Annotated in this window: 52 protein-coding genes (1 of these 52 running past the window's edge); 23 read left to right on the forward strand and 29 right to left on the reverse strand. The window is 69.4% G+C overall.

The window, feature by feature from the left end; all coding sequences use genetic code 11:
- Positions 1-339 precede the first annotated feature (339 nt).
- Positions 340-1,110 (reverse strand): UbiA family prenyltransferase, encoded by a 771-nt coding sequence (locus ACFU97_RS20240; RefSeq protein ID WP_384258213.1) that lies wholly within the window; start codon positions 1,108-1,110, stop codon positions 340-342.
- Positions 1,111-1,245: 135 nt separating this feature from the next.
- On the opposite strand from ACFU97_RS20240, the gene ACFU97_RS20245 reads away from it, so the two are divergent.
- The 5 genes from ACFU97_RS20245 to ACFU97_RS20265 all read left to right on the forward strand — a co-directional run bounded on the left by ACFU97_RS20245 (position 1,246) and on the right by ACFU97_RS20265 (position 5,345).
- Positions 1,246-2,376, forward strand: a complete 1,131-nt coding sequence (locus ACFU97_RS20245; RefSeq protein ID WP_384258499.1) for a type III polyketide synthase — start codon at positions 1,246-1,248, stop codon at positions 2,374-2,376.
- Positions 2,377-2,384: 8 nt separating this feature from the next.
- Positions 2,385-2,900 carry an isoprenylcysteine carboxyl methyltransferase family protein gene (locus ACFU97_RS20250; protein ID WP_384258215.1) on the forward strand — a complete coding sequence of 172 codons (516 nt, stop codon included), beginning with the start codon at positions 2,385-2,387 and terminating at the stop codon, positions 2,898-2,900.
- Positions 2,897-3,928: an NAD(P)/FAD-dependent oxidoreductase gene (locus ACFU97_RS20255; protein ID WP_384258218.1), complete on the forward strand. Its 1,032-nt coding sequence runs from the start codon at positions 2,897-2,899 to the stop codon at positions 3,926-3,928. Before ACFU97_RS20250 ends, ACFU97_RS20255 begins: the two co-directional genes overlap by 4 nt.
- A 440-nt stretch (positions 3,929-4,368) precedes the next feature.
- Positions 4,369-4,728, forward strand: coding sequence for a hypothetical protein (locus tag ACFU97_RS20260; protein ID WP_384258220.1), 360 nt, complete (start codon positions 4,369-4,371; stop codon positions 4,726-4,728).
- 32 nt (positions 4,729-4,760) lie between these two features.
- The gene (locus tag ACFU97_RS20265) at positions 4,761-5,345 is read left to right on the forward strand and encodes a DUF6529 family protein (RefSeq protein WP_384258222.1); all 585 of its coding nucleotides are present in this window, start codon (positions 4,761-4,763) and stop codon (positions 5,343-5,345) included.
- A gap of 251 nt (positions 5,346-5,596) precedes the next feature.
- On the opposite strand, the gene ACFU97_RS20270 is transcribed toward ACFU97_RS20265, so the two are convergent.
- The 3 genes from ACFU97_RS20270 to ACFU97_RS20280 form a co-directional block, all read right to left on the reverse strand.
- On the reverse strand, positions 5,597-6,877 hold the full coding sequence (locus ACFU97_RS20270; protein WP_384258225.1) for an MFS transporter: 1,281 nt from the start codon (positions 6,875-6,877) through the stop codon (positions 5,597-5,599).
- 47 nt (positions 6,878-6,924) lie between these two features.
- Positions 6,925-7,317, reverse strand: coding sequence for an NUDIX domain-containing protein (locus ACFU97_RS20275; protein WP_384258227.1), 393 nt, complete (start codon positions 7,315-7,317; stop codon positions 6,925-6,927).
- 221 nt (positions 7,318-7,538) lie between these two features.
- Complete coding sequence (locus ACFU97_RS20280) at positions 7,539-8,051, reverse strand: PadR family transcriptional regulator (RefSeq protein WP_384258229.1); 513 nt, start codon at positions 8,049-8,051, stop codon at positions 7,539-7,541.
- Positions 8,052-8,105: 54 nt separating this feature from the next.
- Between ACFU97_RS20280 and ACFU97_RS20285 the strand changes: the two genes are divergently transcribed.
- Positions 8,106-8,762, forward strand: a complete 657-nt coding sequence (locus tag ACFU97_RS20285) for a cysteine hydrolase family protein (protein ID WP_384258231.1) — start codon at positions 8,106-8,108, stop codon at positions 8,760-8,762.
- 220 nt (positions 8,763-8,982) lie between these two features.
- Here ACFU97_RS20285 and ACFU97_RS20290 read toward each other — a convergent pair whose 3' ends face one another.
- The 4 genes from ACFU97_RS20290 to ACFU97_RS20305 all read right to left on the reverse strand — a co-directional run bounded on the left by ACFU97_RS20290 (position 8,983) and on the right by ACFU97_RS20305 (position 14,759).
- The gene (locus ACFU97_RS20290) at positions 8,983-9,672 is read right to left on the reverse strand and encodes an alpha/beta fold hydrolase (RefSeq protein ID WP_384258234.1); all 690 of its coding nucleotides are present in this window, start codon (positions 9,670-9,672) and stop codon (positions 8,983-8,985) included.
- 1,599 nt (positions 9,673-11,271) lie between these two features.
- Positions 11,272-12,111: an oxidoreductase gene (locus tag ACFU97_RS20295; protein ID WP_384258236.1), complete on the reverse strand. Its 840-nt coding sequence runs from the start codon at positions 12,109-12,111 to the stop codon at positions 11,272-11,274.
- On the reverse strand, positions 12,108-12,761 hold the full coding sequence (locus ACFU97_RS20300; RefSeq protein WP_384258239.1) for a TetR/AcrR family transcriptional regulator: 654 nt from the start codon (positions 12,759-12,761) through the stop codon (positions 12,108-12,110). The genes ACFU97_RS20295 and ACFU97_RS20300 overlap by 4 nt, the downstream gene beginning before the upstream one ends.
- Positions 12,762-12,794: 33 nt before the next feature.
- Positions 12,795-14,759 (reverse strand): hypothetical protein, encoded by a 1,965-nt coding sequence (locus ACFU97_RS20305; protein ID WP_384258241.1) that lies wholly within the window; start codon positions 14,757-14,759, stop codon positions 12,795-12,797.
- A 467-nt stretch (positions 14,760-15,226) separates the two neighbouring features.
- Here ACFU97_RS20305 and ACFU97_RS20310 point away from each other — a divergent pair, with 467 nt between their 5' ends.
- Positions 15,227-15,628: a hypothetical protein gene (locus ACFU97_RS20310; RefSeq protein WP_384258244.1), complete on the forward strand. Its 402-nt coding sequence runs from the start codon at positions 15,227-15,229 to the stop codon at positions 15,626-15,628.
- 360 nt (positions 15,629-15,988) lie between these two features.
- On the opposite strand, the gene ACFU97_RS20315 is transcribed toward ACFU97_RS20310, so the two are convergent.
- The 3 genes from ACFU97_RS20315 to ACFU97_RS20325 all read right to left on the reverse strand — a co-directional run bounded on the left by ACFU97_RS20315 (position 15,989) and on the right by ACFU97_RS20325 (position 18,275).
- Positions 15,989-16,444, reverse strand: coding sequence for a hypothetical protein (locus tag ACFU97_RS20315; protein WP_384258246.1), 456 nt, complete (start codon positions 16,442-16,444; stop codon positions 15,989-15,991).
- Between the two features lie 579 nt (positions 16,445-17,023).
- Positions 17,024-17,587 carry a dihydrofolate reductase family protein gene (locus tag ACFU97_RS20320; RefSeq protein ID WP_384258249.1) on the reverse strand — a complete coding sequence of 188 codons (564 nt, stop codon included), beginning with the start codon at positions 17,585-17,587 and terminating at the stop codon, positions 17,024-17,026.
- Positions 17,588-17,912: 325 nt separating this feature from the next.
- Positions 17,913-18,275 carry a winged helix-turn-helix transcriptional regulator gene (locus ACFU97_RS20325; protein ID WP_384258251.1) on the reverse strand — a complete coding sequence of 121 codons (363 nt, stop codon included), beginning with the start codon at positions 18,273-18,275 and terminating at the stop codon, positions 17,913-17,915.
- 55 nt (positions 18,276-18,330) lie between these two features.
- On the opposite strand from ACFU97_RS20325, the gene ACFU97_RS20330 reads away from it, so the two are divergent.
- Together ACFU97_RS20330 and ACFU97_RS20335 are read left to right on the forward strand one after the other, a co-directional pair.
- Complete coding sequence (locus ACFU97_RS20330) at positions 18,331-19,557, forward strand: MFS transporter (protein WP_384258254.1); 1,227 nt, start codon at positions 18,331-18,333, stop codon at positions 19,555-19,557.
- Positions 19,558-19,619: 62 nt separating this feature from the next.
- On the forward strand, positions 19,620-19,859 hold the full coding sequence (locus ACFU97_RS20335; protein WP_384258256.1) for a hypothetical protein: 240 nt from the start codon (positions 19,620-19,622) through the stop codon (positions 19,857-19,859).
- Here ACFU97_RS20335 and ACFU97_RS20340 read toward each other — a convergent pair.
- Complete coding sequence (locus ACFU97_RS20340) at positions 19,830-20,612, reverse strand: endonuclease/exonuclease/phosphatase family protein (RefSeq protein ID WP_384258501.1); 783 nt, start codon at positions 20,610-20,612, stop codon at positions 19,830-19,832. The two genes, ACFU97_RS20335 and ACFU97_RS20340, sit on opposite strands and share 30 nt — an antisense overlap.
- Before the next feature lie 584 nt (positions 20,613-21,196).
- Between ACFU97_RS20340 and ACFU97_RS20345 the strand changes: the two genes are divergently transcribed.
- Positions 21,197-21,418, forward strand: coding sequence for a hypothetical protein (locus ACFU97_RS20345; protein WP_384258258.1), 222 nt, complete (start codon positions 21,197-21,199; stop codon positions 21,416-21,418).
- A 415-nt stretch (positions 21,419-21,833) separates the two neighbouring features.
- Here the strand turns inward: ACFU97_RS20345 and ACFU97_RS20350 are convergent, their stop codons facing one another.
- The 9 genes from ACFU97_RS20350 to ACFU97_RS20390 all read right to left on the reverse strand — a co-directional run bounded on the left by ACFU97_RS20350 (position 21,834) and on the right by ACFU97_RS20390 (position 32,192).
- On the reverse strand, positions 21,834-22,196 hold the full coding sequence (locus tag ACFU97_RS20350; RefSeq protein WP_384258260.1) for an SH3 domain-containing protein: 363 nt from the start codon (positions 22,194-22,196) through the stop codon (positions 21,834-21,836).
- A gap of 267 nt (positions 22,197-22,463) precedes the next feature.
- A complete protein-coding gene (locus ACFU97_RS20355; RefSeq protein WP_384258263.1) occupies positions 22,464-22,961 on the reverse strand; it encodes a DUF3761 domain-containing protein in 498 nt (165 codons plus the stop codon).
- A 244-nt stretch (positions 22,962-23,205) separates the two neighbouring features.
- Positions 23,206-24,528 carry an RNA polymerase sigma factor gene (locus ACFU97_RS20360; RefSeq protein WP_384258265.1) on the reverse strand — a complete coding sequence of 441 codons (1,323 nt, stop codon included), beginning with the start codon at positions 24,526-24,528 and terminating at the stop codon, positions 23,206-23,208.
- A complete protein-coding gene (locus ACFU97_RS20365; RefSeq protein WP_384258267.1) occupies positions 24,525-24,875 on the reverse strand; it encodes a YciI family protein in 351 nt (116 codons plus the stop codon). Before ACFU97_RS20365 ends, ACFU97_RS20360 begins: the two co-directional genes overlap by 4 nt.
- A gap of 205 nt (positions 24,876-25,080) precedes the next feature.
- Positions 25,081-26,079 (reverse strand): hypothetical protein, encoded by a 999-nt coding sequence (locus ACFU97_RS20370; RefSeq protein ID WP_384258269.1) that lies wholly within the window; start codon positions 26,077-26,079, stop codon positions 25,081-25,083.
- A 124-nt stretch (positions 26,080-26,203) separates the two neighbouring features.
- A complete protein-coding gene (locus tag ACFU97_RS20375; protein ID WP_384258271.1) occupies positions 26,204-27,430 on the reverse strand; it encodes a CARDB domain-containing protein in 1,227 nt (408 codons plus the stop codon).
- A gap of 223 nt (positions 27,431-27,653) precedes the next feature.
- Entirely contained in the window at positions 27,654-30,632 is a 2,979-nt protein-coding gene (locus ACFU97_RS20380; protein ID WP_384258274.1) for an aminotransferase, read from the reverse strand.
- Between the two features lie 50 nt (positions 30,633-30,682).
- The gene (locus ACFU97_RS20385; RefSeq protein ID WP_384258276.1) at positions 30,683-31,123 is read right to left on the reverse strand and encodes an Lrp/AsnC family transcriptional regulator; all 441 of its coding nucleotides are present in this window, start codon (positions 31,121-31,123) and stop codon (positions 30,683-30,685) included.
- A gap of 175 nt (positions 31,124-31,298) precedes the next feature.
- The gene (locus tag ACFU97_RS20390; RefSeq protein ID WP_384258278.1) at positions 31,299-32,192 is read right to left on the reverse strand and encodes a LysR family transcriptional regulator; all 894 of its coding nucleotides are present in this window, start codon (positions 32,190-32,192) and stop codon (positions 31,299-31,301) included.
- Between the two features lie 104 nt (positions 32,193-32,296).
- On the opposite strand from ACFU97_RS20390, the gene ACFU97_RS20395 reads away from it, so the two are divergent.
- Complete coding sequence (locus ACFU97_RS20395; protein WP_384258281.1) at positions 32,297-33,385, forward strand: alcohol dehydrogenase catalytic domain-containing protein; 1,089 nt, start codon at positions 32,297-32,299, stop codon at positions 33,383-33,385.
- Between the two features lie 402 nt (positions 33,386-33,787).
- On the opposite strand, the gene ACFU97_RS20400 is transcribed toward ACFU97_RS20395, so the two are convergent.
- A complete protein-coding gene (locus ACFU97_RS20400; protein ID WP_384258283.1) occupies positions 33,788-35,104 on the reverse strand; it encodes a hypothetical protein in 1,317 nt (438 codons plus the stop codon).
- 269 nt (positions 35,105-35,373) lie between these two features.
- On the opposite strand from ACFU97_RS20400, the gene ACFU97_RS20405 reads away from it, so the two are divergent.
- Positions 35,374-37,053 (forward strand): serine/threonine-protein kinase, encoded by a 1,680-nt coding sequence (locus tag ACFU97_RS20405; RefSeq protein WP_384258503.1) that lies wholly within the window; start codon positions 35,374-35,376, stop codon positions 37,051-37,053.
- A gap of 55 nt (positions 37,054-37,108) precedes the next feature.
- Positions 37,109-39,091: an FHA domain-containing protein gene (locus tag ACFU97_RS20410; RefSeq protein WP_384258285.1), complete on the forward strand. Its 1,983-nt coding sequence runs from the start codon at positions 37,109-37,111 to the stop codon at positions 39,089-39,091.
- A 350-nt stretch (positions 39,092-39,441) separates the two neighbouring features.
- On the opposite strand, the gene ACFU97_RS20415 is transcribed toward ACFU97_RS20410, so the two are convergent.
- Positions 39,442-39,600 carry a winged helix-turn-helix transcriptional regulator gene (locus ACFU97_RS20415; RefSeq protein ID WP_384258288.1) on the reverse strand — a complete coding sequence of 53 codons (159 nt, stop codon included), beginning with the start codon at positions 39,598-39,600 and terminating at the stop codon, positions 39,442-39,444.
- A gap of 475 nt (positions 39,601-40,075) precedes the next feature.
- Here ACFU97_RS20415 and ACFU97_RS20420 point away from each other — a divergent pair, with 475 nt between their 5' ends.
- Complete coding sequence (locus ACFU97_RS20420) at positions 40,076-40,903, forward strand: maleylpyruvate isomerase family mycothiol-dependent enzyme (protein WP_384258290.1); 828 nt, start codon at positions 40,076-40,078, stop codon at positions 40,901-40,903.
- Between the two features lie 280 nt (positions 40,904-41,183).
- Here ACFU97_RS20420 and ACFU97_RS20425 read toward each other — a convergent pair whose 3' ends face one another.
- Entirely contained in the window at positions 41,184-42,323 is a 1,140-nt protein-coding gene (locus ACFU97_RS20425; protein ID WP_384258293.1) for a helix-turn-helix domain-containing protein, read from the reverse strand.
- Positions 42,324-42,410: 87 nt separating this feature from the next.
- On the opposite strand from ACFU97_RS20425, the gene ACFU97_RS20430 reads away from it, so the two are divergent.
- Complete coding sequence (locus ACFU97_RS20430; protein ID WP_384258295.1) at positions 42,411-43,466, forward strand: ferredoxin reductase; 1,056 nt, start codon at positions 42,411-42,413, stop codon at positions 43,464-43,466.
- Positions 43,467-43,473: 7 nt separating this feature from the next.
- Positions 43,474-44,592 carry a fatty acid desaturase family protein gene (locus tag ACFU97_RS20435; protein ID WP_384258297.1) on the forward strand — a complete coding sequence of 373 codons (1,119 nt, stop codon included), beginning with the start codon at positions 43,474-43,476 and terminating at the stop codon, positions 44,590-44,592.
- Positions 44,593-44,873: 281 nt separating this feature from the next.
- On the opposite strand, the gene ACFU97_RS20440 is transcribed toward ACFU97_RS20435, so the two are convergent.
- A complete protein-coding gene (locus ACFU97_RS20440) occupies positions 44,874-45,491 on the reverse strand; it encodes a TetR/AcrR family transcriptional regulator (protein ID WP_384258300.1) in 618 nt (205 codons plus the stop codon).
- A gap of 136 nt (positions 45,492-45,627) precedes the next feature.
- On the opposite strand from ACFU97_RS20440, the gene ACFU97_RS20445 reads away from it, so the two are divergent.
- Positions 45,628-46,515 (forward strand): NAD(P)-dependent oxidoreductase, encoded by an 888-nt coding sequence (locus tag ACFU97_RS20445; RefSeq protein WP_384258505.1) that lies wholly within the window; start codon positions 45,628-45,630, stop codon positions 46,513-46,515.
- Between the two features lie 810 nt (positions 46,516-47,325).
- On the opposite strand, the gene ACFU97_RS20450 is transcribed toward ACFU97_RS20445, so the two are convergent.
- A complete protein-coding gene (locus ACFU97_RS20450) occupies positions 47,326-48,168 on the reverse strand; it encodes a zinc-binding alcohol dehydrogenase family protein (RefSeq protein ID WP_384258301.1) in 843 nt (280 codons plus the stop codon).
- A gap of 170 nt (positions 48,169-48,338) precedes the next feature.
- Between ACFU97_RS20450 and ACFU97_RS20455 the strand changes: the two genes are divergently transcribed.
- The 5 genes from ACFU97_RS20455 to ACFU97_RS20475 all read left to right on the forward strand — a co-directional run bounded on the left by ACFU97_RS20455 (position 48,339) and on the right by ACFU97_RS20475 (position 53,175).
- Positions 48,339-48,791: a MarR family winged helix-turn-helix transcriptional regulator gene (locus ACFU97_RS20455; RefSeq protein ID WP_384258303.1), complete on the forward strand. Its 453-nt coding sequence runs from the start codon at positions 48,339-48,341 to the stop codon at positions 48,789-48,791.
- A 297-nt stretch (positions 48,792-49,088) separates the two neighbouring features.
- Complete coding sequence (locus ACFU97_RS20460) at positions 49,089-49,994, forward strand: U32 family peptidase (protein WP_384258306.1); 906 nt, start codon at positions 49,089-49,091, stop codon at positions 49,992-49,994.
- A gap of 87 nt (positions 49,995-50,081) precedes the next feature.
- Positions 50,082-51,320 (forward strand): sugar ABC transporter substrate-binding protein, encoded by a 1,239-nt coding sequence (locus ACFU97_RS20465; protein WP_384258308.1) that lies wholly within the window; start codon positions 50,082-50,084, stop codon positions 51,318-51,320.
- Complete coding sequence (locus ACFU97_RS20470) at positions 51,317-52,369, forward strand: ABC transporter permease (protein ID WP_384258310.1); 1,053 nt, start codon at positions 51,317-51,319, stop codon at positions 52,367-52,369. The genes ACFU97_RS20465 and ACFU97_RS20470 overlap by 4 nt, the downstream gene beginning before the upstream one ends.
- Positions 52,366-53,175: an ATP-binding cassette domain-containing protein gene (locus tag ACFU97_RS20475; RefSeq protein WP_384258313.1), complete on the forward strand. Its 810-nt coding sequence runs from the start codon at positions 52,366-52,368 to the stop codon at positions 53,173-53,175. The genes ACFU97_RS20470 and ACFU97_RS20475 overlap by 4 nt, the downstream gene beginning before the upstream one ends.
- A gap of 148 nt (positions 53,176-53,323) precedes the next feature.
- Here ACFU97_RS20475 and ACFU97_RS20480 read toward each other — a convergent pair whose 3' ends face one another.
- The gene (locus tag ACFU97_RS20480) at positions 53,324-53,806 is read right to left on the reverse strand and encodes a hypothetical protein (RefSeq protein WP_384258315.1); all 483 of its coding nucleotides are present in this window, start codon (positions 53,804-53,806) and stop codon (positions 53,324-53,326) included.
- Between the two features lie 865 nt (positions 53,807-54,671).
- Here ACFU97_RS20480 and ACFU97_RS20485 point away from each other — a divergent pair.
- Positions 54,672-55,340 carry a Type 1 glutamine amidotransferase-like domain-containing protein gene (locus tag ACFU97_RS20485; RefSeq protein ID WP_384258318.1) on the forward strand — a complete coding sequence of 223 codons (669 nt, stop codon included), beginning with the start codon at positions 54,672-54,674 and terminating at the stop codon, positions 55,338-55,340.
- A 170-nt stretch (positions 55,341-55,510) separates the two neighbouring features.
- On the opposite strand, the gene ACFU97_RS20490 is transcribed toward ACFU97_RS20485, so the two are convergent.
- Complete coding sequence (locus tag ACFU97_RS20490; protein WP_384258507.1) at positions 55,511-56,470, reverse strand: DUF1152 domain-containing protein; 960 nt, start codon at positions 56,468-56,470, stop codon at positions 55,511-55,513.
- Positions 56,467-56,828, reverse strand: partial view of a Gfo/Idh/MocA family protein gene (locus ACFU97_RS20495; protein WP_384258320.1) — the final stretch only. Its footprint extends 739 nt past the window's final position; the window shows 362 of its 1,101 coding nt (coding positions 740-1,101); its start codon lies beyond the right edge, outside the window — the gene reads right to left on this strand; the stop codon is at positions 56,467-56,469. The genes ACFU97_RS20490 and ACFU97_RS20495 overlap by 4 nt, the downstream gene beginning before the upstream one ends.

Genomic DNA, 56,828 nt, shown 5'->3' on the forward strand with positions numbered 1-56,828 from the left:
TTGCCTGTCTTCCGGCATGGATCAGGCGGGCGAAGAACCGAGAGGAGATCCTGCGTGCCGCCGGTCGGATCCACGCCTCGGTGGTTGCCGCCTGACCTCTCTCACCAGCGTCCGAACGACACTCGCACTTGGTGTCCGGTTGCGCTGTGCAGCCGACCTGCGGCAGCGGACCTGCGGGCGGCCTCCGCCCGATCATGCGCACCGGCCCACCTGTCCGTACGGGCGCGGCACGCGGGGCCGTCGTCGGGGCGGGCTGTGGTCAGGGCCTCGAGGGACGGCGCGCTCCCGCATGCCGTCCTTCTCGGCAGCGGGCACCCGGCAGGTCCTGCTGTCGAGGGTTCAGGCGATGTCCGAGCCTCGCAGCACCAACTGCGCCACAGCGATGCCCGCCACGACGATCGCCGCCCGAAACGGCCACCGGCTCCGGATGTCCGACGGCACAGCCGTGCCCGCGATTGCGACGGCCCCGGCCATCGCCGCCAGTGCCCCGCTCAATCCGCCCACTGCTCCGGGTGGGCCTGCGACGAGCACCCCCACGGCCGCCAGCATCACGAACGGTGCCAGCCACCGGCAGGTCTTGCGGCCCAGCCTTTGCGGCAGGCCGCGCACACCGGTCCCGAGATCGTCCTCGATGTCCGGAAGCGCGTTGACCAGGTGCGCCCCCACACCCAGCAACGCCCCGGCCGCCACCGCCCACCAGGCGGGCCAGGACCGAGACGGCAGGCCCAGGGTGACGAAGGCCGGCAGTGATCCGAAGGCCACGGCGTAGGGCAGCGGTGAGAGCACCGTGTGCTTGAGTACCAGGTTGTAGGCCCAGCCCATGGCCACCATGCCCAGATGCGCCACTCCGGCGGCGGCGCCGCTCAGCAGCGACAGCGGCACGCACAGCCCCAGAGCGGTTCCGGCCGCGGCAGCCGCCGCCCGAGGCGGGAGTTCGCCGGTGGCTACCGGTTTGTCGCGGCGTCCGCTGATCGTGTCGCGCCGGGCGTCGACCGCGTCGTTGCACCAGCCGACCGAGAGCTGGCCGGCCAGCACGGCCGCGGCCACCGCTGCAGTCCCCACCGCTCCGCGATGCGCTGCCACGGCAAGCGCGGTCACGAGCACCGTCACGGCGACTGCCGGCTCGAGGTGGCAGGAGCGCAACAACACCGGGACTCGGCGTGTCGTGGACGGAAGGGCATCGGGCGCATGTAGAGACATACATGGACGTTACGGGTGAAGCTGGAAAAGGGAGGCATTACCGGCATGCATGTCACTGCAATTGTCGACGACGCCCTTCCGCTACCCGCGCCGTCCCGGACACCCCCGCCCGGTCCGGCGACCGCGGTCAGAGCGATCCACACCGCGCTCCCGCCGTACCGGTACGCCCAGGAAGAGCTCACCGAGGCGATCGGTGACCTGTGCCTGCCCGCCGGGGCCGACCGCGCCTTGCTGCGCCGCCTGCACGCATCCGCCGGTGTGCGCACACGCCATCTCACCCTCCCGATCGAGCGGTACGCCGACCTCGGCGACTTCGGGCAGAGCAACGCCGCATGGTTGGCCGCCGGGCTTGAACTGGGCGAGGAAGCCCTCCTCGGCGCGCTGCAGGAGGCGGGACTCGGACCGGCCGACGTGGATCTGCTGGTGTGCACCTCCATCACCGGCATCGCCGCTCCCTCGCTCGACGCCCGCCTGGCCGGGCGCCTGGGGCTGCGGCCCGACGTCAAGCGACTCCCGGTGTTCGGCCTGGGGTGCGTGGCGGGCGCGGCAGGACTCGCCCGGCTCCACGATTACCTGCGAGGGCACCCGGCCGATACCGCCGTGCTCCTCAGCATTGAACTGTGCTCGCTGACCCTTCAGCGACGCGATGACTCCCGCGCCAACCTCGTCGCCGGCGCCCTGTTCGGTGATGGCGCAGCGGCGCTCGTGGCACGCGGCAGTGGCGGCGGGCCGGAGGGGGCGGGACCCTTCGTGGTCGCCACACGCAGCCGTCTGTATCCGGACACAGAACATCTCCTGGGGTGGGACATCGGCCCCACCGGGTTCCGCGTCATGATCGACGCCGGTGTTCCGGACATCGTGCGGGATCAATTTGGCCGCGACCTGCGTGCGTTCCTGGCCGACCACGGCCTCACCACGGACGACGTCGGAAGCTGGGTGTGCCACCCGGGCGGCCCCAAGGTGCTCTCCACCATGGCCGACACCCTCGGGCTGCCCGGCGACGCCCTGAACAGCGCCTGGCACTCGCTCGCGACGGTCGGGAACATGTCCTCCGCCTCGGTGCTTCACATCCTCCAGAAGACCCGGCAATTCGACCGACCCGAGCCCGGCACCTGGGGGGTGCTCCTGGCGATGGGGCCGGGGTTCTGTTCCGAAGTCGTCCTGCTGCGCTGGTGAGTGCTCTCATGCCCTGGTACACGATTCTCGTCCTTGCCGTCACGGCCGAACGCGTCGCCGAGCTCGTCGTCGCTCGGCGCAACGCCACCTGGACCCTCGCCCGCGCCGGTGTGGAGCACGGCCGCGGTCACTACCCGGTCATGGTTGTGCTGCACACGGGTCTGCTCGCCTGCTGCCTCGCCGAACCCGTGCTCGCCCACCGGCCGTTCCTGCCCGCTCTCGGCTGGCCCATGATGGCGCTTGTCATCGCGGCGCAGTCACTGCGCTGGTGGTGCATCGTCACTTTGGGGCCCTACTGGAACACGCGAGTCATCGTCGTCCCCGGAGCGCGCCTGGTCGGCGCCGGGCCCTACCGCTTCCTGCGTCACCCCAACTACGTCGCTGTCGTCGTGGAGATCGCAGCTCTGCCGCTGGTCCACTCCGCGTGGCTGACCGCCACGGCGTTCACCACGGCCAACGCATTGCTGCTCGCAGTCCGAATTCGCTGCGAGAACACGGCCCTCGCCTCGGCGGCACCCGCGTGAGCGGCGGCCACGACGTGCTCATCGTCGGAGGCGGTCCAGCCGGGCTCGCAACCGCGCTGCACGCCGTGCGCGCGGGGCTCGACACCGTTGTGGCGGAGCCACGTCGGACACCGATCGACAAGGCATGCGGCGAGGGCCTGATGCCCGGCGCCGTCCGAGCCCTCAACGCACTCGGCCTGCAGGTCCCCGGCCACCCGGTGACCGGCATCCGCTACATCCAGGGCGCCCGCGAGGTCCAGAGCGCGTTCCGGCACGGCCCCGGCCTCGGCGCACGCCGCACCACCCTGCACAATGCCCTGCACCAGGCCGTCGTGGACGAGGGAGTGCCCGTAGTGCCGCTGCGCGTGGGGGAAGTACGACTGGACGCCAGGGGCGTGACCGTACCCGGGACGGGCCTGCGCGCACGGTGGCTGGTCGCCGCGGACGGACTCCACTCACCGCTGCGCCGTTCGCTCGGCCTGGAGGTGAAGACCAGTATGGCGCCCAGGTACGGCCTGCGCCGTCACTACGAGGTGCCTCCCTGGTCGTCCTACGTCGAGGTGCACTGGGGACCCTACGCAGAGGCGTATGTGACTCCGCTCGGCCCCGCACTCGTCGGCATCGCGATGCTGACGGCCCGGCGAGCGCCCTTCGGCACCCAACTCCAGAGCTTCCCCGAACTGGCGGCCCGCCTCCCTGCGGAGAGGGCCGTCACCGCGGTGCGCGGCGCGGGGCCCCTGCGCCAGCGGGCACGCACCCGCGTTCACGGACGGGTACTGCTCGTCGGCGACGCCGCCGGATACACCGACGCGCTGACCGGTGAGGGCGTTTCTCTCGCCCTGGCCGGTGCCGAAGCCCTGGTCGCCAACGTGCGCCGCGGCACACCCAGCCGCTACGAGACCGACTGGTGCCGCGCCACCCGCCGCCACCGGCTCCTGACCGACCTCTTGGTGCGGGCCCGCCAGCAACCGGCGCTGGCCTCGCGCATCGTGCCCACAGCCGCACGCCTGCCCCGCCTCTTTGCGGCTGCGGTGAACGCACTGGCATGACCGGATGAAAGCTGCCTGACGGCACTTCAATGCCGCCGCCGCTATGGCCCTGTCTGCCTGATGCAGACGGTAGGCGTGGTCGGCACGGTCATGGAGGCCTGTTGTGTCTCCCGACCGGTCGGCGGAGCCTTCGAGTCCATCTCAGTGAAGCTCGGTGCGGTGGGGCAGAAAGTGCGCGAGAACGTGGGGACGTATGCGGTCATCGGCCCTCGGACTTCGGGGCCCTTACCAGTAGTGGAGCTGGGATGAGGCGTATCCGCCTGGCCGCCGTGTGGGCGGCCGCACTTGTGTCGATCGCTGCCGCGAGCGGTTGTTCCAGTGGTGGCGGTGGTTCCTCGTCCTCGACACCAGCGACGCCGTCGAGTACAGCCACGAGCAGCGCGGGCCGGAACACAAGCCCGTACGCACCGCCGAGCAGTGCGTCGGCCGGCGCGCAGGCCATGGTGAAGACCGCCTCGGCCGGCAACCTCGGCACGATCCTGGTGGACGGGAAGGGGCGCACCCTGTACCTGTTCGAGGCGGACAAGTCGACAACCTCGACCTGCAACGGGTCCTGCGCCGCGGCGTGGCCGCCGCTGCTGACGTCCGGGACGCCGTCGACCGGCGGCTCGGCTCAGTCCGGACTGGTCGGCACCTCGAAGCGATCCGACGGCACGACGCAGGTCACCTACCACGGTCACCCGGTCTATGGGTACGCGGGTGATTCCAAGCCGGGCGACACGAACGGCCAGGCGCTCAACCAGTTCGGTGCCGGGTGGTACGTCCTCGACGCCGGCGGCAACAAGGTCGCCAAGAGCTGAAAGGGCGACGACCGCATGACGAGTCAGCCGACATGACGCCCCGGACCGGTCACCGAGCCCCCCAGCGGCACTCTCCCGCGCGGGCCGCCGCCATCACACTGGGCGCTGCGGTGCCAGTGGCCGTGGCCGTGGCCATCTGGGTGACCGGCGAGCACCACAGCCCGCAGTACACGACCAGTCTTTTCGGCGCGCAGGGCGCCGCGGCGATCACCCTCAAGGCCCGCCTGGGCAGCGCCCTGTTCGGCCTGGCGCTCGTCCAGCTTCTGCTGGCCCTGTGGATGTACGGACGACTCCCCCGTATCGCAGCGGCGCCACGCAGCGTCCGCATCTCGCACCGCATCGTGGGATGGGCCGCCTTCCTGTTATCGGTGCCCATCGCCTACCACTGCGTCCGTACCTACGGTGTAGAAACCACGAGCACCCGGGTCTTCATGCACTCGGTCGCCGGCTGCGCTCTGTACGGAGCCTTCGCCGCCAAGGTATTGGTGGTCCACAGCCGGCGCCTGCCCGGCTGGTTGCTCCCGGCCGCCGGAAGCGCCCTGTTCGGCGCGATCGGGCTGCTGTGGTACACCGCCGCACTGTGGGCCCTCAACGACTTCGCCGCTCCTGGTCTGTAGCGACGGAGTGCCACTACGGACCAGAACTCCGTTCAGGCAACGCTTCTACGCATCCTCCTCGCCCGTGCCTGATGGCTCCGGGCGGACCGCCCCGGTCAGACTGCCGCACTCGACCGCCAACCCGCCACCACGAGGGCCGGCGACGAGCCGACCAGCCTGTTCCAGTCCAATCCGGCGCAGGGATGGACGGACCGCGGCGCAGGCCGCCCAATCGACGGGCGGTCGGCGCCCCCGCGGCAGGTGGCCCGCGTTCACGCGGCGGAGCAGATGGCGTCGTCGTCCGTGCCCGCCGCCCTCATCTCGTCGGCTTCCTTGTCGGCCCGAGTGATCGGTCCAGACGGCCACGCCGCACTCACGGCGGCGGCAGCGACGACCACGCCTGCCAGGACAAAGGCCCAGGAAACACCGCCCGGCCTGTCCACGAGGATGCCCGCAGCCGCTCCTCCAACCGCGTTCGCGGCGACGGGGACGGCAGCGATCCAGGTATGCGCCTCAGTGAGCATGCCCGTAGGCACGATGCGACCCACCAGGGAGATGTAGACCGTCAGGCAGGGGGCGATGACACCACCGCCGAGCACGAGCGCGGCGCCGAGCACCGTCGGGCCGGGCACGACGGCGAGTGCCGCAAGGCTCAGGGCCACGCCGCCGAGCAGCCAGGCGAGTTGCCGGTGCAGGGGCGCGCGCGGCGGCCAGGCTCCGTACCAGAGACCGCCCACGGCCGAACCCAGACCCCACACCGCGAGCAACAGGCCGGCCAGAGCAGCGGAGCCTGGGCCGGAGTGCCCGGCGGCATAGGCAGGGACCGCCACACTGACGGCACCGAACCCCGCCCCCAGCGCGCCGACGCAGCCCAGCAGCACGGTGAAGCCGGGCAGGCGCAGCGGGCCCAGACCGCCCGTTCTGACGCGGCAGGCACGAGGGCGCTGGGCGCGCATCGCGGTGCCGCGGGCCACCACGGTGGTGCCGATCAGGGTCACCCCGGCGGCCGCGCCGATAGCCGCGGCCGGGGTGGCGATCGCAACGCATGCCCCCACCAGCAGGGGACCGATGACGAAGACCACCTCGTACAACGCGGTGTCCGTGGCCAGCACGGTCCCCCGCAGGCGTTCCCAGCCGGTCGTGGGTGCGGTGAGCCGGTTGCATGCGCCGCGGATGACTGCGGTGAGGGGCGGGTAGGTCGCGCCGACGGCGGCGGCCACCGCGCAGATCACCAGCAGGGTGCTGTCGTCGCGGGCGGTGATCACCAGCCCGGTCAGGGCCATCGCATGGGCGATGGCGGTACCCAGCAGAACGGGAGAGGGGCCCAGCCGGTCGGCGAGCCGTCCGATCACGGGGCTGATCGACACCCCGGCCAGGGCATACAGACCGACCGCGAGGCTGGCACAGGCATACCGCCCCGTCGCAGCCTGGACGAGGAGCAGCAGGGCGAGCGGTGTCATGCCGCTGCCGAGCCGTGCGACAACGCCCATCATCAGCAGCGGTGTGAGGCCGGGGATCTTCCGGACTTCGGCGTATCGGCCCAACGAGGTCACCGGCCATCGCTCCTTCGGGTGGGTTGCCTGTGACGTCAAAGTCGCCATCAAAGCCGCGGCAGCACGTGGTCGAAGAACACGCGGTCGGTCTCGAAGACGGGCTGCAGCCGCGAGAACTCCTGCGATGTGACCCAGAGTGCGTCGCTCACCTCGCCCGGGTTCATCAAGACGTCGCCCTGCTCCGCCTCCGCTGTCCACCAGTGCAGACGGAACGTGCCGTCCTCGGTCTGTGACTCCCAGACCTTGGCGACGGGCGAGATCCTGAGGCCGACTTCCTCGTGGACCTCCCTGATCAGGGCCTCCTCCTGCGTCTCACCAGGTTCGAGTGTGCCGCTGAGCGGCGCCCAGTACCCCGGCAGCCTGGCCAGCGGTCCCCGCTGGATGACGAGCACCCGCTCTTCCCGCCGCACTACGGCGACGATCGCCTCTCGCTGGTCCATCACGCTCCTCCTTCGGCGGCTTCCAGGGCATGGAACACAGAGAGCATCGGCAGGGCGGCAACGTCATGGCGACAGAAGCCGCGGCCAGCCAGAACAGTGCCCCAACAGCAGGACTTGCCGATCTTCTTGATCTCCCACGACTCAGGCAGCAGAACGCCCCGCCGGCCGCCCCTGAGGAGCCGCCCGGGTGCAGAACGGGCAAGGTGCCTGCGAGGGCGGTGTCAGACCAACACCTCCCGAAGCCAGGCCCTTTCGGCGCGGCTGGTGGCCCGGGCGATGACGAGCATGCCGCGCCGGTAGGGGTCGTCGGTGTCGTCGGCACCCAGCCGGCGGTCACCGTCGTGGAAGAAGCTCGCGGGCTGTTCCAGGAAATCCAGTCGCCGACGCAGTACCGCGTGCTGGTCAGCGATGTCGGGCAGGTGGGACAGGAAGGCCAAGACCGTGAAGAACCGCGTGCTGTCGCTGATGTCCAGGCCCTTGGCATCCCGCAGTCGGCACAGCAGCTCGCGGTGGCCGGCATCGGTGAGGCTCAGAGTGTGCCGCTGAGCGGCCGAGGCGCCCGGTTCGGTCCGCCGGTCGAGCAGCCCGGCGCCGACCAGCCGGTTGATCGCCGGGTAAAGGCTGCCATCGCTGACCGGCCGGGCGTGGCCGGACAAGTGCTCTATCCGCTGCCGCAGTTGATAGCCGTGCAACGGGCTCTCGGCCAGGAATCCCAGGATCGCGAGTTCGAGCATGGTGCTAGTCTCGCATGTCGAATCGAGGTACCTCGAATCGAGGCAGGAGTCGGGATGGCATACACCGAGGAATGGGTGACCACACGGGCGCGCAACGCTTACGAGCGTGGCCGGGCATCGTTCGACGTACGGCCCGAACGCACGGCGCTGCTGGTGATCGACATGCAAGACGAATTCGTACGGCCCGGCTGGAGTCCCTACTGGGTGCCCGCGGCCACCCGGATGGCACCCAGGTTGCAGCAGCTGGTCGAAGCTTGCCGGGCAGCCTCTGTCCCGGTGCTGTGGACCATCTTTGACGACACCCATCTCGGACTGGACCGGCCGCACGCCTTGCGGTTCCTCCCTCATGCCGACACCGACTGGCGCCGGCCGGGCCCTGCCGAGGTGTGGGCCCCGATGGGCCGCCACCCCGAAGAGGCCGTCATCCGCAAACCCTCCTACGGGGCGTTCTACGACACCCCGCTCGACACGATGCTCCGCAACCTCGGCCGCGACACGGTCATCGTCACGGGAACGCTCACCAACTACTGCTGCGGCACCACCGCCCGGCAGGCATACGAGCGCGGCTACAAGGTCGTCTTCGGCTCCGACGTCACGGCCACCGACGACGAGTCCCGGCAAGAACCCGAACTCGCGGTCCTGCGCAAGGGTTTCGCTCTCGTGCTCACCGCCGAAGAGATCACCGACCGACTGACAACACCGACACGCTGATCCCCGCCGTACGCGCTCACCAGGGGCATCTTTCACCGGCTCAAGCCGGGCGTCCGACGCGCGGATGCGATCAAGCTCGGCCACCGTCGCAAAGCGGGAGGCCACAACAGCCCCGTCGCCTTCCCCCGACCGTGGCCGGACCACGCGAGGGCCTGACCGAGGTTGCCCGCGCCGGTGCGCACCATGGCTCGCGAGCCATGGTCGGCGAGCGACCTCGCCACTACGACGATGCATCTCCCACGCATTCGCCGAGAAGGAGCGCGGCGACCGCCTCCGGGGCCTCGTGCATGGCGTCGTGGCCGGTTGGCAGGTCGTGGACCTGCCAACCGGGATCGGCTCGGAGGCGGGTGCGGAGTCCGGCGAAAGGCGTCCGGTCTTCCCATCCCGAGCAGTAGACGAACTCCCGCCGGGGGACCTGGTCGAGCTTGCCTGTGAGCCGGATCGCCTGCAGAAACGAGGCCAAGGGATGCGGACGGCGGCGGGGATCGCCGCCGTCGGGCGGTCGGATGGCGTAGCCGGTGGCCGCAGCGCCGACAGCAGCCAATTCCCGAAAGTAGTCGTTCGTCGACGACCACCAGGACTCCCCGTCGCGCGGTACGAAGGCGTCGAGATGCACCAGTCGCGAGATCCGGCCGCCAGCGCGGTCGGCGACCGCGGAGATCACCATTCCAGCGTAACTGTGGCCGACCAGCGTCGCGTTGGTGATGTGGTGACGGTCGAGGTGTCGCAATACGTCGTCGGCGTGCGTGTCGAGGTTGGCGGTCGCGAGTGTCGCGTCGTCGTCGTCCGGCCGCAGACCGGTCAGGGTCAGGGCGTGAACGGCATGACCGGCACGCTCCAGCAGCGGAACCACCGCCTCGTACGACCACGAGCCCTTCCAACCGCCGGGCACCAGGACGAACGTCGCCATGTGACTCTCCTTATCTCGAGCCGCGGCATCGAGGCACCCCGCCTCGATGCAGGTGGTTCGGCCGGGATGCTGCACGGCCAGCCACCACTCCACATGCAGGCAGTCTCACCCGCTCAAGATGTGGCTTGCCACCGTCAGAAGGCCATCTGATGCCCGTTCGCCGCCAACCTCGCCAGACCGCGGCCGTGACGTCACATGTGTGGCCGCCCGGCGCGCCCCGCCTCTGGCTGGCGAGGACAAGCCGCACCGTCACAGGGACTTATGCGCGGTGGGCGGCTTCGTACTGGTCGCAAGGGACATGGGCTGCCCGGTCGCTTACCTGCCCGGGTGGACGACGCGACGCATCGCCGACCTCTACCCCGGTGAAGCCAGGGCCGCGGCAGCAGCCGCGTTCATCAACGCCGACACCGCTCGCGCGATGCCGCCCACGCTGCGGGCCATCGACACACACCGCGGGCGATCGACGGCGAGGACGAGGCGATCGTCGAGTCGGAGATGATCGTGGGCTTCCGACGACGATCTGCCGACGCAGGCCACCAGGATTACCAACCAGCCGCATGGCCTGCTGACCCAGATCCACCTCTCGATGGCCATGACCCTGGACGGCGCCGCGACATCTCCGTAGCCGAGACGGCGCCGAACGCTCAGGTGCTGGCTAGCGGCTTGACGCTTCCTGACGGACGGACCTCTCGCAGCGCTTCCTCGAGCAGAGGTCCAGGGACGCCTCGATGAGGAAACCCAGGCACGTCAGGTCCGTCACATTCAGACCCAGTCTCCGGGCGATGTCCTGCTGTCCGAACTGCGCCGTGGCGATCATCCGGTCCATGGCGTGCAGTGCCTCAGGCGAGTCAGGGATCCGACTGCCCGAAGCGGCCACCCCAGCTGCCTCGGCTGTCGCCTCGCAGGGCGACGAGGCCATGTCGCACCGAGCAGCACAACACAACTGCCACATGCGGTAGTTGTTGACCTACACACCGAGCCAGGAAGCAAAATCGCTGCGGCCGCAACACACGTCGGGCACCTTGCGCCACCGGCGCACGCCGCCAAGCTGGACAGCGTTCCTGACGGCATTGGCATGAGAAGAGGCGGCTAGCCAGGGCGGGCGCCTGCAGCCAGTCGCCTGTGGTCGGCGTGTGGCTTGGAAAGGGCGTGACCAGGTCAGGAGTGCGCGCCACCCACTGCGCCCCGACGCTTGCCGCTCTCCACTCGCACCCGGTCGGCGGCCTCGCCGGAGGCCTGACAGGTGCCGTTGTCGAGCTCGGAGTCAAAGAGAGGTCCGGCGCAGGCTTTCTGACGTGCCGTCAGTTCAGCTCGGTCGCCTCGGAACGAGCCCCGATGGTCTGGAAGGCGTGTCACAGGCGGGTGGCGTCGGCCAGTTGCCGGTGCAGGTGTGCCGCCAGGCAGTCGATGGGTAACACGGCGAGGCCAGCACCGGGCAGCAGCACGACGCGCGCCGCGCCCTCTACGGGTACGCCGCCGCGGTCTGACCCTCGGACACCCAGGGGCGGCACTCGGCCTGCCGACGCTGCAGCGCAGCCCGGGCGCAGGCAGCACTGCTGCCGGCCAGGTCGTCATCGGCCGGCCGGCCCGGGAGCCTGGTCACGCCGCACTGTTGAACTGGCGGCGGAGGTAGGCGTCGAAGAACCGAGCTCCGAGCAGGCGCCTGCTGTGGACCAGCAGCTTGGCGGCGGGCGTTACCACGTAGCGGGTGCGCGGGTGCGCGCCGGTGGCAGCGTGCTCGATGACTTCGGCGACGGCCTCGGGCGGGGCCGACAGCAGCTTCGACCGGTAGGACTGGGTCATTTGCCGGTCGGCAGCCTCGTTCAGGCTGTCGTAGGGCCCGGTCGGGGCTGCCGAGTCGGCCAAGGTACGGGCGGCGGTGTCACCGAAGCCGGTGCGGATCAGGCCTGGCTCGATCAGACTCACCTTGATCCCGAAAGGCGCGACCTCGAAGCGCAGCGCGTCGGTCAGGGCTTCGACCGCGTACTTGCTGGCGTGGTAGTACCCGCCGGCCGGGAAGACGAGCCGGCCGCCCATGGAGCCGACGTTGACGATGCGGCCCCGCCCGGCGGCACGCATGCCGGGCAGCACCAGCTGGCTCATCCGGGCCAGCCCGAAGACGTTGGTCTCGAACTGGCGGCGCACCGCGTCCAGGCCGGTCTCCTCGACGGTGCCGTACGCGCCGTAGCCGGCATTGTTGACCAGCACACCGACCGAGCCGTGCTCGGTCTCGATCGTCTTGACGGCATCGGCCATCGACTGTTCGTCCGTGACGTCCAGGGCCAGGGTGCTAGCTCCGGCTCGGGCGAGATCGGCAAGGGATTCGGGTCGGCGGGCGGTTGCATAGACCGTCAGCTCCGGATGGGCGGCCAGGCGCAGGGCCGTGGCCCGGCCGATGCCCGAGGAGGTTCCGGTGATCAGTACGGCGGTGGTGGTCATGGCGCTTCCTTGTCGGGGTGGTCGTGGTCAAGGCCGGCGATGAGCAGCGCGACACCGTGGCGCAGGCGTCGAGCGGGGGCCTCGGGGTCGGCGAGGTCGGCTTCGAGGCCGCGGGTGAACGCCAGCAGCAGTTCCGCCACCTCGCCGGCGTCCGCCTTGCTCAGATCGGGTCGGGTGGTGGCGATCGCCGAGGTGAGCAGGTCACGCATCGCGTCGTTGTAGGCCTCGACAAGGTCCGCCGACTGACGGGTCTCGACGCCGAGGAGCTCAGCGGCGTGCGCGGGACTGTCGTGCCAGAGCCGGGCGGCCAGCCCGAGCTTCGCCTCCAGCACTCCGGTCAGCTGCTCCGTCAGATCTCCGGGGGTCGCGATCGCGGCGCGGGCGTCGGCCAGGGCCGCGTCCAGCAGGCGGGCGGCCAGGCGCCGGAAGGCGTCCTGCTTGTTGCGGACGTACTGGTAGACAGCGGGACGGGACATGCCCGCCTCTCGGGCGATGTTGTCCATCGTGCTGCGCCGCACGCCAGTGTGAGGGGAGGTGCCGGACTCCGCGATGTGTCCGTCTTCGACGTGAACGGCCACGCCGACTGGGACCGGTCGGAGGCGGTTCGAGCAACCGATGTGAGTGATCAGCGGCCCCAGCAAAGCGGCCATGCCCGCACGCGCCGCGACGGCAAGGGTCCTCTCTCACCGGGAGCCGAAAGCATGCAGCTGCTCTCCCGTAGCCACAGTGGCCCGGACCTGGGTCCGTGGTCTGCGGGAAACAGGTAGATCGAGAGTCCGCCCCTGCTTCGTGGCCGACACGTCCCCGCTCACCGACAGACGTGTCACGGCCCTGCTGCCGGCCGCCAGCACGTACCAGTGACCGGCCGGCGACCGCCAGCCCACCGTCGCCGCGACGTTCTGACCGAAACGGCTGCAGGCGGCCGTCGACCGCGCCCGCGCAATCGTGCGGGCGGGCTCCGCCGGCACGTCCCTGCTGGTGCGCAGGGTCACCGTCACATCGCCGGGTCCGCTCCAGGTGTCGGCGCGGGCACAGCTCCACACAGCCGTGCCGCCGCGGTCGGGCAGACTCTGCTCGGCGAAGTCCCAGGCGTTGACGGATCGGACGCCGGCGTTCCCGGGCGAGTCGAGGGTGCAGGCCGTGTGAGCCCATGCCAGGAGGGCGGCCGGACCGGTTGCCTCTCGGGGCCGCCCGGGCGGCCCACCTTTACCGGGCAGCGGGGTATAGGTGAGGTGTGCCGGGGACAACGCGCCCCGGTCGGCCAGCAGAAACGAGTGCTTCTCGACGATGCGTGCCGAGGAACGCAGCTGCAGCACCGGGCGGCTCTCGCAGCCGCGGCCGGCGGACACCACGGACACCGGCCGCGTGACACCGTCCCTCGCCGTCCGCAGCGGACGTGCGAGGACGTCCGGACGCAGCAAGTCCCGGATGCTCACCTCGGAGATCCAAGGCGCCAACAGATAACGTGCGCTGCCTTTGCCCGAGTACAGGGACACAGCGGCAGCCGTCGTGAGGTCCGCGTCGTCGGTACGGGCAACTCTGAGTTCCGCGGTACGCGCCGAGGAGCGGGACTCGCTGTAGCGAGCAAGTCGAGTGCCGTCGTACAGGAGCACCACGGCCCGATCGGCGACGTCTCCGGCGTACAGCAGTTGTGGTCTGGTCGTCGGCGCGGCCGCGGTTGTGGCGGGAGCAAGCCGTACACGAGTGCCAGCCGGCGGATGTGCCCAGGTGGTCAACGCCCGGCCGAGCAAACCGTCGTCATGCGACCTCGAGCCGCGGGGCGGCCATGCGGTGAAGTCGACCCTGGAGGTGTCGTCCCATGCCTGCGCCGGAGTGCGCACCAACTCCGCGGGGCTGAAGGCGGTGTGGTCGGCGCGAGCCTGAGCGGAAGGTACGCGCACTGTGTCGCCGGCGGCAGTCACGACCACTGCGGTGGCAGCTGCCAGACCGATGGCGGCGGCACCGAGACTCAGTCTGATGCGCCGGCCGCGGCGCAGCAGATCGGTGGGACCGGCCTGGAGGACACAGGCATCGAATTCCTGCGACGAGAGCAGCGCGGCCGTCGGCGCGAGCTGGGCGGCTGCGAGCGAGTCGGCGGTACGCATGGCAGCGGCAGGGTCCTCAACCCCCGCAGCTTCGAGCAGGTCGTGGACGGCAGCCTCGGACAGGCCGTGCACCGAGCGCAAAAGGCATGCGGCACGTGAGGCGGCGGGCACCTCCGACAGCCGCCGGGCGAAGTCCAGTTCGTCCGCACCGCCCGACCGCGGGAACAACCGGAGTCCGATGACGAGGGGCAACCGCGTCTTGAATGCCGCAGGCAGAGCGAACCGCGGAGACCAGCAGCGCGAACGTCGTTCGTACGCCAAAGCCGCGCGCAGCACTTCCACGATGAGCCGTCGCTCCGCGGTCTGCCGGCTGGGGACCTCCTCGCGGGGGTGTGGTACAGAAGGCACGCCTGGTTTCGTCCGCGCGCGCGGCAGGGCCCGTTGAACAAGAGAATGCGCCAGGAGTACCCGCCGATGGTGACCGAGTGCTGCCGGAAGGGTGAGGTGCGCCAGGCGGACCAGGTCCCGGTACCGCTCGACGAGGACGGCTTCGGCCTCCTGAATCAGGGGTCTTGCATGGGGCCTGAGCAAGCGGAGGTGCATTCGGTGACGTGCTTTCCGGAAGACAACGCGGGTGTACCGCTCCGTCAAACGAGTGAACGCAGAACCGGTCACACTCCCGGGGCAACGCGTGGCATCCGGTCTGCTCGCGTAGGGCCACGGTCGCGTACGGGTCCGTGTATTCGCCGGGCGACCTTGCCGGGTGTCTGCAGAGCTCGTCTGTGTGCGTCGAGCGTGCGGATGCGGCGCCGGTGTGCGGACGGGCGGGGGTAAGTACCTGTTCCGTAGACCGGCCCTGCCGTCCCTGCGGTGGCGGGAGTTGACCCCCGTCCCAACGCAACGGAGCCTCACATCGAGCCAGTAAGCCGGCCGTCGCTACGAGCGCAAGGCCGGCCACTTTCTCGCCTTCGTCGTCATCGCCAGCTCCCTGATCTGCCACCGGCGCCTCTGCAGATCAGTGCATTCTTGGAGTCCCGAGCACGATGGCCGGGCAATAGGAGGTCGCAGGGATGCTCGTGTGGTGGACGGCAACGGACCCGGAATCGCGACGGTTCTCCGCGATTGAACGAAGCTCCGACGTTGCGCATCTGACGGATCACTTCACCGCACTTCGCTCGCATGGCCAGGGATACCTGGAAGTCCGCCTGCCGGGCGACGAGTATCCCCTGCTGACCCTGGGCTTCCAAGAAGATCAAGCAGTCATCCATCAATTCAGCGCCGCTGAGAAGTCCTCCCTGCTCGTCGGTGATGGCACCGCCTCAGCGGATTCCTTCGTGCAAGTGCCGATCATGGACGACTTGGCCGTAATCAGTGGCGACTGCGTCCTCGCCGTCGATCGCGCATGGACCCTCGTACGCAAGTTCATCCAGACCGGGGCGCCTGCCGAGCTGGGTGAGTGGCGTGAGTTGTAATCCCGGACCGATCACCAATCGAGACACCGTTCAAGTGCGCACCGTATGGAAGGACGAGCCCAGGCGGTCGGCGAACAGCCGCACCGACTTCTCCACCTTCAGCTGGTCCTCCGTCGCCCATATCGCGGAGGCTCCTGACCTTTGTGTCTGCGGGCATCAGGCACATCCCCTGTGGCGCGGTCCGCTGCGCCAACCGTCAGCCGATGACGACGACAGCGAGCGGCAGGAGTGTCGTCAGCCCGGTATTCGTCTGCCCTCGACGAGGGTCGGGTACTGGCTGCGATGACGGCAGTACGGAAACGGCGGGCGATGCCGGCGAAGGAGTCGGTCGAGGCCCGTCCGACGGTCAGCAGTCTCCCGTCAGGCAAATCGCTCGGCACCGTAATAGCCGTGGCGCATCCGCAACCTCATGGGGGCGGTGCCGTCTGCCGGGATGTGCGCGATCAACATCGACCGCAGCGGCTCGGCCAGGTCCCTGCCGTGCGCGGTGGTCCACTCGAAGGAACTGAAGAGTTGGGCCGCGCCGTCGAGGTGGCCCGGACTCGGCGTGCCCGTGGCGAGCGCCGCGATGGCCAGATCGGGGTCCTCGGCGAGTAGCAGCAGCTCGACCGCCATGTCGTACCGCTTGAGGCCGCCGGTGGACTCCCTGGCGGGAACCCCGGCCCATGTCAGCAGGGCACGGATCCGCTCGATCGAGTCGGGACAGCCATCGTTGACGAGCGTGGCGAGCTGGACCTTGGCGTCGCGCAGGCCAGCGGGCGCCGCCTGGAGCCAACGGAGCCGGCGCCGGTCTTCCTCGGCGTCCTGTACCGCCACCCCTGCCTGCTCCTCCTGGGATCCGGTCAGGCCGCGCTCCGCCAACCACCCGGTGAGTACCGGCCATTCCGCAGGTCGACGGAGTCTGCCTCGTCAGGAGATCCTTCAGCGATCACGACGCGCCCATCACGGTTCAGCACATCGTGGAGGTGCGCTGTTGTCGGAGCGCCTCCATCCATGCCCATCGCTGCCTCCTAGATCACGCCCACGAGGTTATCGGCGCTGATCCGGCGGCGGCCCGCAAGTTTTCGATGGACGAGGTTCAACAAACCGACTCATGCAAAAGCCAGGGCCGTTCAAGAACTCCGGCGTACCGTTTTCTGACAGAACCCCGAGCATGAGCACCCCCCTCGAGCCCGGCAGCTTCGACCTCCTGGTCGCTGAACCCGCCCACCGCACCGAGATCCTCATCGGCTGCGCTCGGGTGCCCACCGGGGCACAGAAGCTCGGCCGACAGATAGACGCCCTCACCGAGCCTTTCTTGCGACGGCCGAGCCACCTTCGCCAGCCCTCCATCCTGCGGGCACGCCGTGGCGCCACGGTGGGCTGCCGTGACGGCGGTGCCCGGGTGCTCGTCGCTCAAGCCCGTGGAATGTCATCACCCGTCGGCCGGTACTCGATCAACAGCACCCGGCCGTCCAGCGCGCGATGGCTGACGAGCTCCAGGTCCGCCGACGCCGCGTCCGCGAAGAACGGTTCGCGGCCCGATGGCCCCACGAGCAGGGGAAACGTCATCAGCCGCAGGCGGTCGACGAGCCCGGCGGCAAGAAGTTGCCGGGCAACGGAAAGGCTGCCCATGGTGCGGAGCGGAACATCGCTGTCGCGTAGGAGTCGAGTGACCTCCCCGATCAGATCGTCATGGCAGATGCGGGTGTTGGGCCATGCCGTGGATTCCAGTGTTGTGGAGAACACGACCTTGTTCATCTCGGCCAGCCGCTGTGTGGAGCCGTCACGCGCTTCCCCGGGCAAGCCCGCAAGCGCCTCGTACGTCCGGCGCCCCAGGATGACCAACTGCGGCAGGGCCGACTCGGCATGGACCCACTCCTGCAGCTCCGGGCCGAGGTAACCGAAGTAGCCGGGCGAGGTTGCGCTGCCGGCCCACCCGTCAACCGAGACAAATACGTCGATGGTCAATGTCTGCATAGCCGTCCCTTCACTGACCCTACGCAGGAGACGTCGGAGCCGCGCTGAGCTTCTCGACACGAGCCTCGGGAGAATCTGTGGCCGATCGACGGCGGGCGGCGACGTGCAAGTGCCGCTTGCTCAGGAGGGAAGGAGCAGTGGTCATCGAGCCGGCCGCCACTCGCACGATTGATCAGCTGTCAGCAGCTGATGACCATGGGCCTGGCATCGGCGTGCGCACGACGCGACGAGGGGGCGACGGGGCCTTGTGGCGAGGGACCGGTGGGGTGCGTCGGTTGTCGGCCTGACAGGGCTCGTCTGAGCCCGACCTGGGGGGCGAGCGACGTTATCGTCGCGCGTCAGCCTGCGCGCGGGCGCGTTCGATGTCGGGGACATGGCGCTCGGCCCATTCCCGGACGGCACGGAGCGGCACCAGCAACGACCGGCCGAGGTCGGTGAGGGCGTACTCGACATGCGGGGGATGTGCGGGGATCTCCGTGCGGGAGATCAGACCGTCGTACTCCATCGCGCGCAGCGTCTCACTGAGCGCCTTCGGCGTGATCCCCCGTACATGCGCCTTGAGTTGAGTGAAGCGCATCGGGCCGGCGTCCAGTGCGTTGACCACGAACACCGTCCAGCGCGCCCCGATCCGGTGCAGGACGGTGCGACTGGGGCAGGTCGCGGCCATGACGTTGTAGGCCTTGCCCATGGACGCCTCCCAGTAGCGTTGTGGATACCGATATAGAAACTATACCGTCCGCGCTGTGACCACTTCCGATCGCGCGATCCATCCCCTGGTAGCTCCACACCGCCGTTTCGTCGCGGCGATCCTCATCGACGCGATCGGCACCGGCGTCTTCATCCCCGTGTCGATGTTGTATTTCCTGGCCACCACGTCTTTGACGTTGGTGCAGGTGGGTGCGGCGCTGACGACGGCCGGGCTGCTGGCGCTCCCTGCGGGCCCGCTGGTCGGCGGACTGGTCGACCGGTACGGCGCCAAGCCGGTTCTGCAGGCGGCGAACCTGGCCCAGGCGCTCGGTTTCGCCGGATACCTCGCCGCCGGCCAGACATGGCAGATCGCCCTGTGCGCCTGGTTGAACAGCGCCGGCCGGGCGGTGTTCTTCGGCTGTTACGGGGTGACCGTCACGGCGTTGGCCGCGCCCGGCCAACGCGAGCGCTGGTTCGGCCTGCTCGGGTCGGTACGCAACCTCGGCTATGCACTCGGCGGACTCTTCTCCGGCGTTGCCGTCACCATCGGCACGCACGCCGGCTACGCCGCGATCGTGGCCGCCAACGCCCTGTCCTACATCGCCGCATTCGCCCTGCTGCAGGCCGTGCCGAACGCCCGCCCCAAGCCCGGCCACGTGGCTGCTGGAGGCTGGCCGCGTGTACTCCGGGACCGGAGATACCTGACACTCGTCGCACATCAACTGTGTTTCGCCATCTCCTTGTTCGCCCTCAACATCGCGATTCCGGTCTACGCCGTGGACGTATTGGGCTTGCCGGGCTGGATGGCCGGGGCGGTCTTCACGCTCAACACCCTGATGGTCGGCTTCGGCCAAGGCATCGTGGTCAGGGAGCTCAACGGGCACATCCGCAGCCGCGTCCTCGTCACCGGCCACGCCTGCTTCGCGACCGGCTACCTCATGCTCCTCGCGGCCGACCGGATGCCTGCGCCGGCCCTCGCGAGCGCTCTCGTGCTGCTCGGCACCGGCAGCTACACCTTCGGGGAGATCCTCGGCGGCCCCGTCACGTCGACCATCGCCGCGGAGAGCGCCCCGGACGCCCTCCGCGGTCGGTACCTGGCCCTCAACCAACTCGCCGTGACCGCCGCAGGAGCGATCGCTCCGGCCGCCCTCTCCGGGTTGCTGTCCACCGGGGCCACCGTGATCTGGCCGACCCTGGTCGGCGTCAGCATCCTCGGAGCCACGCTCGCCACCGCAATCGGAAGGGCGGTGCCGGCGGCGCAGAACCGTATCGGGGATGTCTAGGCGTCACCGGGCAGTTGCCCGAAGGGGCCTCACCGCCTGAACGTGCTGGTTTTCGCGGCATCTTGCCCAACTCCAGCTCCGACGAGCCGAAGCCGAGCAGCGAGAAGGTGGCCGCCAGGCGGGAGCACACAACGTCCGCCTTCGACCCGGACACCTTCCCGAGCAGCCATGTCTACCGCACCGCGCCCACGGCCCCGATCGCCCGCCAGATCACCACGACACTCGACGGCCTTCCCGCCTGGTGGCCAGGTCCATGCACGCCGGGCGACCGCTCAGGCCACGTCCAGGTCGGCGTGCAGTAGGTCGTGGTCCGAGTACGGGGTGGGATGCACGGCCTGTTCGAGGGGTGCGATGCCCCGCAGGAAGATGTAGTCGAACCTGCTCTGCCAGTCGGTGCTCGGCTCGCAGAGGTGGGCTGCCGACGGTCGGCACCGCGGGTCGGCGTCCTGGGCCAGCTTCCACATTCTGCCGAGCTCGGGGGCGTCCGGTACGGCATTGAAATCACCGATGACGATCGCGCGGTCGTGCTTGGCGACGGCTGCCGCGAGAACGCGGGCCTGGTCCGCGCGGACAGCCTCCTGGCGCCGTTCGGCGAAGTGGGTGTTGAAGATCCGGACGGATCGGCCGCCCACCTCGGTGGTGACCGCCATGTAGCCGCGGTCCTCGGAGCCGCCGTCGGGGTACTCCACGGTGACCTGTCCCGTCATCGGTGCCGCCGAGAGGATCGCCTGCCCGTAGGCCCCTGGACTCCAGGGCATGCCCCCGCAGCGGCCCCAGTTACGGAGCACCGGCCCGTATGCGACGTGGTACACCAGCCCGTGCCGGCTCTCCAGGTAGTGTCGGATCCGCTCGACGTCACCCGCGCACGCCTCTTGCACGCCGATCACCTGGGGCGCGTAGGTGGCGATTTGTGCCGCCCGATCGACGTTGCTCGCTCCGCAGGGGTTGCACAGGTTCCACGTCATGACCCGGTTCGACACCACCTCCCGGGCGGTGCCGGCAGGCAGCGACCCGGCCGGTGCGTCGCCCGGCCCGCCCGACTCGGCAAGCACCATGCACGCCACGATCACCACGCCCGCCAGTAGTCCCACACCCCGTCCCTGCACACCGCCCCCTCGGAAGTACCCGAAACGAACGTCACCCGCTCGTCGACGCCACCGCCCATAAAGAGGGTCGCACGCTCTCACCGACGCCCACAGCCCCGTCCACGACGCCGGCGGCCGTCGCCGGCCATGCAAGACGCCGGCGATCGCGCCGACGAAACGTCAACTCCGCGGCCCCTTGCACAGCCCCAGCCGTCCGCCACCTGCGCAAGGGCCCACCCCCGCACCGCCGTTGCCAGGCGCGGCGCAACATGAGGCACAGCACCGCCGTCATCGCGCTGTGCCGCCTGCACTCACGAAACGGGACCGCCACAGCCCGCTCCGCCTCACCAGCCAGCCGACCTTCGGCACACCCTCGAGGCCAGGCGCGCGGCCGTGCATCGGACCGCTGGGACTGTGATTCCGGTCGTGAACCCGTGGACCTGTTGCGGCGGCCCGGACGCCGGTGGCGGGACCGGGGGATTGAGGGGTAAACGGCTCGGGGTGTGGGGCACCGGGCAGAAGCGCAACCGGCCATGCTCGCCGTCCTTCTTACCGTGGCAGGCCGCGGGTACGGCGCGCGCGTCGACCTCTACCGGCAGCTCGCCCACCAACAGCCCGACGCCTACCGCCTCGACCTCGCGATGTACCTGGACGGCCTCGGCATCGCACTGGGACTCGCCGGACGGCGAGACGAAGGTCTGACGGCCGCGCGCGAGGCCGTCGCCCTCTCTCAGCAACTGGCCCAGCACCAAGCCGACCTGCACAGAAGGCCTTGAACACTTCCTGCAGGTCCTGAACCGGCTGCACAGCATGGACGCTTCACCGGCAACTACGTAAACGGCGCCCGCCGCCGCCTACGCCCGCCAGCGCCACCGTCGTGGCGGCTGACAGCCGACCGGTCACGCCCGCGACCCCGCATGGGACGCCCACCACGCCCGGAGCCACGTGGTCCTGACATGCGGCCCATAAACGCAGTCCGCAGGCCGCAGTTCGTAGGCGTCCGCGGAAGCGTGCGCGCACGGCAAGCATTGGGGGCCATTAAGTGGTCAGCGGGGTGCAGGCGGTTCCGGACGAATGCTCTGTGGCGTGACCTGCCGCAATGCTATGGCGGTGGCAGTCGCGTCGCGGAGGCCGCCGGGAGGCGGACGCTGTGTGTTCCAGCCGACAAGAACCACGAGTGCATCAGAGCCCTCAAAAACCACACCAGCTTTTGCTACCTCCATCGTTGAGGAGGTCGTCACGCATCCACCCGGCCCAACTGGCGGTGACATCCCTGGCAAACGTCCAGGTGTAGCCACTGGGACTGCCGGCCGTCCAGCAGTAGTAGTCGATTTGATGCGTACCGTAGATCGTGCCGTTTATGGAACAGGCAGTACTGGAGCCACTGCGCATGTTGATGCCGTTGCCCTTGCTGCTGATCGCGGTCGCGTCGAGGTTGGGCGGACGCGTTGATCCACAAGCAGCATGCGCATCTGCTGGCGTGGCATAGGTGATTGACCCCACGAGAAGAGCCGCGGCCGCGGCAAAAGCCACGTGCAGCATCCTCTTTCTCACAGAATCTCCTCGCCGACACATGGAGCTGAAAGCTTCATTCCAGACACCATGCGGGCTGACAGCAACGCCTCGGTAGTAAAGTTCCGGACGATTTGCACACGGCAGGATCCCGACCGCCGGCTGATCCCCTGCCAGTACCGGCAGGGGTAGCAGGTGAGCCGACTCATTGGAGCCAGTAACACGATCTTGCGGTCGGGCCCCCTCGCCCCCCACTCGCGTGAGAGCCTCACTCCCGGTGATGTGCGCCCGTGGAACCCGGAAGCCGGTCTACCGGTAGAAGACGGCTACACCGCCGTGGTGGGAACACGCGCCCTGATGATGAGCCGCATACGAGTAAGTGCCGTCATTACACAGGGCGGTTGCGCCGTTTGCGGCGCTGGAACCGCCCGAGGAACTTGAGCTGCCGCCCGAAGACGACCCGCCGGTAGAGCCCCCGCTGCTTTCCGAACTCCTGTCGGCCGCGGTCGCGGTGACGGTCACCTTCACCTTGACCGTCTTCGTCTTCGTCGCTGTCACCGTCGGCGCGGGCGCAGGCGTCGCGGTCTTCGTGGCGGTGGCCGTCGCGGTGATGGTGGCGGTCGGCTGCACCTTGGCGGCCGCCGCCTTCGCGTCGCTGCCGCTGCCCTGGTCGCCGGCGCCTGCGCCGACACCGAGGAAGAAGGCGAGTCCGAGCGCGGGCATCACATACCGCTTCCGGGCCCATCGCGGAGCCGTCCTGACCGGCGGCACAGGTGGTTGCGGCGGCAAGGTGTACGGGTTGCTCACTAGTCCCCCAAAGGTCGTTGAAGCGTTGACCGTAGCGCGACAGGTGAAGAACATGTGTTGTTTACGTGTAGCAGTCACTCATTCGTGACCTCCCGTGCGCCGCGCCTGGCATGCCAGCACGAAGGGGGGCGGATCAGCGAACGCAGCCGTCGAAGCTGCCAGTTGTGGATCATGGCCTGGCGCAGGACCGTCCAGCCGGGTGGCGTCGGCGCGGTCATCCCAGGCAGGTGTGGTGGCCCTGCGGTCACCTCTTGCGTGAGTCGGCCTCCTCCATGGTGCTGGTTGCCTGATCGGCGAGACGGCCGGTGAGGAAGGTCCGCTCCGCCTCGTTGCCGGTCAGTTGCAGCGCCTGTCGGTAGGCGGCGGCTGCTTCGTTGGCGCGGCCGAGGCGTTGCAGCAGATCCGCCTTGATCGCCGGGAGGTACGGGTAACGGGCGAGCCGGCCGTCCTGTTCCAGCGCCTCGACGTGTGCCAGGGCGACGGCCGGTCCGTGGGCCATCGACACCGGCACGGTCCGGTTCAGCGCGACCACCGGTGAGGGCCACAGCGACAGCAACCTGTCGTGGAGCCGCACCAGTTGAGGCCAGTCCGTCTCCTCATACGTCGGCGCCTGCGCGTACAGCGAGGCGATCGCCGCCTGAAGCGTGTAGCGCCCCGCGCGGCCGCTCCGCAGCCCCGCCACGATCAGCTCGTGTGCCTCGGCCAGTGCGGCCCGGTCCCACAGCGTGCGGTCCTGCTCGGCAAGCCGCAGCAGCCGGCCGTCCGGACTGCTCCGGGTGGCACGCCGGGCGTCGGTGACCAGTACCAGCGCGAGCAGCCCGCGGACCTCGGGCTCGTCCGGCATCAATGCGTGCAGCGTGCGTGCCAGGTGCAGTGACCGGTCGGCCAGGTCGGTGCGCATGAGCGAGGAGCCGGACGGGGCGGTGTGCCCGGCGGTGAACAGCAGGTGCACCACGCCGAGCACGGCCGTGAGCCGGTCGGGAAGTTCCGCCGGGCGCGGCACGCGGTAGGGGATGCGCGCGGCGGAGATCTTTTTCTTCGCCCGCGTGATCCGAGCGGCCATCGTCTGCTGCGACACCAGCAGCGCCCTGGCGACGTCCGGTGTCGAAAGTCCGCACACCAGCCGCAGGGTGAGCGCGAGTTGCGCGTCACGTGCGAGGGCGGGATGGCAGCAGGTGAAGATCAGCCGCAGCCGTTCGTCGGGGACGACATCTTCCGCCTCCACGACCTCCCCCTCAGGCTGGTCCAGCCCGTCCCGGGCGAGCTCGTCGACGGCCTCTAGCGGCTCCACCAGCAGGGGTAGTTTCGAGCGCAATGCCCGCTCACGGCGGACGGCGTCCACGGCCCGCCGCTTGGCCGCGGTGGTCAGCCACGCCGCCGGGTTGCCCGGGACTCCGTCGCGTTCCCAGGCCGACAGCGCCGCGGCGTACGCCTCCTGCACACACTCCTCGGCCAGGTCCAGGTCGCGGGCGACGCGCACCGTCGCTGCGAGCACGCAGGCCCACTCGCGCCGGTGCGCGTCGGCGACCGCCCGCCCGGCGACCGTCACCGCCGGCACCGCCGTCATCGGGCGATCGGCGGGATGCCGCCGGCGACGGGACGCACCTCCACACCGCCGCGGCCCCACTGCACGGCGGGATTGCGGCGCGCCAGCTCCAAGGCTGCGTCCAGGTCGGGGGCCTCGATGACGCAGAAGCCGGCGATGACTTCCTTGGAGTCGATGAACGGGCCGTCGGTGATCACGTCGCCGCGCAGAGAGGTGGCGGTGTCGGCGGACTGCAGCGCATATGCCGTGATCATGGCGCCGGAGTCGATGAGGTCGTCGGCATGCCGCTGACTGGCCGCCTGCTGATCGGGCGTGTAGTCGCCGGCCGCGGGGGTGTCGAAGATGAGGATCGCGTACTGCGCCATCATGGGGCTCCTTGGCTGTGTGTATCTGCTCGGTACGTCCCTACGTCGAACAGCCGACGCGAAATCGACACACCGTACGCGAACTTTCTCAGACGCCCCGGCCGGCGACGTCCTTCGCATCCACGGCATCCCCTCACCCGGTGAAGGCAACGGCTTCGGCACCTGCACCCGACAGCCGCGACCTCTCTCAGCTGCTCACCCGTCGGCGTCAGCCCGCCGTGGGGTCGGTGAGAATGTTGGTGGACAACGGGTCGATGGTGACCCCTGAGGGCTGGTCCGGGTCGGACGGCCACCAGGGGGCGGCAACAGACGCCGACAGGACGGCACCGACGCCGTCAGAGCTCGGCGGGGCCGGGCCGACCGGCAGGGCGATGCGGACCCGGACGGTCCGTGACGCACCCGGCTTGAGGGCGAACACATCGGTCCCCGTATACGTTCGTCCGGTCAGGTCCTCCCACCGGCCTCCGTGGTCGATGGACCAGCGCACGTGCTGCACGGACGCGTCCAGTGCGCCGGCTGCCAAGGCAACCTCGATGCGCAGACCTGAACGGGTGCGCTCGCCCGCCGAGTTGCGCACCCGCACGGACCACTCCACCGCCGGGCCGCCCGGGGCGGCCTTGAGGATGTCCGGGACCGTAACAGTGAGGTGTGTGGCGTCCACGGGAAGACGCAACCGCGCCGCGGCCGACGTCGGGTGGATGGCCGGGTCCCGACCGTCCTGGGCAATCTCCGCGGACACCAGGTCATACGAAGCACGGGGCAGGTTGTTCTCGTACTCGTTCTGCTGGTCGGCGGCGAACAGCCGCAAGTCGATCCGCGTTCGCTCCTTGCCGCCTTGTGAGAGCGGCACCTGGGCGACGAACTCCCCGTTGTCGTCCTGCTCGTTGGTCCAGGAGAGCCTTGCGTCCCGCCACCCCTTGTCCTCACGGACCTGGAGCCGATCGGCAACGGTCCCGACGTAGACCGCGAGGTAGCGGTGGCCGGCCTGCGCGGGTGTGACGCCCCCGACGGAGACATGGAACGGGAGTGGCGGCCCGCCGGGGATCAGCGTGCGACCGTCCGCGCCAAGGTGGACGACCGGGTGAGACGCGGCCCGGTTCGCTGACGGCTCCCGGGTGGGCGAAGCCTTCGGGCCGCCGCACCCGGCGACGCCGGTCACCGCGGCAAGCAGCACGAAGACAGCGCCGAAGCAGGACATTCGTGACACGGCCCGCCCTCCTCACCGGATTTCATTCGCGACACAATCTCACGGCCGACGGCATGTTGATCTTCGCCGTAAGACGCTGCAGGCCAGCGGCTTGTGTTCTGGCCGCGAGCGGGACCGTCCGCGCTCAGGAAGTCGTCGACGCAGACCGGCGCCTGAGCAACAGGACGGTCGATCCTCCAGCGACGAGTAGGACCGCTCCGGCAGCTGCCACAAGCACAGAGCGGTCGGTGCCTGTGCCGGCCAGGCTCCCGTGCGAGGACGTGGTGCCCACGTCACCTGCAGCACCGCCGGAGAGCGAGCCGGACGACGACGTCTCAGTCCCACCGCTGCTCGAACCGCCCGCCGACTGGCCGTGCGGGTCGTTGCTCTGGCCGCCCGACCCGGAACTGCTTGCATCAGAGCCGCCGGAGGAGCTACCCGACGTGGATCCGTCCCGGTCCGGAACGTGGATGGTCAGGTACGCCGTGTCGTTCGCAGGGTTCTTGTCGAACACCGGATGGATGTCGTAGACGGACGTGGCCTTCACCTCACCGCGCGTCTGACCCGACGCCGATGTCACCTTCAGCACGAAGAGGTAGCTGAGCGACTGGCCTACCTCCAGCAGGTTGTCGTCGTGCCAGCACACGTACACCGGGTGGCCGGGCTCCGACGGGCCGGTCGGTCCGTCGATTCCGAACGGCGCGCATTCCTGGGGTACTTGCACAGCCTTCGTGCCCTTCGGGATCCGGACCAGGAGGCCCGGCTGGTCGTCGCTCTCCTGGTTGTGGATCCATCCCGGGCCGTCGTTGCGCAGCGTGGCCGTGAGCTTGACCAGTTCGCCCGGCTCGGCCGTGGCCTCGTCGCCGACGGCTGCCAGGTCGGCGGTGCTGTCGACGGTCAAGGCCAGGCGTCGGTAACTGTCGTCGAATCCCTCCGAGTTGGGAGGCTGTCCGGTGCGGCCCGTTCCGTATTCGACGACTTCCAGCAGCCCCTTGGCGGAGACGGTGAACCGGACGGGGGCGGTGACGGAGCCGCCCGGTTCGATGACCTGGTCCAGCTTGCACAGCGCCTGCCTCTCCTGGTCAGCCACGACGCTGTACGTACAGCCCTTCTCGGGTGCCGTGAAGTCGAGTCCGCGGGTGAGACGTACACGGAAGGTGACGTCGCTTGCGGCGGCGGTGCCGTTGTTGGTGATCGTGACGGCTTGGTCGTAGGTCTCGCCGGGCTTCGGTGAAGCCGTGGGCAACGACGAGACCACGAGGTCCGGTTGGGCCTCGTCGGCGTGTGAGGCGGGTGCGGCCATGGTGGGCACCCCTACCCCGATCACCCCCGCGGCCACGAACCTCACCCAGCCACGCAGCAGTGGACGCACGACTATCTCCTCAGCGACGGCAGCACAACGGCGCGCTGGCCGACCCGGCAGATCATCTGCCGCACCACCCGATCACGACATGTACTGGACACTCGACCGTCACCATTGGTTGTAGCAGCGCTCGCCGGTCATCAACCCGAGCCCCTCACCGCGCAGTTCGCACGACCTGAGCCAACCGGCTGCGGCAGTCGCGACGAATACGTCATCGATGTCCCGCCTGGTGTCACCGAGTGTGGGCGTGGCCGAGTTGGGCGAAGGCCAGCTCCAGCATGTCGGCGAAGAAGTCGGCGGCGGCCGTGTCGACGCACAGGGGCGGCTTGATCTTCAGGATATTCAGGTGGTCCCCAGTGGGCTGGACGACGACGCCGAGGTCGAGCATGCGGTCGCAGAGTTCGGCGGTCTCTTCGGTGGCGGGTTCCAAGGTGGTGCGGTTGCGGACGAGTTCGAGGCCGAGGTAGAGGCCGGAGCCGTGGACGGCACCGATGATGCCGTAGCGGTCGGCGAGTGCTTCGAGCCGGTGCTTCAGGTGGCCGCCGACGCGCACGGCATTGGTCTGGAGGCCCTCGTCGCGCAGGGTGTCAAGGACGGTGAGGCCCACGACGCTGGAGACCGGACTGCCGCCGGTGGAGGAGAAGAAGTAGCCCTGGTCGCGGTAGCGCTCGGCGATCTCCTTGGAGGTGACGACGGCACCGAGGGGGTGCCCGTTGCCCATCGCCTTGGCCACACAGACGATGTCCGGGACGACCTGCTGCTGCTCGAAGCCCCAGAACCAGTGCCCCAGGCGGCCGTAGCCGACCTGAACCTCGTCGGCGACGGTCAGGCCGCCGTGGCGGCGCACCGCTGCGTACACCTCGGCGAGATAGCCGTCGGGCAGGGCGACTCCTCCGGCGTTGCCGTAGAAGGTCTCGCAGATGAACGCTCCCGCCGGGTGGCCGGCAGCGGCCAACTCGTCGATCACCGCGACGGCCTCGGGCGCGTATCGAGCGGCATCGGCCCCACGGTGCCGGCCGCGGTAGGAGTTGGGCGAGTCCACCGTGTGCACCCAACCCGGGCGGGTGGCGAGGGCGTTGGGGTTGTCCTGGAGGGACGTGGAGACGGCGTCGGAGGCGTACGTCCAACCGTGGTACGCCTCACGCAGCGCGACCACGTCGTGCCGGCCGGAGGCACCGATGGCCAACCGTAGGCCCAGATCCACCGCCTCCGAACCGGAGTTGACCAGGAAGACCGTGTCCAGAGAGTCGGGGAAGAGGTCGGCCAGGCGTTCGGTGAATTCCACCACGGAGGCGTAGTGGAAGCGGGAGTTGGTGTTGAGCCGACGCAGCTGCTTGGTCACCGCCTGCTCAACTCGGGGGTGCGCGTGGCCCAACAGGGTGACGTTGTTGACCATGTCGAGGTAGGCGCGGCCGTCGGTGGAGAGGAGATGGTGGCGCCAACCCCGTTCGATACGGGGAGGGTTGGCGTAGTAGTGCCCCTGCACGGTGGCGAACACGGCGTCACGACGGTGGAGCAGATCCATCGTCGCGGACGGACGGCCGGAGTCGGCCGGGAGGCCGAGGAGCGGTGCGGGGTCGGCGGTGAGCGCGAGCCAGCCGGCCGCGTACTCGGGCCGGACCAGGCGCGGGACGGCGGGGCCGTCGGTCGCGTGCAGCGCAACATGGAGTGAGGTACCGGAGGTGAGGTGGGCGATGTCCTCGCCCACCTCCACCGTCGCACCGGCGCTGACGGCGGGTTGGACGGCGCTCGGGAAGGACAGCGACAGCACCTGCGTGCCGTGGGTGAGATCTACGCGGCCCGGCGCCGCGGTGAGGACCCTGCCCTCGGCGGGCGCCTGCACCAGGACATCCCGGCCGAGCCACAGGTCGATTCCGGTGGGCACCGTGGCGGTGGACACCTCCGACAGCACCTGCGCCCGAGTGAGCCGCGCCTGGGCATAGTGAGTGGCGACCGCGGCCGCTCCGTCCGCGAGCGCGGAGGCCACCAGCCGGGCCTCGGTGCCGGCGTCCATCCAGGCCCCGTGGTCCATGGCATCGGCGTCGGCGGACAGGTCGAGGAGAGTGATGTCGCCGGCGCCCAGGCCCCGTAGGAGAGGACGTTCCGGCGCATCGACCTGGGGAGTCCGGTTCGGCACGTCGGCCATGCCGGTCGCGTCCCTGACGAGGCTGGACATCACCGGCAGGGGCAGCCGGGTGGCCTGCTCGAAGATGAGCCATTCGCGGTCGAGTGCGGCCTTGGCGTAGTCGTTGTCCTCGTCGACAGCGGCCTGCTGCCGCCCGCTGACCACCAGGACGGCGGCGCGCAGGACCACCAGCGGCCACACCGCCTCCGCCTCCTCGAGGCTGAGCGGCCGAACGGCGTGGAAGGCGCGAACGGCCGACAGCACGTTGTGCGGCTCGATCCCGTCGTGGTGGAGCATCGAGGACAGTGACACGGCGAGCTCGCCGACCGCCCAGCTCGTGGTCACGTCGCCGAAATCGATGACCCCGCCCGGCACCGGCGGATGGGTGCCGGGACAGCGGATCAGATTGTCGTCGGTCAGGTCCAGGTGTACGGCCTGCGACGGCAGCGCGGAGGCGACCTTCTGGACATGTGCCCAGGCCTCGGCGGTCGCAGCCTGGACGGCGGCGCGCCGGTCGGGCTGGTCCACATGCCCTGCGAGCTTGGCCACGACACGGTCGGCGTGCTGCAGGTCCCACTGGAGTACCCGGTCGAGGCCCGGGTGCCGGAAGTCGCGCAGGGCTGTGCTGACCTTTCCGACGATCGTGCCCATCGCCGCCACCGTGGTCGGTGACAGGTGGCGCGGTCCCGAGAGCGTTCCGCCGGGCAGGTAGCGCAGCAGGCGCGCAACGGCCGGCCCGCTCCCGGTCTCCACCGTCGCCCGCTGCGGGGAGCCGTCGGGGCGGCGCAGGACCGTGGCGATGCGCAGTTCCGGTCGGGCCGAGGCGATCAGGTCGGCTGCCGCGTCCTGGGCGTCGATCTCCGCAGCGCCGAAGGCGGGGTTGGCGATCTTCAGGATCGCGGCGGGCGTCCCGTCGTCGGCGTGCAGCAGGAAGTTGGCGTCCTGCTGACTGCCCAGCGACTGCGCGCGAGCGGTGATGCCGAGGTGTTCGGCAGCGATGCGCTCCGCCTCGGCCGGCGTGACGCGTGGCACGGGAAGCGCGTCCTTGGTGAAGAAGTCGATCGTGCGGTGGTCGTCGGACAGCATGCAGGGTTCCTCGGCTGGTGCGGATACACAGGACTGGGCGCGTGGATGCCTCAGTCGACGTGCCACAAGAAGCGGTGCGTGTGGATTCCGAAGTAGGGGAAGTTCTCCACGGATGCGACGCCCTCGACGGGCCGGACGACGTCGTTGATGAAGTCCAGAAGATCCCGAGGCCGAGGGCACACCACCTCGGCGAACAGGTCGAGGCCGCCGGACGTCAGAACCGTGTACACGACTTCGTCGTGCCGGGACAGTTCATCGGCGACCGCACGGGGATCGCCGTCGATGCGCAGGCCCAGAAGTGCCATCGCCTGCTGGCCCAGGGTCATCGGATCGGTCACACCGACGACCTGGACCGCCTTGGTGTCGATCAGCCGCTGCAACCGGTGTCTCGCGGCCGAGGGCGACAACCCCACCTTCGGCCCCAGATCGGCGTACGGGATCCGGCCGTCGACCTGCAGCTCCCGCAGGATGGCCCGGTCGATCTCGTCCATGCGGCTCCCTCTCCCCTGCGTGAACGGCAGGCACGTACGCTTACTTCAAGCACAATGCCGGACCGTCACGCTCGATTCAAGTGTGTAGGCGATTGGATCGAGCGAATCGCGTGTGCATCGTCTACGTGCCCCAGCCGGGCGACGGCCGACAACGACGGCCCCCGAAGAGCGCGTATCAGGTGGCCGCGGTCAGCGCCCGTGTGACCGCGGCGATCGCCGCGGCGGGGCGACCGGGCAGTCGCGCCACCACCACCCGGCGCATCTCGGACGGCGCGCCCTCGACGTGCAGCAGGCTCACTCCGGGCGGCAGCACCGGCGCCAGCCGCACCGGCACTGTGGTCACCCCGAAACCGCCGGCGACCAGCTGAAGTTTCGTCAGCCAGTCCCGAGCGCGGTGGACGACGCGTGGCCGTCCTGGCAGGCCGGGCCAGACACCGAGCAGTGGCTCGGTGTGCGACGCCGGGGTGGCGATCCACGCGGCGTCGAGCAGTTCGTCGACGTGCACCGCGCCGCGGCCGGCGAACTGCCCCGTCGACGCCGCCGCCACGACCAGTTCGGTGTCCGTCACCGTCTCCAGGTGCAGGCGCGGCGACTCGCCGTCCAAGGGCCGGTGGGGCGGGCGGGACGTCAGCACGGCGAGGTCGATCGACCCCGCGCGCAGGGCCCGGATCAGGGTGGGTGTGGTGCCCTCCGTCGTGGTGACCGTGATCTGCGGGTCGGTTGCCGCCAGACGGGCGAGCGCGGGAGGCAGGAGGGCCGCGCCCGCGCTCAAGAACAGGCCGAGCCGCACCAGTTCGCTCTGCGAGGCGGTGCCGGTGAGGTCGCGTTCGGCCGCCGTCAGGCAGTCCAGGATCGTGCGGGCGTGGCGCAGCAGGCTCAGGCCTGCTGGAGTGAGCCGCACGCCGTCGGGGCGGCGTTCGAACAGGGCGGTGCCCGCGCTGCGTTCGAGGGAGGCGGCCTGGCGTGAGACGGCCGACTGGGTGTAGCCGAGCCGGGTGGCTGCCGCGGTGAAGCTGCCGGACTCGGCGATCTGCCGCAGGACCCGCAGACCTGTACTGGAGACGTCCATGCGTCATACGCATACCACAGATGCCGGATCGTCGCTTCCCGCATGCCCTCTGGGGCTCCTAGGGTCGATCGCGACGCCACGACGACGAACACGGAGCCCATCACGTGCACGCAGCAGTCCTGACACAGTTCGGTGCCCCGCTCACGGTGAGGGAGGTGCCCGACCCCGAGGCCGGCGGGGGCGAGGTGCTGGTCGAAGTCCTCGCCACCTGCGTGGCCCCCTATGCGGCCGAGGTCTTCAGCGGCGAGCGCAGCTACCCCCTCGTCCCACCCGTCGTGCCCGGTATCGGTGGCGTGGGGCGCATCGTGCGCACGGGCCCGGACGCCACCCGGCTGCGCCCAGGCGACCTGGTGTGGTGCGACTGCACGGTGCGCTCACGCGACGACGCCCTCACTCCCGACATCACCCTCCAGGGCTGGAGCTCCCGCGGCGAGGGCGGCGCACAGCTCGCCCGCTACCTGCACGACGGATCGTTCGCCGAACTCATGCGGGTCCCCACCGAGAACGTCTACCCGTTGCCCGCGGCCGCCGGCGAGGACCCGGCCCGCTGGGCCGCGCTCGGCGTCCACGTCATCCCCTACGGCGGACTGCTCGCGGGCCAACTGGCAGCCGGCGAGACCTTGCTCGTCAGCGGCGCCACCGGCAACCTCGGCAGCAGCGCGGTCGCCGTCGCCCTCGCCATGGGAGCCGGCCGCGTCATCGCCCCCGGCCGCAACCAGGCCGCACTCGACCTCCTCGCCGACCGGTTCGGCCCGCGGGTGCGCACCCTCCCCCTCACCGGCGACGAAGGCACCGACCGCGCCGCGATGACTGCGGCCGCCGACGGCCGCATCGACATGGTGCTCGACCTCCTTCCGCCCAGCGCACCCGCCTCCGCGACGCGCACCGCAGCCATGACCGTGCGCGAACACGGCCGCGTCGTCCTCATGGGTGGCGTCGGCATGCTCGGCGGCGACGACCTGGCACTCCCCTACCCATGGATCATGCGCAACTGCATCACAGTGCGCGGGCAGTGGATGTATCCGCGCCCGGCAAACGTCGGCGTCATCCGGCTCATCGCCTCGGGCACCCTGGACCTCGCCCCCGAACGAGTCCGGTCGTTCGGCCTCGATGCCGTCAACGACGCCGTGGTCTACGCCGCCTCGCATCGCGGCCCGTTCGACCGCACCGCACTCACCCCACCCGCTCGGTGACAGAACCAACCGATCCCCTCCAGACACCCGGCGCCGCGAGTGCACTCCTGACCTCGATCGCCGCCTTGCGGGGCATGCCCGACGACGCGAACGAGGCTGCTCGGGCGGGCATGCGACGCAACTCAGGCACACAGGCAAGCGGCTGCCGCTTCGCGATCATCCCGGGGGAACCCGTGGCCCGGGCGACGGTCGGACAGCGTGGCGGTTCCTCGAACCGGTCCTGTCCTCCTGGGCGAAGAGCCACGTACCCATAGAGGCCCTACGGCGGACTGCTCGCCGGCCACCTCGCAGCCGGCGAGACCTTGCTCGTCAGTGTGCCACCGGCAACCTCGGCAGCAACGCGGTCACCGCATTTTCAGACCCCGGTGGATCGTGTGATCGTCCGCTCGCCGCGGGGAGACGTCAAGACTCATGACCGCGCCCCGGCCCCGCTCCCGGACTCCGGGAGAGCCACAGGTCCCGGTTCCCCGCGATCAACACGCGTCCGTCAGCGAGTGTGACTGCCGTGCTCGGAGCGTCCTCGCTGCAGCCGAGGCCGCCCCGTTTCCAGCCCGTGGTCGTTCCATCGCCGACCCAGACGGAAGCGCACCGCACTGTGCGGGTGTTCGGCTTGGACTTGGGGCGAGGGGCCGAGCCGACCAGGACCGGGCGGCCTGCGGAGTCCACGGTCGCGGCCGTGATCTCGCCACCACCCATGGCCGACGTGTCCATCCGGGTCCAGTGGGTGCCGTCCTGGCTGGTGAGAACCAGCGGAAGGGAATCGTAGAAGGCGCCGGACTTGGCACGGCCACCCACGGCGAACCAGTGACCCGACGCGTACAGGACCCGGTGCACCTGTGAACCAGGGGGCATCCCGGTGATGTTGCCGGACGTCCAGTGCGCGCCGCCGTCCGCGCTGTGCCAGAACGGGATCGTGCCCGAGGAGTGGAAGTCGTAGGCGTTGGTCGCTGCCGCGCCGAAGGCGACGACCTCCCTGCCGTTGACGCCGAAGTCGCCCACGGGCGTGGATGGTTGACCGCCGTCGACCGTCGGCAACGGCACGCGACGTACGGTCCTGCCCGCGTCGTCGGACGCGAACACGTACGGAGACTCCACGTGGTCGACGGTCTGGCCGCCACCGATCAGCAGGCGCGAGCCGACCTTCACCGCGGTGTTCACCGAAGCGTCGTCCGCGGTCTCCTGCTCGGGCTGGTTGTTGAACGTCAGTGGCAGCGTGGCGAGCCGGACATGCTCGCCGTCCGGCGTCCGGCGGGTCAACGTGGCGCCGACACCGATCAGCGAACCGTCGTCCCACGGCACCACCACGTCGCCCGGCAGGCCGCCACCGATCCAGCCGCTGCGCATGGAGTACGGCACGTCGCTCTCGTCGTCGGCGCCCGGCTTCGGAGTGATCGACAGCTTCGTACAGCTCTCGGAACCAGTCCAGTTGACGTTCACGTAGTGGTACCCGTTGGCGAATGTCCCCTCCCCGAGGACACAGTGGCCCAGTGGCACCAGCTGGCGCAGACCCTCGCCGGGCGCCACGTACCCCTTGTTGTGCGGGCCGGTCACCGACGGGTAGCCCACGGCGCCCGCGTACTTCTTGAACCCCAGCTCCACCGCGCTCGTGTCGTCCGTGCCGGTGTCCCCTGCACGGATCTGGCCGCAGCCGACCAGCACCAAGGCCGCACCGGCTACCAGGCTCGCGACGACTGCGAGCTTCCCCCCGCGTGATCTCATCCCTGCACGCTACTCAACTGCGACGCGTGACGGCGGGAATTGGCGTCGCGAGCACCATGATCGGCCGAACACGGCAGCGCCCAAGACGCGGATGGGTTCTCCTCCCATGGGACAGGGCCGGGCGCGACGTCCTGGAGCGTCACGGGCTCATAAATGTCACGGTACGGTCCCGTGTGTATCTGTCCGGCTGCTGCCCTGCACACTTAGGTGATCGTCGCCGTATTCAGCAGCTGTACACGGCAGTTGGCGGAGAAAGGGAGCTTGCCCTCATGCACAACCAGGACGCGGTCTCGCCGGAGGCCGATGGTGAACGGCTGGTCGCCGGGAGATACCGGCTGCTGTCCGTTCTCGGCGAGGGCGGTATGGGCACCGTATGGCGCGCCGGCGACGAGGTGCTCGGCCGCGAGGTGGCGGTCAAGGAGGTTCGCGCCTCGATCGACCTACCCGCCGAACGCAGCGAGCTGCTGCGCGTCCGGCTGGAGCGCGAGGCGTGGGCGGCGGCACGGGTCAACGCCCGCGGCGTCGTCACCGTCTACGACGTGGTGAACTACGACGACCGGCCGTGGATCGTCATGGAACTGGTTCCTGGCCGGTCCCTCGCCGACGTGATCGGCGCCGAGGGCTCCCTCCCGCCGAAGGAGGTCGCACGGATCGGCGTCGAGGTGCTGGCGGCGCTGCGCGCCGCCCACGCCGCCGGGGTACTCCACCGCGACGTGAAGCCCGCCAACGTCCTGCTCACCGACGAAGGCCGTGTCGTCCTCACCGACTTCGGGATAGCCACGGTGGAGGGCGACACCGCGCTGACGATGACCGGCGAGGTGGTGGGATCGCCCGAGTATCTCGCTCCCGAGCGGGCGCTGGGCCGAACGCCGGGTGCCGCTTCCGATCTGTGGTCGCTCGGCGCGCTCCTCTACACAGCCGTGCAGGGACGTTCGCCGTTCCGCCGGACGAGCGCCCTGTCGACTCTGCGGGCCGTCGTCGACGACGAGCTGCCGCCACCGCACCGGGCCGGACCGTTGACAGCGGTCATCGAAGGCCTGATGCGCAAGGACCCCGTAGAGCGCATGGGGCCCGAGGAGGCCGGACGCGAACTCACTCTGGCGGCACAGGAGTTGGCGGTTCGGTTCGAGCCGGAGAGCACCGACTCTGCGATCGCCACCTCCGCGGTGACCACGGTCTCGGCGACGGGCGGCATCACCGCCGCCGTCACGTCCACGGAGAATGCGCCGACCGGCGCGACGACGGCCGAGACCACCACTGCGGAGGCGCCAACGGTCGATGGGGCGGCCACCGCGCCGGTGACGGTGCCTGTCGCCCAGGGCGCACCTGCCCCGCTGGGAACGTTCGGACCTCCCCCGAGCAGCACGGGATTCGGGTCCAGTGCGCCAGCTTCCCCGCCTGCTCGGGGGACCGGTTTCGGGCATGCCACTGGGTCGTCCGCGCCCTCCCCCGCCCCGCGCGGCCGCCGTACCGCCTACCTGACCGGTGTGGCAGCGACCGTACTGGTCCTGCTCGGCGGAGGCCTCGCCTACGCGCTCATGAATCAGGGCGACGGCACGAACGACAAGGACAAAGGAACCAGCACGGCCGGGAGCGCGTCACGACCGGTGTCGGTGTCCGTCACCGGTGATGCCACCACGTACGACGGGAGCTGCCCGACCGGAGACACCCAGGCTCCCTGGTTCACGGCGACGTTCAAGACGGACCGGGCTCCGGTCCAGTTCTCCTACCGGTGGGTCTCCGACAACGGAGCGGTGGTGGACCGGGAGTGGCGGACCTTGGCGTTCCGCGAAGGCGACCCGACGACCAAGAAGGAGACGGTGCGCCTGTCGACGTGGGCGAAGGAGGGGACGCTGAAGAGCGCGATGGCCGTGGAGATCAAGTCGCCGTTCGACACGAAGTCCAACTCCGTTGCCTTTTCCATCACTTGCCGACCCAACGGCGAGTGACAAGGCATCGTGTCGTCCATACTTGGACCAATCTGCTTTCCCCTAAGGAGTTTCCGTGCTGTCGGTCATCGTGGGACGTACCGGCCCATTCACCGGTCAGAGCGTCGTCCTCGGCGATGCTCCGCTGACGTTCGGGCGCAAGAGTGACAACGACGTCATCATCGTCAGCGTCAGCGCTTCCCGGTTCCACGCCGAGATCGTCACGGAGAACGGCGCGTACGTGCTCCACGACCGTGGCAGCAGGAACGGCACCTTCGTCAACGAACTGCGCGTCGAGCGGCACGAGTTGGTGCCCGGCGACACCATACGCATCGGCGACGAGACGTTCTTGTTCGAGACGCAGGAAGCCGTGGAGACGGTCATGGACCTCTCCCAGATGGCCCTGCCGCGCGCCGATGCGGTCGCGGACCCGGGAGTTCTCCGGGTCACGGTGACCGGCGGTGGTCCCGTCGGCCTCGCCTTCGCGCTGCTTCTGGACGAGGCACTGCCAGGACGGGTCGCGATCACCGTCTACGACGGCCGGTGGGTCCGCAGCGGCACCTCCGTGGTCTGGAAGGACGCGGACCAGGGCAACGTCCGGCGCCAGCAGGTCGTCACCGTCCAGAGCCGGCAGTACCTGGCACTGTCGGAAGAGATGCAGTCGGTGATGTTCGGCGACGACGCCCAGTTCTCGGAGATGTGGCCGCTGGGTCCCGACTCGGTCGACGGCCGGCCGCCCCGCAACATCCGCATCGCCTACATCGAGGACCGGCTGCTCGAACTGGCCAACCACAAGTCGGCGATCCGGCTCGTGCCCAAGCGGTTCGACCCGGCCGAGCAGGAAAAACTGATCGCCCGTGACCACGTGCTGGTCATCAGCGAGGGCGGCCGGTCCCGCACCCGCGAGCACTTCGCCGACCGCTTCGGCATGGCCGATGCCTCCATCTACTCCCTCGACGGCGAGCACATCCAGGACGTGGTGCTCGGGCTCAAGGTCAAGTCCCGGCTGTCGGACCCGATGAGCGTGCTGCTGACCGTGGCGCAGAACCGCTTCCTGCTCAACTCGCTGCGCGGCGAGGGCTTCCTGAACATGCGCCTCACCCGCGAGGAGGCGCGCAACGTCATCGGCATCGACCCGGTGCGGCAGGTCTTCGAGGAGTGCATCGCGGCCCGCCCGTGCGTGATGAGCCGCCACGAGGACAACGAGTTCGTCTGCCCGACCCACGGCACGCTGTTCCTCCCGGCGCTGCTGCGCGGCTCGCCACTGTGGAAGCGGATTCTGGAAGGGCTGCGGCTGTTCGACGTACCCGAGGAAGACCTCAGCGCGATCACTTCCTTCCGCCTCGACATGGTCCAGCGCCCGCGGTTCACGGCCCAGCTCACCCGACCGACCGCGGACCGTCCGGGGACGTACGGATTCCTGCTGGGCGACGCGGCCAACGCGATCCACTTCTGGCCCGGACGCGGCCTCAACAGCGGTCTCGCCTCGGCCATCTCACTGGCCCGCTCCCTCAGCCGGGTCTGGCGCGGCCGACCGCTGCGCGACGCGGACTTCATCCGGCACGAGGCGGCGATGTCGATGCTGCAGTACCGGCACAAGAGCCGCGCGTGGAACGCCATGGTCACGACGGACGAACGCGGCGTGACGCGGGCGATCAAGGACATCATCGACGGCAGCATGGAGGCCACGGCGAAGCCGGCGGGAGCAGCCGCGGCACCGGCGGCCAGGATTCCCGCCAGCCCGGCGCCCTCGCAATCGACCGAAGCGGACCTGGAGATCCTCCTGGACCGCATGCGCACGATTCGCGACCGGCTGGCGCCCCGCCTGCCGGGCCTCCCCGACGACGACGTACTCCGGGCCCACCTCTCCGCACTGGCGCCCGCGACGCTGCGCACCCTGCAGGAGAGCGGCGCATGGGACACGCTGATCGTCAGTGGTGAAGAAGCGGACATCGACATCTTCTACCAGGAGGACGCCCCGGTCTTCGTCCCCGCGACTCCCCGCCCGCCCGAGCCGCTCCCCGACCCCCGCGCCTCGGGGCTCCTCAACCCGGCCTGACCCTCCGCCGCCCGCCCGCCACGGTCCCGCGTCCGTCGACACGGGACCGAGACGCGGCGGCACCCGCAGGCCCGGCCTACAGTGCAGGCACCCCGCACAGAGGGGTGGCATGAGTCCGCTCACGAGCACGTGGACCCTGCGCCCCCACGGCCGGGCGGTGTGCAAGGTGTCCGCCGAGCACGGCCAGAGGGAGCCCTTCGCGTCGTGGGTCACCGACGGCCCCGAAGGGCCGTCGCGATCAGCCGCAGCACCAACGGCCTGCCCGCGCAAGCGGTTTGACCCCTGTGAGGACGGTGGCGGGCCAGGCGATCAGTGGCGCGCTGGCATGCGCGCCGGCCAACGGTCGATGCTCACCGCAATGCGGTGCGGTTCACGAGCCCACTGCGCTGCAGGTGCTTGAGGGTGAGGGTGAGCATGCGCTGCGAGATGCCGGGGATCGCGTCCACGAGGTCGGAGTAGCGCACCGGGCCTTCGGCAAGTGTGAGCGAGACGGTGGGACACAGTGGCACCGTTCGAGGACAGCCGGTCGGAGATGGCCGTGCGGAGTAGGGGCCGGGGCCGCTTCGACAGGGGCGGCCCCCGTGCCCCATCGCACGGGCGCGAGAAAAGGAACAGCTCGGCCCAGGAATACGTGTCAAATACCAGCTGTGCATGATGACCTCACCGTGCACCAGATCCTGCCTTTCGACATGTGACGTGCCGCGTACACTGCCCGGTCGTCATGCATCGACATGGTGAGCGACCTGCTGTCAGCCAGGGCACCCACCGCGGCCACCCGCATCGCCGCCATGACCGTGGGCGAGCACGGCCGCGTCGTCCTCATGGGCGACGTTCCCGACCTCTCGTCGTCCGGTCGGCGCCTCCGGGCCGGACCGCACCGCGGTAGTGCCGGGGCTTGTCGCACGCCCCCCGCATCTGATTGGGTTCGCGGGCCTCATACGCGAAGGACGCGCAGGGCGGGAGGGAACAGGCAGCGTGCATCCCATGGCGCAGCACAGCACCCAAGAGCCGCTACCCCACGGTCTCGCACGAGCGATACGGGAGACGGCCGACGCCATTGCCACCCTGCTGCACCGCGCCGGCGACACCAGCGTTGCCGTACCCGACTCGCAGTGGACTCTCGGTGAGGCGGCCGCCCACCTGGCCTTGGCGAACGAGCTCATGGCCGACCTCGCAGCCGGGCGTGAACGCCCCTACGGGGACGGCACGCCGCAGAGCCTGGCCGCCGCCAACGTACAAGCCCTCGCGGCGTTCAAGGAACGAGAGGCACAGCCGCTGGCGTCGATGATCCAAGAGCAGGCCGACGCATTCCTCGACGCCGTTCATCGAAGCGCGAGCGACGAGAGCGCCGCCGGCCCGGCACTCCTCACGCCGCTGGGGCCCATGGACCGGCACGTGCTCGCGTCCTACCTGCTGACCCACATGCTGGGCCACGGCTACGACCTCGCTCGCGCGCTGAAACGCCCCCACATGATCGACCGCGGCCGGGTCGGGCTGTGCCTGCCGTTCATCCGCTCGGTGATGCCGCGCGTCGCCGACCCGGCCGCCATCGCCGATCTGGCCGCCCGCTACACCGTTCGCCTCAGGGGTGGCCCGGCGTTCGGCGTCAGCCTCGCCGACGGCGCCGTGCTAGTGACTCCCACCCCGCTGGAACGTGCCGACTGCACCATCTTGATCGAACCCGTCACCTTCCTCCTCATCGCGCTCGGCCGTCGCAACCCATGGCGGGCCATTGCCCACGGACACATCCTCGCCTGGGGACGCAAACCCTGGCTCGCACCCCGCTTCCCCACCCTGTTCACCGCGCCCTGACCTCGGGATCCCCTACCCAACCCGTCCACCGACTCCCGCCGGCCGCCCGCTACGACGACACAAAAGCGGTAGGCCAGGGCGTAGCGCCCCAGCTCATCGACCAGATGATCGATGAGCACGTCGATGAGCGGGCCGGTGCGCATCGTCCACCGGATCCAGTCGAGCCGTATCCGTCACCCCGCTTCTCAGAGACAGCGCTCGCGAAAGGCTTCCCGGGCCTTGTCCCGAGGCACATTCCTGGACCGCTCGCGGACGCGGTCGTAGACGGCCGAAGAACGGCTCAGCTGTCCCGAATACCGACCGCAAGCGTCAGTTCAAGCACCCGCTGTGGCGATGCGAGATCCGGGAACAGCTCCCGTAGCTGCGACATCCGGTACCGGACGGTCTGGGGATGGACGAACAACGCTGCCGCCACCTCGTCCCGCCTGCCCTGGTGCAGCAGCCACTCCCGCAACGTCTCCTCCAGGCGCCGTGCGCTTGCGGCGGACAAGGTTCGCAAGGGTGCGAGGGCGCGGTCGCGCAGGTCTGACAACGCGTCCACATCAGCGCTCAGCACCAGCTCGGGCAGGTGGTCCTCGGTGTCGCGGATGTCGGAGGAGAGGGAGCGCGCACGTGCGGCTCGTGCGTAGGAGGCGGACGCGCGCGTCCATGGCCGGGCCGGGCCGACCACGGCGGTGCGGTCGGTCAGCTGCCGCAAGAGATGTGATCGGTCGGCGTCGGGGACGAGCAGCACACCGGTGGCGTCCGGCAGATCGTCGAGCACGAGGGTGCTCGGGTCGAGCACGCGATAGGCAGGCCGGGCCTGGGCGGCGGGCAGCAGGACCGCGGTCAGCGAAACCGGAGGCTGCCAACCGGCCCGTTGGGCAGAGGCCAGCAGCACGTCCGGGCTCGCGCCGGCGAGGAGGTCGCGGGCCAGGTGTTCCAGGTGGCGCTCTTGGGCCCGGCCCCGGGCGGCCAGTTCGTCGGCGTGGCCCGCGGCGCTCGCGGCGGAGAGCTCGTCGATGTAGGCGAAGGTCAGCTCGGCGAACTTGGCGACCTCGGCGGCGGGCAGACCTGCGGGTACGGCACCCGCTGCCAGGCATCGCCAGGCCACACGGGCGCCGACGCGGTAGGCGCTGAGCAGGGCGTCCATCGAACGGCCGTCGCGCACCTCGCCGCGACCCAGCTCGTAGGCCGCGTCACCGGCGTCGCCGCCCGTGGCGTTCCCGCTCGCGAGGTCCAGGTAGTGCCCCAGGGCGGTGCGGACGGCTCGGCGGATGGTGGCGCCCATGTGGCCCGACAGGGCGTTGGCGTAGGAAGGGACCTCGTCGATGATCGCCTGGACGACCTCGTCGGCGGTGGTCTTCAGCGCGGCCCGAAGTGCTGTGACCGTCGTCTCGTCCAGGGCCAGTTCGCTGACCCTCCGGATTGCATGGCTCACGGTTTTATTCCCTGCGAACAATTCAGCCCACCAGATTTACGTCCTGCGGTCAGGACTTTACCCCGTGAGGCGCAGCAAGCTGGAGTCATGACGAGTGCAGCCCTCCGCAGCAGGGCGTGGAAACTACTGGAGATGGTCACGACGCCGCTGCTGCCGTCGGACTACCTCGACCTGATCAGCCCGCTGCGTGCGGGCGCCGACCTGCGGGGGCGCATCGAGGCCGTGCACCCCGAGACGGGTGACGCCGCGACCATCGTGATCAGGCCTGGACGAGACTGGCGCGGCCACACAGCCGGTCAGTACGTGCGGATCGGGGTCGACGTCGACGGGGTGCGCCTGTGGCGTGCCTACTCCATCACCTCACCGACAAACCGCCAGGACGGCCGCGTCACGATCACCGTGAAGGCGATCCCGGACGGCAAGGTCAGCAACCACCTGGTCCGCAGGACGAAACCAGGCACGCTGATCCAGCTCGACCAGGCGACCGGAGACTTCGTTCTGCCGCAGGCCAAGCCCGCCAAGGTGCTCTACCTGACGGCCGGCAGCGGCATCACGCCCGTGATGGGCATGCTGCGCGACACCGAGTTCGACGACGTCGTCATGGTCCACTGCGCACCGCAACCGCAGGACGTGATCTTCCGCAACGAACTGCACGACCTGGTCGCGGACAAGAAGCTGCGGCTCACCGAGGTGCACACCGACACGGACGGCATGCTCGACGTCACCCGTCTCGGCGAACTCGTACCCGACTGGGCCGAGCGCGAGACCTGGGCGTGCGGGCCCACGGGCCTGCTCGACGCCGCCGAAAAGCACTGGAGCGACCACGGCGTACCGGAGCGCCTGCACACCGAACGCTTCCGCCCCAGCATCGTCGTGACCGGCGACGGCGGCGAGGTCACGTTCAGCGCCACCGGCAAGAGCGTCGACGCCGACGGCGCCACGCCGTTGCTGGACGTCGGCGAGGAGGCCGGCGTGCTCATGCCCTCCGGATGCCGCATGGGCATCTGCTTCGGCTGCATCACGCCGCTCAAGGCGGGCGCCGTCCGCGACCTGCGCACCGGCGAGATCACCGAGGCCGAGCCCGGCGTCCTCATCCAGACCTGCGTGTCCGCCGCGGCGGGCCCCTGCGACCTCGAACGGTAGGAGCATCTTGACCGCCATCGACCCCACCGCCCACCTGACCGCGGAGCAGATCGAGGATCTCGGCCGCGAGCTGGACGCGATCCGCGACGAAGTGATCGCCAGTCGTGGCGAGAAGGACGCCGCCTACATCCGTAAGGTCATCTCGGCGCAGCGCAAGCTCGAGCTGGCCAGCAGGAGCGTGCTGCTGTTCTCGATCTTCCCGCCCGCGTGGGTGCTCGGCACCGCCGGGCTGTCCGTGGCGAAGATCATGGACAACATGGAGATCGGCCACAACGTCCTGCACGGCCAGTGGGACTGGATGCGTGACCCGAAGATCCACTCCACCACCTGGGAGTGGGATCACGTCTCGCCGTCCGACCAGTGGAAGCACTCGCACAACGAGCTGCACCACACGTACACGAACGTGATCGGCAAGGACAACGACCTCGGCTACGGCATCATGCGCGTCGACGAGGACCAGAAGTGGCACCCGTTCCACCTCGGCCAGCCGCTGTGGAACTTCATCAACGCCTGCTTCTTCGAGTACGGGATCGCAGCGTACGACCTGGAGCTCGGCAAGAACCTCCACAAGCGCCGCCGCAACAACCCGGAGTTCCGCGCGCGGGCCAAGGCCGTCGGCCGCAAAATCCGCAAGCAGGTGCTCAAGGACTACGTGATCCACCCGCTGCTGTCGGGCCCGTCGTTCCTCCCCACGCTCGCCGCCACGTTCACCGCGAACCTGGTCCGCAACGTCTGGTCCCACTCGGTGATCATGTGCGGGCACTTCCCCGAAGGCGTGCAGGTCTTCGAGCGCCGGTCGATCAAGGGCGAGACGCGCGGCCAGTGGTACCTGCGCCAGATGATGGGCTCGGCGAACATCAGCGGCAGCAAGGCCATGCACTTCATGACGGGCAACCTGTCGCACCAGATCGAGCACCACCTGTTCCCGGACCTGCCGAGCAACCGGTACGCCGAGGTCGCGGTCAAGGTGCGCGCGCTGTTCGAGAAGTACGAGCTGGAGTACGTCACCGGGCCGCTGCCCAAGCAGGTGTTCTCCGCGTGGCGCAAGGTCTTCCGGCTCTCGCTGCCGAACAGGAAGCCCGAGGTCAAGACGCCGGACCGCGAGCAGGAGCTCGTAGCGGCCTGATTCCCGGTATCGGTTCCGATCTATCGGCCGCACCGGCCGCACCGGCGGCACCGCCGGTTCGGTGGGATCGGTTGCGGACGGCGGGCGGCCGCGACATCAGCCCGTCACGACACGGGATCGCCGCAGCCCGGCGTCCGGTGTCCGGCGTCCGGTGTCCGGCGTCCGGCGTCCGGTGTCCACGGGCGACTCGACCATCTGAGGGCCGCCCGCGACACCGGCTTCGGACACCTGCGCAGCACCACGACGCCGGCCCCGGCGCGACGGCCGCGCCCTTGACGCGGTCACCGTGGCTCGCGCGCGGTCTCGTCCACGGCGGCATCGAGAAGCGGTCCGAGCTCCTGGACCACAGTCGTCAGGGCGCGTACGTCCCTCTCGGCGCGGGCGATGAGGATGGCGCCCTCCAGGGCGCTGATCATGAGCGTCGCGAGGGACACGGTCCGCGCGTGCGGCACACCCATGCCGGCCAGGGCCCCGGCCACCGGTTCGGTCCAGGCGGAGAACGCGGCGGCCACGGCCTTGCGGGTGGAGGTGGCGGACCCCGCGCAGTCCACCGTTACCGCGGCCACCGGGCAGCCGCCCGCGAAGCCGCTGGACTCGTACTCCTCGGTCCACTGCCGCACCATTGCGGCGAACAGCCCGGCGGGCGTCGGCTCGGGCATGGCGGCGAGGAAACGGGCGACGCGGTCTGCCGCGTACCGGCCCGCCCAGCCGACGGCCTCGTTGACCAGCTGCTCCTTGCCGCCCGGGAAGTAGTGCTGGAGCGAGCCGCGCGGCGCGTGCGCGTGGGCCGCGACCTCGCGCATCCCCGTCGCGGCGACCCCGTCGCGACGGATCAGCTGGGCCGCGCTGAAGACCATCCGATCGCGTGGTCCGCGCGCGGACGACGGCGACGCTGCCATCTCAACCTCCGGGGACGTTCGCGAGCACTTCGCCGCTCACCCTATGACCGCTGTCATAGTGACGGCTACTATGACCGCTGTCATAAGCGGTCGCGGCGACGGCTCCGCTCCTGCGGGCCGGGAACGGCGGTGCATCGTGCCCGTGGGGTTCATCGGACTCGGAGTCATGGGGCAGCCCATGGCCCTCAACCTGGCCCGCGCCGGGACGGACCTCGTCGTATGGAATCGCACCCCGGAGCGGTGCGCGCCCCTGCGCGCCGCCGGTGCCGAGGTCGCGGCGCGTCCCGCCGACGTCTTCGGGCGAGCGGGCGTCGTGTTCCTCATGCTGGCCGACGAGGGGGCGGTCGATGCGGTTCTGGGCCGGGGCACCCCGCAGTTCGCCACCCTCGTAGCCGGACGAACCGTCGTCCACATGGGGACGACCTCTCCGGAGTACTCGGCCGGCCTCCTGGACGACATCCGGGCCGCGGGCGGACGATACGCCGAGGCGCCTGTCTCCGGCTCACGAGTGCCTGCGGAACAGGGAGAGTTGGTGGCGATGCTGGCCGGCGACGACGAGGCCGTGTCGACCGTACGGCCGCTGCTGACCCCCATGTGCCGCCAGACGTTCGACTGCGGTCCCGTCCCGAACGCACTGCTGATGAAGCTCTCCGTGAACCTGTTCCTGATCACACAGGTGACCGGTCTGACCGAGGCGTTCCACTTCGCCGATCGGCACGGACTCGACCAGCGCCTGCTCCGCGACATCCTGGACGCGGGCCCGATGGCCAGCTCCGTCTCCCGGATGAAGTCGGCCAAGCTGTTGTCGCGCGACTTCGCCGTCCAGGCGGCCGCCACAGATGTCCTCAAGAACAACCGGCTGATCGCCGAGGCCGCCCGCAAGACAGCCGTGGCCTCCCCGCTCCTCGACGTCTGCCACACCCTCTTCGGCGAGACCGTGGCGCAGGGACACGGGCACGAGGACATGGTGGCCGTCCTGTGGGCCCTGGAGGCCCGCACGAACGGTGAGCCCGCACCCGCCTAGGGGCTTCGACAAGGCCGGCTAAGCCGATCCCCTCACGGTTGGTCCCCATCGCTCCCTTGCGGCTACGTACGGCCGGTGCCTGCGCGCAGGACGGATTGCAAGGGCTGTGGTGGGTGCCCGCTGCGCATCGGACGGAGGAGATGGGAGCCGGGGCTTCAGCTCCAGGCCGGCCACCGCACATCAGCGGCCGGTATGGGCGGGCCCCAGAAGGAGCCGATGGTGGCACGATGCCGGGGCGCGGTCCAGGCTTGCAGCAACGGGACGCACGGCAGCATGCAGTTCTTCCCCGAAGGGCCCTAGCTTGCGCGCCACCATGCACGCGGGCGGGCTCCTGGCCCTGCCGCATACTCTGCGCCGGGAACCGGGAGGTCTTCGATCTGGGACGGTGGCCAGCCGGTGAGCCGACGCCGCCTCGCTGACGCGCGGCAGGCCGCCCAACTGTACGAGACGCTTCGTCCGGCACCTGCTGATCGACGGCGGGGGCGATCCGACCGGGCTGCCGTCCTCGCAGGAGCGGTGGCTGCTCCGCCAGCCGGACAGCGGGGCGAGGATCTTCTGCCGCCCCGACCGGCGCCGGCACCGCCAATCCCCCATCGTGGCAAGGCAGTTCGGCGATGATCTCCTAGGCCAAGGGCGTGCCATCAGGCTCCGGTCGCGCCGTACGCCGATCCTCGGCGAGGGCACCGTCGGGCGCCGCCTCACACATCCGGCCTGGTCCAGGACCTTGACCCACAGTCGCAGGAGAGCTTCTCGCGAGCCGGCCGATGCGTCCCATCATCGGCGGAGCGGTCAGAGCACATCAGCCGTGTGTCAGGGAGTGAGAACGATCCGGTCGTCGGTGTTGGTGCGCCAGACCTGTTCAACGTCCTTGAGGGGCACGGCCCTGGCGCGGACATCGAACTCACCCTTGGTGACGTGGTCGACCAGCTTGGGCAGCTCTTTCAACCAATCCCGGCCGGGGACCGAGCCAATGCCACTCCCGACGATCTGCAATCGTGCCGCTCGCAGCGCGGCCGAGGGAATCGGGGAGGCGGGCCCGGCCACGGACCCGATCTGGATCCATGTGATCGGATCGCTTCGCCTTTTGCGGGCACTGATCATGTCGACAAGGCCGGCGGCCGCCGGCTCGCCCCACAGGTAGTCGATGACCACGTCCACATTCGCGGCCCCGGCGAGCTGATCGAGCGGGAGTACCTCGTCCGCACCAAGCCGACGGAGCGCCTCCAGAGCAGCGGTGTTGCGACCGGCGCCGACAACGTGGGCGGCGCCGAGCTTCTTGGCGACCTGGACTGCCATGCGCCCCGCATTGCCGGTGGCGCCCAGGATGAGCACACTCTGGCCCCGCTTGAAGTCGATGCGGCGGCGCAGGGCGACCCAGGAGGACATGGCGGGATTCATGGCCGCGGCGACCAGGACCGGGTCGGCGTGCTTGGGCAGCACGATGCTGCGATCAGGGTCCATGACAGTGCGCTCCGCCAGGGTCCCGAGGGACGTGTCGTCGAGAATCGTGTAGCGAAGGCGACCGTCGGGCCCCCGGACGACACCGTCCATCCCTGGTATCAGCGGGAGTTGCCCGGTGCTGGTGTAGTGCGAGCCATCCGCCTGTGAGCGCACCCGGGGGTGGAGTCCGGCAGCAACGACGTCGACGACCACCTCATCCTTGCCGTGAGCCACAGGGTCGGAGAACTGCTCATAGCGTGGCGGAGCACCAAACGAGCGAACTACCGCAGCATGCATTGAAGAGCTCCATCCGATTTAGTTTGTGTCACATACTATCTTCAACTTAGTTCGTGCCGCGTACTAGTGCAAGCTAAACTGCACACATGGCCCCCGATCATGCGCCGCCCGACATGGCCGCCGACGACGTCCCGCTCAATACGGTGGACGCCCTTGTGCAGCTGTCCTTCCTGGTCAATCGGGTTCTGGCCGAGGTGGGCGCCGAGAAGGAGATGTCGGTCATCCAGGTCCGGCTGCTGGGAGTACTCCGGGGACGCACCGCCGGCATGCTCGAACTGGCCGCCGTTCTGGGCCTCGACAAATCCTCGATGACGGGTCTGGTCACCCGCGCCGAGAAGCGCGGCCTGGTGCAGCGCTCACCCTCTCCGCACGATGGCCGCGCGGTGCTGGCCTCCCTGACCGACAAAGGCAAAGACCTCGCCGACTGGGGTACCGCCGAGGTCGGCAGGCGTATTGCCGCACTGACTGACGGGCTCACCGCATCCGAGCGCGAACGACTGACCGAGCTCGCGTCGAGCGTCGTTCTCACCCACCGCTGACCCGGCACCGCCGATCTTCACGCCCAGATCAGGGCGCGCGCGTGACGGAACGGGGCCGCCAGGAGCAGGAAGAACGGCGCGCTTGAGACGAAGCCCGGCCGACCGCGTCGGCACGGTCGGCACGCATCCCGTCGCACGGGGCGCCAAGCCGTGCGACGTCGGTAGGGCGATCCCCACTGCCGCAGGCCCGCCCCGCAGAAGCCTCAATCGGCCGTTGACGGACCGTCGTCGGCTGCCTACCGTCCAACCACAGCGATGCCGAACAAAGTTCGAGATATCGACCGGAAGAAGGTCCGGATGGACGGGATGGAAAGGTCGCGGCGGTCGCTGTCCGCACTCGGGCTGCCGGAGCGGGATCTCGGGGAACTGCCCGGCTCGGACAAGCGCTTCCCGGACGGCGCGCAGTACCGGGTCGAGATCCCGTCGGTCGAAGGCCCGGGCCCGTTCCAGGCGGTGATGCACGAGGCCGAGCGGCACGGGATTCGGATACACCGCATCAGCCAAGGCAGCGGCATGATGCTGCTGTCCGACGCGGAGATCGAGCAGATGGTGGCGCTCGGCCGCGAACGCGACGTGGAGGTCTGCCTCTTCGTCGGACCACGCGGCGGCTGGGACATCGGCATCCAGGCCACCTCCGCCGCGGGTGGCGGTGCGGCGGCGGTGCTACGCGGTGCCGACCAACTCGCGTACGGGGTCGAGGACGTCATCCGGGGCTGCGACCTCGGCGTGCGCAGCGTGCTCGTGGCCGACGTCGGCCAGCTGTGGGTCCTCGGCCGCATGCGGCAGTCCGGCGACCTGCCGCCGGACCTGGAGATCAAGGCGTCGATATCGATGCCGACGGCCAATCCCGCGGCCGCACGGGTCCTTGAGGACCTCGGGGTCACCACGATCAACCTGCCGATCGATCTCACCCTCGCCCAGATCGCGGCGATCCGACGCGCGGTCGACGCGCCTCTGGACGTCTACGTGGAGGGCGCCGACGACTTCGGCGGCGTGGTCCGCTACTACGAGATCCCGGCCCTCGTGCGCGTGGCGGCGCCCGTCCACCTCAAGTTCACGGTACGGAACGCGCCGTCGCTGTATCCCTCCGGAGCGCACCTTGCCGACGTGGCCGTCGCGACCGCACGCGAGCGGGTACGGCGGGCGGCGATCGGCCTTTCCGTGCTCCGCCGGCACTATCCCGAGGCCAAAGCCAGCCCCTGACCGATGACGACGCCGGCCCCGGCATAGGCAAGTCAGGGCAGACGATCTACGTACAAATATTGACGAAACCGTAGCCCGCCGAGGGCCTTGACGACCAATCAGGCCAGTCCTACGTTCAGCCCCACTAAACATGCCGAACGCCGTTCGAAATATCGGGCAGCATGGGCCGAGCGCGCCGGAGTGATCATGAAGAAGATCGATCCGCAGGTGGAAGAGGCCGTCGAAACGCTCAGCCTGAACGGGCTGGCCAGGCGGCGACTGTTGAGCGGCGCCGGAATGCTGAGCGCCTCGGCCGCCGCGGCGGCCTTGCTGTCCGCCTGCTCAGCCGACAACAAGAGCGACAGCAACAAATCGGGCAACGGCGTCGGCGACTTCCCGGAGACGCCGAAGTGGAAGTTCGTGTTCGTCAACCACGTCACGACGAACCCGTTCTTCACGCCGACGCAATACGGCGCAGCGGACGCCTGCGCGCTCCTGGCCGCCTCGTTCCAGTGGACCGGTTCGAAGGACTCGAGCGTCCCGGAGATGGTCAGCGCGATGAGCTCGGCCGTCTCCGCGAAGGCGGACGGCATCGCCATAGCGGTCGTCGACAAGAACGCCTTCACGTCGCCCGTCGGCAAAGCCCTGAACGCCGGAATCCCGACCATCTCGTACAACGCGGACGGGGCGAAAGGGGATCCGGGGACGAGCCGGCTCTGTTACGTCGGGCAGGACCTCTACCAGTCCGGGGTCGAACTGGGCCGCCGTATCGCCTCGTTGATGCCTGCCGGCGGGGATGCGGTCGGGTTCATCGCCACCCCGGGCGCGCTCAACATCCAGCCGCGGATCGATGGGGCCACCGACGCGATCAAGGCATCCGGCAAGTCGATCAACTTCAAGTCGGTCGCCAGCGGTGCGGAGCTTCCTCAGGAGCTGTCGACCATCGACGCGTATGTCAGCGGACACAAGGACCTCAAGGGCCTGTTCGCGGTCGACGCGGGCTCGACGGAGAGCGTCGGCAAGGTCGTGAAGAAGTACGGCCTCAAGAAGAAGGGTGTGGTCGCGGGCGGTTTCGACCTGAACCCGAACACCCTCACGGCGATCAAAGCGGGTGACCTCGACTTCACCATCGACCAACAACCGTATCTGCAGGGCTTCTTGAGCGTGCTCTACCTGTGGCTGTACAAGCTCTCCGGCGGACTGGTGATCCCGAGCGTCACCGATACCGGCCTGCTCTTCGTGACCAAGGACAACGTCGACCCGTATCTGCAGACCAAGACCCGGTTCGAGGGCTCCAGCACGAAGCAGCAGCTGGTCAAGCGCTCCGGCCCCATCGCACACGCATGAGCGAGCGGGCCGTGAGGGACGCGATCGACGGGAAGACCACCACGGCCGGCACCCCGCCGGTGCGACGGCACGGCCCGCTGCGTCTGGCCTTCGAGGCGTTCGTCGTCCGCCGCGAGGCCACCATCTTCATCGTCGCGGTGGCCCTGCTGCTGTACTTCTGGTCCAACAACTCGGACTTCCTCGCCCGCAACAACCTGGTCAACCTCTCCCAGCAGACGGCACCGTACGCGATCATCGCGGCGGGCATGGTGCTGCTGCTGGTGAGCGGGGAGATCGATCTGTCGGTGGGCGCCGTCTTCGCGCTGTCGCCGTTCCTGATGCACTACATGATCGACTACTACGGCACGTACCCGATCGTCGCGATCATCGGCTCAGTACTGGCCGGCGCCGTCATCGGTCTCGTCAACGGCTTCGTGGTGGTCGTGCTCAAGGTGCCGTCGTTCGTCGCCACGCTCGGCATGCTCTTCCTCATCCTGGGCATCATGCTGACCACGTCGCACGCGTACCCGGCGCAGATCCCCGAGGCGGCACACGGGGTGCGTGGCTGGTTCGGGCAGTCGGACTGGTCGGAACTGATCTGGTGCCTGATCATCGTCGCGTACTTCCACGTGGTACTCACCCGTTCACGCTGGGGCCTGTACACGATCGCGACCGGCGGCAATCCGCTCGGCGCGAGCGAGGCCGGCATCAGGACCGGCCGCATCAAGTTCGGCAACTTCATGGCCACCAGCGCCCTGGGGGCCTTCGCCGGCCTCCTCGAAGCCTTCCGCGTCGACTCGATCGACCCGACCTCTGCGGGTGCGGACGGCGCGTCCCCGATGTTCACCGCCGTCTCCGCCGCCGTCATCGGCGGTACGGCGCTGGCCGGTGGCTCGGGGACGGTCATCGGTGCGCTGCTCGGCGCACTCGTGCTCGCGGAGCTGCGCAACGGATTCAACCTCATCGGCATCAACGCCAACCCGTTCAACATCATCCTCGGCGCGGCGATCATCCTCTCCATGGTGCTCAACGTGCACCTGACCAGACTGCGAAGGGCTGGCCGCCGATGAGTGAGACGAGCGGGATGAGCGGGATGGACGAGCCGACACCGACACCGGCACCGACGTCTAAACCGGCGCTCTCCGTGGAGCACATGGCCAAGGGCTTCGGCGCGGTCACTGCGCTGCGGGACGTGAACCTGCACCTGAACAAAGGTGAGGTACTCGCCCTCGTCGGTGACAACGGCGCTGGAAAATCAACCCTGTTGAAGATCCTCTGCGGCTTCCACCGGCCCGACGCCGGCCGCATCCTCCTGAACGGCGAGGAGGTGACGCTCAAGTCGGTCGACCATGCCCGCTCGCTCGGCATCGACGCGGTGTACCAGGACCTGGCGCTGGTGAACGAACTGACGGTCTATCACAACATGTTCCTGAACCGGGAGATAGTCCACCCCACCCGGCTGCTGCACAACCGCGCGATGCGCAGGATCGCCCAGGAGCACCTGGACGAGATGGGAGTGAACATCCCGTCGGTCGACGTCGAGGTCGCCAAGCTCTCCGGCGGCCAGCGCCAGGCCATCGCCGTGGCCCGCTCGGTCTATTCCGAGGCCAAAGTCCTCCTTCTCGACGAGCCCCTGGCCGCGATGGGCGCCAAGGAAGGCGCACTCATCCTCGACCTGGTCAACGACCTCAAGGCCCGCGGCGAGGTCTCCGTCATCATCATCGCCCACAACTACGCCCAGGTCTTCGAGGTCTGCGACCGGATCAACCTGCTCCAGCACGGCGAGATCACCTTCGACAGGCGCACGTCGGAAACGTCGGTGGCCGAGCTGACCGACCTGGTGGTCGAGGAGTATCGGAGGTCGCGGACCCAATAGCGTCTACGGGCAAAGCCACGCCGCGGCGGATGCGCCGGAGGGCGAGCAACCGGCGGCCTCCGGGCCGGCATCCCCGCACCCTTCGCGACGAACCGCCGCGGGCTCGATGGAGCCCACACCGAGGCCCTGCCGCACAGTCGTTGCTCACTCATTGAGCCGCACGTGGGCGACGGCAAAAGCGACCTGCCACCGCACCCGCCATCAGCGGGGCGATGACGAGCACCAGGCCCAAAACTCCCGCGAAAGCGACAGCCACCGCGTCTGACGAGTGGACGTCGGGATCGCTGAGGACCGTGAGGTCGAGAATCCAAAGGCACGGCCCCGCAGCGCCGCACGTTGCCAGCAGGCGGCAGGCACGAGCGCGCCCGAGGAGCACCCCCAACAACAAAGAGGACACAACGCCGCAGATCAGCATACTCAGAAAGACACTGACACCCGACAGGTCCAGGATGCCCACGACCTCTGGCAGCCACGGGCTGACAGCAACCACCGCCGCCCACAGCACGCACATGGAGACAAGCCCGGCGGACTCTCCTGCTGTCGTCGCCCACTCACGCGCCGGCTTGTGCTTCATCGTTGCCCCCTCAAAGCCGTCGAGCACGATGCTCTCATCATATTTGAACACGTTCAACTATCGGCCGAACCCGGGCCATTCCGTATGGGCGAGGTAGCACGGCGTGCGGACGCGGTCCTGGTGGTCCTGCCCATCCACGCCGAGGGCCTCGACGTCACACCACTCCTGGGGGCACGGGAGACACGATCGCCGTCATCAGGCGCCGCGGAGCGGTGCTGTCACCCGCCACCCGAGAGACCACCCGCCTGGCCCGCTGCATGCTGCTCGCCCACTGAAAGGCGACTGGACGAGATCCCCCGGCCGGATTCTTGGGGCCAGCCTCGGGGCCTCCGAAGCTGGCGCCGGCTCGGAGGTGTGCACCAACAGCGGAAACGACCGCCTCTGCTCTCCACTACGCGGCCGTGGTCTGTCATCGCCCCGGCGCTGGGCCGGTCCGGGCCTCAATGAGTTGGCCGCGGATCTCGACGGCCGGCGCAGGTGGGCGGGTCGTGCCGAACGGCGCGTCACTCCGCCCGCGCGGCTTGTCGCATAGTGCCGGGCGGCAGCGCTCGCAGCAATCGTCCTGATCAGCTTGGCGCCACGGGACGAGAGTGGCTGCACTCTCCTCACGGCCGGTCGGTCCGGGGGCGCGAGGACGATCGACGCGGTACATCTCGTCAGGCGCGTCGCCGACTTCGCCGGCGACAGCGGCGGCCCACGACCAGGACGGCCACGAGTTCCACACCACGATCAGTGCCAGGACGGCGCCGACAGTCCGGCACGTCCAGTCCGGGGCGGACAGCAACGCATCGGCCGACCCCAGGCGCACTGCGCCGATCAACGACAACGAGCGCGGCGAGCCCCGCCCACGCGAGGCGGCGACGGCGATCGCGGGACCCCGGGGTTCGTTGCGCGCGCCCGTCCGCCGTGCTTGGCTCGCCCGATGAACCTTCTGCTGACTTCCAGCGGCCTGCGCAACGACACCCTCCTCGGCGCTCTGCGGGACATGCTGGGAAAGCCGTTCGGATCGGCGAACCTCGTCTACATTCCCACCGCGTCCCTCGCCGAGTCCGGAGACCACGGCTGGGTCGTCGAGCACATCAACCGGCTGCACGGCCTGGGCTGGCGCCAGTTCGACATCCTGGAACTCAACGGCCTGCCCCGCCAGATGATCCTCGACCGGCTGCACCGCGCCGACGTCATCTATGTCGGGGGCGGCAACCACTACCACCTCGCCCGCAGCATCACGGGCAACCACCTCGCCGACGCCTTCCTCACCGCGCTGCAGGACCGGGTCTACGTGGGCGTCAGCGCCGGATCAATGATCTTCAGCCGGAACCTCACCGCGCACTCCGCCGACGTCATCGGCGACACCGCAGACCTCCACGCCCTCGGCGCCACGACCCTCCAGCCTCCGTTCGGTCTCTTCGACTGGTACCTGAAACCCCACCTGTACTCCCCCGACTTCCCCGAACGCGACGACGCCTGGGCCGACCGCATCAGCGCTCGAGCCGACTTCCCCATCTACTTCATCGACGACGACACCGCCCTCCACGTCGCGGACGACGAACTCGACGTCCTCACCGAAGGCCGCTGGCGCCACCACCCTTGACCCCCACCACCGGGCCACACTGCACCCCACGCACCATCACCCCGCGCCCGGTGACACTTTCACCAGAGCTACGACCGGCGATCACCTGCCGGAGCTGCCGGGAGAAACGACGCAGATCCAGCGCCCCCAGCCAGGAACTCGGCCCGACGGCCCTCACTCGCGAGAAGGAGTCAGTGGGGAAAGCGACGAGGTGGCCGGGTCACGACGGACTCGCGGAACTCGGCTATGCGGGAGTGGACTTGGCGCATCAGATGGGTGTCCTCGATGCGATCCAGATACAGGCATCGTGCCGCCAGGCCAGGAAGTTCGAAGGCGAAGTACAACGCCATCAACGGGTTCACGAACAACTCGCTGCCCCGCGTCCGCTCGGTGAACCGGACGTCCCCGAAGGCGCCCTGGACGGCCGCAGCGATGGAACCGTTGACGATGCTGGGGTGGTCCGGGACGTGCTCTTGCGCGTGGGCCACCGCCTCGACGTACAGGGCGCCCTCACGGCTCGCGCGAGGTATCGAGAACGCGCCGAGATAGGCACCGTCGCGGTCAAGGGCGGCGATGTTCTCGAGAACCTGGACGTGGTTCACGCCGTGGTAGGCGTCCACACCGAAGCCGACCGACACCACGAGCCGGGTCGGGACGGTGCTGAGCGCGGCCAGCGCCGCCACGCTGGCCATGTCCTCCTCCGGGGTGCCGAGCCCGGCCTCGTCACCGCGCAAGAGGATGTCGGTACCGCCGTCGACGAGAACGACGGCGTCGACCGCGTGCCGCTCGATCAGCGCCTGATAGGCGGCGCGCAGCGGCTGTACACCGGTCTGGGGGAAGGCGTAGACCGTGGACGGATAGCCGTGCCGGGTGAGCCACTGGGCGAGTGTGCGCTCCGGGAAATAGCTTTGATGAAGGCTGGTTTCGGCGGTGACGGCGGCCAGGTCGGGAGCGACCCAGTGGTCGAGTGAAAGGCCTTCGAGAGCGCTGAAGGACAGGTTGGCCAGGTACACCTCTTTGCCTTCGTGCAGAAGGGACAGGGCCAACGGCAATCCTGCGTAGATGTCGAAACCGCCGCCCGCACCGGCAACGAGAATGCGTTGCGCATCCGCGAGTCTGGCGAACAGAGGGTTGGCGTGAAGAGGCGTCATGCTCCCCATGCCTCCACCTTGGTCGTCACGGGCTCCCCCGTACGTGCCGATTCCTCACACGCCAAGGCGAGCAGATGGTCCTGGCAGCCTTCGGCCAGTGGATACGGTTCCGGACCGGCGTCCCGCACCCAAGTGCCCGTACGGCACAGCAGATCCACGACGGCCAGGTCGTCCTCGGACAGACTCGCGCCGAGGTGATCGTTGCGCCAGACCACCCTTCCGTCGAAGGAGATGTGATGCACCTCGGCCCCTTCGAGATTGAGGTCCGTGCCGGTGCGGCGACGCATCAGCGTCGACTCGACCGGCGTGCGCGGATCAGCCATCCGCACCACGGTGTCGTCCACGATCTCACCGAGCG

The sequence above is a fragment of the Streptomyces sp. NPDC057616 genome, from assembly GCF_042800575.1.
GTDB lineage: Bacteria > Actinomycetota > Actinomycetes > Streptomycetales > Streptomycetaceae > Streptomyces.

Excerpts from the sequence above, each read along its gene's own strand:
- ACFU97_RS20295 (WP_384258236.1), bottom strand. The coding sequence starts at position 12,111 with ATGACCACCACCGCCGTACTGATCACCGGAACCTCCTCGGGCATCGGC.
- ACFU97_RS20490 (WP_384258507.1), bottom strand. The coding sequence starts at position 56,470 with ATGACGCCTCTTCACGCCAACCCTCTGTTCGCCAGACTCGCGGATGCG.
- ACFU97_RS20460 (WP_384258306.1), top strand. The coding sequence starts at position 49,089 with ATGGACGGGATGGAAAGGTCGCGGCGGTCGCTGTCCGCACTCGGGCTG.
- ACFU97_RS20305 (WP_384258241.1), bottom strand. The coding sequence starts at position 14,759 with ATGCACCTCCGCTTGCTCAGGCCCCATGCAAGACCCCTGATTCAGGAG.
- ACFU97_RS20475 (WP_384258313.1), top strand. The coding sequence starts at position 52,366 with ATGAGTGAGACGAGCGGGATGAGCGGGATGGACGAGCCGACACCGACA.
- ACFU97_RS20390 (WP_384258278.1), bottom strand. The coding sequence starts at position 32,192 with ATGGACGTCTCCAGTACAGGTCTGCGGGTCCTGCGGCAGATCGCCGAG.
- ACFU97_RS20320 (WP_384258249.1), bottom strand. The coding sequence starts at position 17,587 with ATGCAGACATTGACCATCGACGTATTTGTCTCGGTTGACGGGTGGGCC.
- ACFU97_RS20275 (WP_384258227.1), bottom strand. The coding sequence starts at position 7,317 with ATGGACCAGCGAGAGGCGATCGTCGCCGTAGTGCGGCGGGAAGAGCGG.
- ACFU97_RS20365 (WP_384258267.1), bottom strand. The coding sequence starts at position 24,875 with ATGATGGCGCAGTACGCGATCCTCATCTTCGACACCCCCGCGGCCGGC.
- ACFU97_RS20385 (WP_384258276.1), bottom strand. The coding sequence starts at position 31,123 with ATGGACGAGATCGACCGGGCCATCCTGCGGGAGCTGCAGGTCGACGGC.
- ACFU97_RS20280 (WP_384258229.1), bottom strand. The coding sequence starts at position 8,051 with ATGCTCGAACTCGCGATCCTGGGATTCCTGGCCGAGAGCCCGTTGCAC.
- ACFU97_RS20310 (WP_384258244.1), top strand. The coding sequence starts at position 15,227 with ATGCTCGTGTGGTGGACGGCAACGGACCCGGAATCGCGACGGTTCTCC.
- ACFU97_RS20325 (WP_384258251.1), bottom strand. The coding sequence starts at position 18,275 with ATGGGCAAGGCCTACAACGTCATGGCCGCGACCTGCCCCAGTCGCACC.
- ACFU97_RS20360 (WP_384258265.1), bottom strand. The coding sequence starts at position 24,528 with ATGACGGCGGTGCCGGCGGTGACGGTCGCCGGGCGGGCGGTCGCCGAC.
- ACFU97_RS20430 (WP_384258295.1), top strand. The coding sequence starts at position 42,411 with ATGACGAGTGCAGCCCTCCGCAGCAGGGCGTGGAAACTACTGGAGATG.
- ACFU97_RS20485 (WP_384258318.1), top strand. The coding sequence starts at position 54,672 with ATGAACCTTCTGCTGACTTCCAGCGGCCTGCGCAACGACACCCTCCTC.
- ACFU97_RS20265 (WP_384258222.1), top strand. The coding sequence starts at position 4,761 with ATGACGCCCCGGACCGGTCACCGAGCCCCCCAGCGGCACTCTCCCGCG.
- ACFU97_RS20300 (WP_384258239.1), bottom strand. The coding sequence starts at position 12,761 with ATGGCCGCTTTGCTGGGGCCGCTGATCACTCACATCGGTTGCTCGAAC.
- ACFU97_RS20400 (WP_384258283.1), bottom strand. The coding sequence starts at position 35,104 with ATGAGATCACGCGGGGGGAAGCTCGCAGTCGTCGCGAGCCTGGTAGCC.
- ACFU97_RS20420 (WP_384258290.1), top strand. The coding sequence starts at position 40,076 with ATGGCGCAGCACAGCACCCAAGAGCCGCTACCCCACGGTCTCGCACGA.
- ACFU97_RS20245 (WP_384258499.1), top strand. The coding sequence starts at position 1,246 with ATGCATGTCACTGCAATTGTCGACGACGCCCTTCCGCTACCCGCGCCG.
- ACFU97_RS20250 (WP_384258215.1), top strand. The coding sequence starts at position 2,385 with ATGCCCTGGTACACGATTCTCGTCCTTGCCGTCACGGCCGAACGCGTC.
- ACFU97_RS20455 (WP_384258303.1), top strand. The coding sequence starts at position 48,339 with ATGGCCCCCGATCATGCGCCGCCCGACATGGCCGCCGACGACGTCCCG.
- ACFU97_RS20470 (WP_384258310.1), top strand. The coding sequence starts at position 51,317 with ATGAGCGAGCGGGCCGTGAGGGACGCGATCGACGGGAAGACCACCACG.
- ACFU97_RS20440 (WP_384258300.1), bottom strand. The coding sequence starts at position 45,491 with ATGGCAGCGTCGCCGTCGTCCGCGCGCGGACCACGCGATCGGATGGTC.
- ACFU97_RS20380 (WP_384258274.1), bottom strand. The coding sequence starts at position 30,632 with ATGCTGTCCGACGACCACCGCACGATCGACTTCTTCACCAAGGACGCG.
- ACFU97_RS20405 (WP_384258503.1), top strand. The coding sequence starts at position 35,374 with ATGCACAACCAGGACGCGGTCTCGCCGGAGGCCGATGGTGAACGGCTG.
- ACFU97_RS20285 (WP_384258231.1), top strand. The coding sequence starts at position 8,106 with ATGGCATACACCGAGGAATGGGTGACCACACGGGCGCGCAACGCTTAC.
- ACFU97_RS20290 (WP_384258234.1), bottom strand. The coding sequence starts at position 9,672 with ATGGCGACGTTCGTCCTGGTGCCCGGCGGTTGGAAGGGCTCGTGGTCG.
- ACFU97_RS20340 (WP_384258501.1), bottom strand. The coding sequence starts at position 20,612 with ATGGTGCTTGCCGAGTCGGGCGGGCCGGGCGACGCACCGGCCGGGTCG.
- ACFU97_RS20260 (WP_384258220.1), top strand. The coding sequence starts at position 4,369 with ATGGTGAAGACCGCCTCGGCCGGCAACCTCGGCACGATCCTGGTGGAC.